This window comes from Aminobacter aganoensis, from assembly GCF_014206975.1.
GTDB lineage: Bacteria > Pseudomonadota > Alphaproteobacteria > Rhizobiales > Rhizobiaceae > Aminobacter > Aminobacter aganoensis.
This window is the reverse complement of sequence record NZ_JACHOU010000027.1, coordinates 1-54,920: the sequence shown is the minus strand read 5'-3', so window position 1 is coordinate 54,920 and position 54,920 is coordinate 1. Positions and strand designations below refer to the sequence as shown.

The 54,920-nt window shown below is 65.4% G+C and carries 52 protein-coding genes; 17 read left to right on the top strand and 35 right to left on the bottom strand.

Annotated features, from left to right (window positions below):
* Positions 1-677 precede the first annotated feature (677 nt).
* Positions 678-2,642, top strand: a complete 1,965-nt coding sequence (locus GGR00_RS26770; RefSeq protein ID WP_184702439.1) for a M23 family metallopeptidase — start codon at positions 678-680, stop codon at positions 2,640-2,642.
* Between the two features lie 36 nt (positions 2,643-2,678).
* Here GGR00_RS26770 and GGR00_RS26765 read toward each other — a convergent pair whose 3' ends face one another.
* The gene (locus tag GGR00_RS26765) at positions 2,679-3,518 is read right to left on the bottom strand and encodes a GGDEF domain-containing protein (RefSeq protein ID WP_055975531.1); all 840 of its coding nucleotides are present in this window, start codon (positions 3,516-3,518) and stop codon (positions 2,679-2,681) included.
* A 73-nt stretch (positions 3,519-3,591) separates the two neighbouring features.
* Positions 3,592-5,145 (bottom strand): MFS transporter, encoded by a 1,554-nt coding sequence (locus GGR00_RS26760; protein WP_184702437.1) that lies wholly within the window; start codon positions 5,143-5,145, stop codon positions 3,592-3,594.
* A 945-nt stretch (positions 5,146-6,090) separates the two neighbouring features.
* Here GGR00_RS26760 and GGR00_RS26755 point away from each other — a divergent pair.
* Together GGR00_RS26755 and GGR00_RS26750 are read left to right on the top strand one after the other, a co-directional pair.
* Positions 6,091-6,432, top strand: a complete 342-nt coding sequence (locus GGR00_RS26755) for an ArsR/SmtB family transcription factor (RefSeq protein WP_210315146.1) — start codon at positions 6,091-6,093, stop codon at positions 6,430-6,432.
* A complete protein-coding gene (locus GGR00_RS26750) occupies positions 6,429-6,905 on the top strand; it encodes an SRPBCC family protein (protein WP_184702436.1) in 477 nt (158 codons plus the stop codon). The genes GGR00_RS26755 and GGR00_RS26750 overlap by 4 nt, the downstream gene beginning before the upstream one ends.
* A gap of 21 nt (positions 6,906-6,926) precedes the next feature.
* On the opposite strand, the gene GGR00_RS26745 is transcribed toward GGR00_RS26750, so the two are convergent.
* From GGR00_RS26745 to GGR00_RS26700, 10 genes are all read right to left on the bottom strand, one after another.
* Positions 6,927-7,424 carry a GNAT family N-acetyltransferase gene (locus GGR00_RS26745; RefSeq protein WP_184702433.1) on the bottom strand — a complete coding sequence of 166 codons (498 nt, stop codon included), beginning with the start codon at positions 7,422-7,424 and terminating at the stop codon, positions 6,927-6,929.
* Between the two features lie 46 nt (positions 7,425-7,470).
* Positions 7,471-9,033 (bottom strand): serine hydrolase, encoded by a 1,563-nt coding sequence (locus GGR00_RS26740; RefSeq protein WP_184702431.1) that lies wholly within the window; start codon positions 9,031-9,033, stop codon positions 7,471-7,473.
* 82 nt (positions 9,034-9,115) lie between these two features.
* The gene (locus GGR00_RS26735; RefSeq protein WP_184702429.1) at positions 9,116-10,495 is read right to left on the bottom strand and encodes a L,D-transpeptidase family protein; all 1,380 of its coding nucleotides are present in this window, start codon (positions 10,493-10,495) and stop codon (positions 9,116-9,118) included.
* 176 nt (positions 10,496-10,671) lie between these two features.
* On the bottom strand, positions 10,672-11,034 hold the full coding sequence (locus GGR00_RS26730) for an MmcQ/YjbR family DNA-binding protein (protein WP_184702428.1): 363 nt from the start codon (positions 11,032-11,034) through the stop codon (positions 10,672-10,674).
* 151 nt (positions 11,035-11,185) lie between these two features.
* Entirely contained in the window at positions 11,186-13,789 is a 2,604-nt protein-coding gene (gene clpB, locus GGR00_RS26725) for an ATP-dependent chaperone ClpB (RefSeq protein ID WP_055975553.1), read from the bottom strand.
* Between the two features lie 222 nt (positions 13,790-14,011).
* Positions 14,012-14,794: a DUF4167 domain-containing protein gene (locus tag GGR00_RS26720; RefSeq protein WP_246441680.1), complete on the bottom strand. Its 783-nt coding sequence runs from the start codon at positions 14,792-14,794 to the stop codon at positions 14,012-14,014.
* Between the two features lie 289 nt (positions 14,795-15,083).
* Positions 15,084-15,992 carry a peptide chain release factor N(5)-glutamine methyltransferase gene (gene prmC / locus GGR00_RS26715; protein WP_055975556.1) on the bottom strand — a complete coding sequence of 303 codons (909 nt, stop codon included), beginning with the start codon at positions 15,990-15,992 and terminating at the stop codon, positions 15,084-15,086.
* Between the two features lie 228 nt (positions 15,993-16,220).
* Complete coding sequence (gene prfA / locus GGR00_RS26710) at positions 16,221-17,300, bottom strand: peptide chain release factor 1 (protein WP_055975559.1); 1,080 nt, start codon at positions 17,298-17,300, stop codon at positions 16,221-16,223.
* Positions 17,297-19,573, bottom strand: a complete 2,277-nt coding sequence (gene ptsP, locus GGR00_RS26705) for a phosphoenolpyruvate--protein phosphotransferase (protein ID WP_210309554.1) — start codon at positions 19,571-19,573, stop codon at positions 17,297-17,299. The genes prfA and ptsP overlap by 4 nt, the downstream gene beginning before the upstream one ends.
* Positions 19,574-19,653: 80 nt before the next feature.
* Positions 19,654-20,907 (bottom strand): aspartate kinase, encoded by a 1,254-nt coding sequence (locus tag GGR00_RS26700; RefSeq protein ID WP_055975562.1) that lies wholly within the window; start codon positions 20,905-20,907, stop codon positions 19,654-19,656.
* Positions 20,908-21,183: 276 nt separating this feature from the next.
* Between GGR00_RS26700 and ubiG the strand changes: the two genes are divergently transcribed.
* Both ubiG and GGR00_RS26690 read left to right on the top strand, forming a co-directional pair.
* Complete coding sequence (gene ubiG, locus GGR00_RS26695) at positions 21,184-21,930, top strand: bifunctional 2-polyprenyl-6-hydroxyphenol methylase/3-demethylubiquinol 3-O-methyltransferase UbiG (protein WP_055975565.1); 747 nt, start codon at positions 21,184-21,186, stop codon at positions 21,928-21,930.
* 80 nt (positions 21,931-22,010) lie between these two features.
* Positions 22,011-22,352 (top strand): MmcQ/YjbR family DNA-binding protein, encoded by a 342-nt coding sequence (locus GGR00_RS26690; RefSeq protein WP_184702424.1) that lies wholly within the window; start codon positions 22,011-22,013, stop codon positions 22,350-22,352.
* 170 nt (positions 22,353-22,522) lie between these two features.
* Here the strand turns inward: GGR00_RS26690 and GGR00_RS26685 are convergent, their stop codons facing one another.
* From GGR00_RS26685 to GGR00_RS26670, 4 genes are read right to left on the bottom strand one after another with little or no spacing between them, the layout of a single operon-like run.
* Positions 22,523-22,948, bottom strand: coding sequence for a DUF1178 family protein (locus tag GGR00_RS26685; protein WP_055975571.1), 426 nt, complete (start codon positions 22,946-22,948; stop codon positions 22,523-22,525).
* Positions 22,945-23,808 (bottom strand): carbon-nitrogen hydrolase family protein, encoded by an 864-nt coding sequence (locus GGR00_RS26680; protein WP_184702422.1) that lies wholly within the window; start codon positions 23,806-23,808, stop codon positions 22,945-22,947. Before GGR00_RS26680 ends, GGR00_RS26685 begins: the two co-directional genes overlap by 4 nt.
* Before the next feature lie 18 nt (positions 23,809-23,826).
* Positions 23,827-24,090, bottom strand: coding sequence for a glutaredoxin 3 (gene grxC, locus GGR00_RS26675; protein WP_184702420.1), 264 nt, complete (start codon positions 24,088-24,090; stop codon positions 23,827-23,829).
* Positions 24,091-24,116: 26 nt separating this feature from the next.
* Complete coding sequence (locus GGR00_RS26670) at positions 24,117-24,902, bottom strand: double zinc ribbon domain-containing protein (RefSeq protein ID WP_184702447.1); 786 nt, start codon at positions 24,900-24,902, stop codon at positions 24,117-24,119.
* A gap of 56 nt (positions 24,903-24,958) precedes the next feature.
* Between GGR00_RS26670 and GGR00_RS26665 the strand changes: the two genes are divergently transcribed.
* Positions 24,959-25,831 carry a methyltransferase domain-containing protein gene (locus GGR00_RS26665; RefSeq protein WP_184702418.1) on the top strand — a complete coding sequence of 291 codons (873 nt, stop codon included), beginning with the start codon at positions 24,959-24,961 and terminating at the stop codon, positions 25,829-25,831.
* A gap of 11 nt (positions 25,832-25,842) precedes the next feature.
* On the opposite strand, the gene GGR00_RS26660 is transcribed toward GGR00_RS26665, so the two are convergent.
* The 6 genes from GGR00_RS26660 to GGR00_RS26635 all read right to left on the bottom strand — a co-directional run bounded on the left by GGR00_RS26660 (position 25,843) and on the right by GGR00_RS26635 (position 29,314).
* Positions 25,843-26,016 carry a Flp family type IVb pilin gene (locus tag GGR00_RS26660; RefSeq protein ID WP_055975584.1) on the bottom strand — a complete coding sequence of 58 codons (174 nt, stop codon included), beginning with the start codon at positions 26,014-26,016 and terminating at the stop codon, positions 25,843-25,845.
* Positions 26,017-26,118: 102 nt separating this feature from the next.
* Complete coding sequence (locus GGR00_RS26655) at positions 26,119-26,433, bottom strand: hypothetical protein (RefSeq protein WP_055975586.1); 315 nt, start codon at positions 26,431-26,433, stop codon at positions 26,119-26,121.
* A gap of 108 nt (positions 26,434-26,541) precedes the next feature.
* Positions 26,542-26,955 carry a (deoxy)nucleoside triphosphate pyrophosphohydrolase gene (locus GGR00_RS26650; RefSeq protein WP_156381236.1) on the bottom strand — a complete coding sequence of 138 codons (414 nt, stop codon included), beginning with the start codon at positions 26,953-26,955 and terminating at the stop codon, positions 26,542-26,544.
* 1 nt (position 26,956) lies between these two features.
* Complete coding sequence (locus GGR00_RS26645) at positions 26,957-27,730, bottom strand: GNAT family N-acetyltransferase (protein ID WP_055975589.1); 774 nt, start codon at positions 27,728-27,730, stop codon at positions 26,957-26,959.
* A gap of 7 nt (positions 27,731-27,737) precedes the next feature.
* On the bottom strand, positions 27,738-28,979 hold the full coding sequence (gene argJ, locus GGR00_RS26640) for a bifunctional glutamate N-acetyltransferase/amino-acid acetyltransferase ArgJ (protein ID WP_055975592.1): 1,242 nt from the start codon (positions 28,977-28,979) through the stop codon (positions 27,738-27,740).
* A 101-nt stretch (positions 28,980-29,080) separates the two neighbouring features.
* Positions 29,081-29,314: a putative antibiotic biosynthesis monooxygenase gene (locus GGR00_RS26635; protein WP_246441677.1), complete on the bottom strand. Its 234-nt coding sequence runs from the start codon at positions 29,312-29,314 to the stop codon at positions 29,081-29,083.
* A gap of 99 nt (positions 29,315-29,413) precedes the next feature.
* Here GGR00_RS26635 and GGR00_RS26630 point away from each other — a divergent pair, with 99 nt between their 5' ends.
* Complete coding sequence (locus GGR00_RS26630) at positions 29,414-30,007, top strand: TetR/AcrR family transcriptional regulator (RefSeq protein WP_184702414.1); 594 nt, start codon at positions 29,414-29,416, stop codon at positions 30,005-30,007.
* A 17-nt stretch (positions 30,008-30,024) separates the two neighbouring features.
* Here the strand turns inward: GGR00_RS26630 and GGR00_RS26625 are convergent, their stop codons facing one another.
* On the bottom strand, positions 30,025-30,657 hold the full coding sequence (locus GGR00_RS26625; protein WP_055975598.1) for a LysE family translocator: 633 nt from the start codon (positions 30,655-30,657) through the stop codon (positions 30,025-30,027).
* A 189-nt stretch (positions 30,658-30,846) separates the two neighbouring features.
* Positions 30,847-31,770: a peptidylprolyl isomerase gene (locus GGR00_RS26620; protein ID WP_184702412.1), complete on the bottom strand. Its 924-nt coding sequence runs from the start codon at positions 31,768-31,770 to the stop codon at positions 30,847-30,849.
* A gap of 237 nt (positions 31,771-32,007) precedes the next feature.
* On the opposite strand from GGR00_RS26620, the gene secA reads away from it, so the two are divergent.
* The 3 genes from secA (at position 32,008) to GGR00_RS26605 (ending at position 37,410) form a co-directional block, all read left to right on the top strand.
* Positions 32,008-34,731, top strand: coding sequence for a preprotein translocase subunit SecA (secA, locus tag GGR00_RS26615; protein ID WP_184702445.1), 2,724 nt, complete (start codon positions 32,008-32,010; stop codon positions 34,729-34,731).
* A 223-nt stretch (positions 34,732-34,954) separates the two neighbouring features.
* Entirely contained in the window at positions 34,955-35,665 is a 711-nt protein-coding gene (locus tag GGR00_RS26610; RefSeq protein WP_184702410.1) for a hypothetical protein, read from the top strand.
* A gap of 113 nt (positions 35,666-35,778) precedes the next feature.
* Positions 35,779-37,410, top strand: a complete 1,632-nt coding sequence (locus tag GGR00_RS26605; protein ID WP_184702408.1) for an AMP-binding protein — start codon at positions 35,779-35,781, stop codon at positions 37,408-37,410.
* On the opposite strand, the gene GGR00_RS26600 is transcribed toward GGR00_RS26605, so the two are convergent.
* Positions 37,407-38,687 carry a GNAT family N-acetyltransferase gene (locus GGR00_RS26600; RefSeq protein WP_055975611.1) on the bottom strand — a complete coding sequence of 427 codons (1,281 nt, stop codon included), beginning with the start codon at positions 38,685-38,687 and terminating at the stop codon, positions 37,407-37,409. The two genes, GGR00_RS26605 and GGR00_RS26600, sit on opposite strands and share 4 nt — an antisense overlap.
* Positions 38,687-40,096, bottom strand: a complete 1,410-nt coding sequence (locus GGR00_RS26595) for a lipopolysaccharide biosynthesis protein (protein WP_055975614.1) — start codon at positions 40,094-40,096, stop codon at positions 38,687-38,689. Before GGR00_RS26595 ends, GGR00_RS26600 begins: the two co-directional genes overlap by 1 nt.
* A gap of 100 nt (positions 40,097-40,196) precedes the next feature.
* Here GGR00_RS26595 and GGR00_RS26590 point away from each other — a divergent pair, with 100 nt between their 5' ends.
* The gene (locus GGR00_RS26590) at positions 40,197-40,427 is read left to right on the top strand and encodes a hypothetical protein (RefSeq protein WP_055975682.1); all 231 of its coding nucleotides are present in this window, start codon (positions 40,197-40,199) and stop codon (positions 40,425-40,427) included.
* Between the two features lie 386 nt (positions 40,428-40,813).
* Complete coding sequence (locus GGR00_RS26585) at positions 40,814-40,990, top strand: hypothetical protein (protein WP_156381238.1); 177 nt, start codon at positions 40,814-40,816, stop codon at positions 40,988-40,990.
* Between the two features lie 30 nt (positions 40,991-41,020).
* Here GGR00_RS26585 and GGR00_RS26580 read toward each other — a convergent pair whose 3' ends face one another.
* Positions 41,021-41,380 carry a low affinity iron permease family protein gene (locus tag GGR00_RS26580; RefSeq protein WP_055975620.1) on the bottom strand — a complete coding sequence of 120 codons (360 nt, stop codon included), beginning with the start codon at positions 41,378-41,380 and terminating at the stop codon, positions 41,021-41,023.
* A 71-nt stretch (positions 41,381-41,451) separates the two neighbouring features.
* A complete protein-coding gene (locus tag GGR00_RS26575) occupies positions 41,452-42,363 on the bottom strand; it encodes a LysR family transcriptional regulator (RefSeq protein WP_055975624.1) in 912 nt (303 codons plus the stop codon).
* Positions 42,364-42,540: 177 nt separating this feature from the next.
* On the opposite strand from GGR00_RS26575, the gene GGR00_RS26570 reads away from it, so the two are divergent.
* The 4 genes from GGR00_RS26570 to GGR00_RS26555 all read left to right on the top strand — a co-directional run bounded on the left by GGR00_RS26570 (position 42,541) and on the right by GGR00_RS26555 (position 48,111).
* Positions 42,541-43,641, top strand: coding sequence for a Bug family tripartite tricarboxylate transporter substrate binding protein (locus tag GGR00_RS26570; RefSeq protein WP_184702406.1), 1,101 nt, complete (start codon positions 42,541-42,543; stop codon positions 43,639-43,641).
* Positions 43,642-43,779: 138 nt separating this feature from the next.
* Entirely contained in the window at positions 43,780-45,804 is a 2,025-nt protein-coding gene (locus tag GGR00_RS26565; protein WP_343065655.1) for a tripartite tricarboxylate transporter permease, read from the top strand.
* Positions 45,805-45,837: 33 nt separating this feature from the next.
* Entirely contained in the window at positions 45,838-47,001 is a 1,164-nt protein-coding gene (locus GGR00_RS26560; RefSeq protein WP_184702404.1) for a 4-oxalomesaconate tautomerase, read from the top strand.
* A 51-nt stretch (positions 47,002-47,052) separates the two neighbouring features.
* The gene (locus GGR00_RS26555) at positions 47,053-48,111 is read left to right on the top strand and encodes an isocitrate/isopropylmalate dehydrogenase family protein (protein ID WP_184702402.1); all 1,059 of its coding nucleotides are present in this window, start codon (positions 47,053-47,055) and stop codon (positions 48,109-48,111) included.
* A 72-nt stretch (positions 48,112-48,183) separates the two neighbouring features.
* Here the strand turns inward: GGR00_RS26555 and rraA are convergent, their stop codons facing one another.
* From rraA to GGR00_RS26525, 6 genes are all read right to left on the bottom strand, one after another.
* A complete protein-coding gene (gene rraA / locus GGR00_RS26550; protein WP_055975639.1) occupies positions 48,184-48,678 on the bottom strand; it encodes a ribonuclease E activity regulator RraA in 495 nt (164 codons plus the stop codon).
* A complete protein-coding gene (locus GGR00_RS26545) occupies positions 48,662-49,651 on the bottom strand; it encodes a D-2-hydroxyacid dehydrogenase family protein (protein ID WP_055975642.1) in 990 nt (329 codons plus the stop codon). The genes rraA and GGR00_RS26545 overlap by 17 nt, the downstream gene beginning before the upstream one ends.
* 5 nt (positions 49,652-49,656) lie before the next feature.
* Positions 49,657-50,742 carry an Ldh family oxidoreductase gene (locus GGR00_RS26540; protein WP_055975646.1) on the bottom strand — a complete coding sequence of 362 codons (1,086 nt, stop codon included), beginning with the start codon at positions 50,740-50,742 and terminating at the stop codon, positions 49,657-49,659.
* Positions 50,743-50,838: 96 nt separating this feature from the next.
* The gene (locus GGR00_RS26535) at positions 50,839-51,750 is read right to left on the bottom strand and encodes a LysR family transcriptional regulator (protein WP_184702400.1); all 912 of its coding nucleotides are present in this window, start codon (positions 51,748-51,750) and stop codon (positions 50,839-50,841) included.
* Complete coding sequence (locus GGR00_RS26530; RefSeq protein ID WP_162244919.1) at positions 51,668-51,925, bottom strand: hypothetical protein; 258 nt, start codon at positions 51,923-51,925, stop codon at positions 51,668-51,670. Before GGR00_RS26530 ends, GGR00_RS26535 begins: the two co-directional genes overlap by 83 nt.
* Before the next feature lie 117 nt (positions 51,926-52,042).
* The gene (locus GGR00_RS26525) at positions 52,043-53,149 is read right to left on the bottom strand and encodes an AbrB family transcriptional regulator (protein WP_184702398.1); all 1,107 of its coding nucleotides are present in this window, start codon (positions 53,147-53,149) and stop codon (positions 52,043-52,045) included.
* 119 nt (positions 53,150-53,268) lie between these two features.
* On the opposite strand from GGR00_RS26525, the gene GGR00_RS26520 reads away from it, so the two are divergent.
* Positions 53,269-53,928: a GntR family transcriptional regulator gene (locus GGR00_RS26520; RefSeq protein ID WP_055975658.1), complete on the top strand. Its 660-nt coding sequence runs from the start codon at positions 53,269-53,271 to the stop codon at positions 53,926-53,928.
* A 33-nt stretch (positions 53,929-53,961) separates the two neighbouring features.
* Here GGR00_RS26520 and GGR00_RS26515 read toward each other — a convergent pair whose 3' ends face one another.
* Positions 53,962-54,699: a TSUP family transporter gene (locus GGR00_RS26515; RefSeq protein ID WP_343065654.1), complete on the bottom strand. Its 738-nt coding sequence runs from the start codon at positions 54,697-54,699 to the stop codon at positions 53,962-53,964.
* Between the last annotated feature and the right edge of the window lie 221 nt (positions 54,700-54,920).

The window sequence follows — 54,920 nt, the reverse complement described above, 5'->3', positions numbered from 1 at the left end:
CTCGTTGTTGAGGCGTATATAGTCGCCACCCCTTCAAACTGTCAACGACCTTTTTCCAACTTTTGCGAATTTTTTGCGACAAACGCCCAAACACCTACAAGACCCTGCGTAAGGTCCGGCAAATAACTGCTTCGATCCGTCGGCCAGCACGCCTGCACCACGCAAGGCGTTCAATCCAGGCACGAAAAGACCAAACAAATCAGCACGCAAGACGCGAACCATGGCCAAATCACCCGGAATCGGGGGCAACAGAACAGCTAGCCGACGCATATTTTTCGGCAACAGGGCGATTCATTGGTGATTCACGCGTCGGGCAGCCGGCCATGGAGCTGTTCGCGCAGCCTCGGGACCCGATACCCGTATGGCGCTATATGTATAAAGTATGCCGGCCAGCTCAGCGGCGCGTCCATCCCCCCTAGCGGCGTCCATTCTTCTTATACAAAGAGGGACAACGTCCCGCTGCCCCGCCCGGAGCCCTATTCCCGCCCCAATGCGGGCAGATGTCTCGATGCGGCCCTGGCGCGAACGGCACTGTCTGCGCCATATATGTACAGAGAGACGGCAGGTTCGGCGGCGCCGCTGATGCGGCTTCGTTGACTTGGAGCGCCATGACAGGCAAATGTCTTGGCAATTAAAAGCAAGCGGGCGCGAAGCGTCGGGGATTTTAGCCGTACTGGATGCAGGATACGGACCAGACCATAGCCGAGCTCGGCAATGAGCCGCCGCTGATCGCGGATGGCCGCGCCGGTCCCCCGGACCGTCGCGAGGTCTCGGCGCGCTGGCTGTCGGGCACCTTCCTGACGGGCGTGACCTCCTCCGTGCTGATGGGCGTCGCACTGTTTGCCGCGCTCGACGGCCGCGAGAAGCTGGCCACCCCGCCCGAGATCGCCGAACTCGCGACCCTTGCCAGCGGCGATGCCGGCCAGAAGGCCAAGACCACGCGCCTTGCGCCGTTGCGCCAGATCGCCAAGGCCAAGGACCGCCGGCGCATGGAAGTGTCTATGGTCACCAAGCAGGGCGACCGCGACGTGATCCGCACCATGCCCTTCGTGCAGATCAAGATGGCGCTGGCCGCCAGCCACCCGACGACGCGCAACTATCCCGCCTTCGATCCGCTGACCGTGTTTGCCGAAGACGGCCCGGCACAGCCGGCACCCACGGCCGCGACCGGCCAGATCTATGGCGTCAAGGTCGAGAGCGAGATGAGCCTCAAGACCGTCGACTTCCCCGTCGACACCGCGGCCTTCGACGAGACCTCGGCCCTTTCGGCCAACGAGGTCGAAAAGGTCGTCCGCGACGCCGGCGGCGACCTGACAGAAGGCGACATCCAGGTTGCCTCGCTGCATTATGTCGATCCGCAGCGCTTCGGCGATGCCTTCGCCGACCAGACGCTGGCCGGCTCCTACGGCATCAAGATCGTGCCCGAGAACGTCTCGGTCGCCAGCCGCGCCGATGTCGATCCCGAGACGCTGTCCTATGCAGAAGACATCATCGCCTTCGAGAAGGACCGCAAGATCGTCGATGCGCTGGCCGATTCCGGCTATGCTGGCGAGGACGCGCTCGGCATGGCGAACGCGGTGTCGCGGCTGCTCAATGCCACCGCGCTCAAGGCCGGCACCGTGTTGCGCGTCGGCCTCGAGGTTCGCGGCGATGTCGGCAAGATCGTGCGCACCAGCGTCTACGACCGCACCCAGCACATCCTGACCATCGCGCTCGACGACAAGAGTCAGTTCGTGCCCGGCGACGAGCCGGAGCCGAACCCCGAGATCGCCACCGCCTTCGAGGACACGCCGACCGTGCCGACGACGTCGCGCGGCGCGCTGCCCACTGTCTATGATGGCATCTACCGGGCCGCCTATTCCTACGGCATGTCGCAGGACATGACCAAGAAGCTGGTCCGGCTGCTCTCGTCCGACGTCGACTTCCAGTCGCGGCTCAATCCTTCCGACCGCATCGAGGTGTTCTTCTCGCAGCCCGACGGCGACGACAAGGCGTCGGAGGATTCCGAGCTGCTTTATGTCTCGGCGAATTTCGGCGGCAACACCCGCAACTTCTACCGCTTCCAGATGGGCGACGGCGCGGTCGACTATTTCGACGAGGACGGCCGCAGCGCGCGCCAGTTCCTGCTGCGCAACCCGCTGCCCAACGGCAAGTACCGCTCCGGCTTCGGCGGCCGCAAGCATCCCATCCTCGGCTACGTCAAGATGCACACCGGCGTCGACTGGTCGGCACCGACAGGCACGCCGATCATCGCCGCCGGCAACGCCGTCGTCGAGAAGGCCGGCTGGGCCGGCGGCTATGGCAAGCAGACCATCCTGCGCCACACCAACGGCTACGAGACATCCTACAACCACCAGAGCCGCATCGCGCCGAACGTCGTGCCCGGCGCACGCGTCCGCCAGGGCCAGGTCATCGGTTATGTCGGCACCACCGGCCTGTCGACCGGCGCGCATCTGCACTACGAGCTGATCGTCAACGGCACCAAGGTCGACCCGATGCGCGTGCGCCTGCCCACCGGCCGCGTGCTGACCGGCGAGGACCTCACCGCCTTCAAGCTCGAGCGCGAGCGCATCGATGATCTTCTCAAGGAAGAGAACAAGGACTCGCTGAAGGTGGCGAGCACCGCAAAGGCCAGCGGCTAGGTCTTTCCAGGATGTTGCCGACGGCTGTCGGCGGGATCAGCTTGCGACGCTTGCCCGTGCGGCGCCGTTGCGGCCGAGCCCGTCGCTCTTCGCACGCTTGGCGATGTACATCGCATGGTCGGCCGACACGATCAGCGCATCGGCGTCGCTGCCATCGTCCGGGAACACGGCGATGCCGACGGTGGCGCCGACCGTCAGAAGCAGCGAACCAATCTCGATCGGCTTGGCGATGTCACGCTGCAGCCGCTGGCTCAGGAACAGTAATGCCTCCGGGTTGCCGACGCCGGAGACGACCAGGCCGAATTCGTCGCCGCCAAGCCGCGCCACAGTCGCCCCTTTCGGCGCTGCCTGGGCGATGCGCCGCGCCACCTCGACCAGCACGCTGTCGCCCGCCGCATGGCCATGCGTGTCGTTCACCGGCTTGAACCCGTCGAGGTCGATATAGATCACGGCACAGCCGGACGAGGCCTTTTCCGGGTGGCTGATGGTCGACCTGATCTCCTCGCGGAACCGGCGGGAATTGGCGAGCCCCGTCAGCGGGTCGTGGCGGGCGGAATCATGGGCAAGACGCTCGGCCGCTTCGCGCCGAGCGATCTCGCGGGAGAGCTGCCGGGTGCGAAAGCCGAGCATGACGAGCGCGACGATGCCCGCGCAAAGAAGCAGCGACAGCACCTCGTCCAGTTGCCACGCCTCGTATGTGCGGGTCGCCTCGTAGAGGCGCTCGAACAATTCAAGGCGCATGTCGACGGCGAACAGGACGATGCCCAGAAGCAACCAAGGTGCAAGCGCTCCGATCCGGCGCCAGCCGGTGCCGGCTGACCGGGCACCTGCCGACTCGCCGGTTTCCTGCTGCCGACGCTGATCGGATGCCGACATCGTTGCCACCTTGTCCAGGGGCTGAGACTGGCCTGAAGGTTTTAACAAGGTGCTAAAAGCCTTCGACACGATCTTATCCATCGGCAAGCACAGGCGTGGCGTCGGCCTTGTCTGACGGCGGCTTTCGTTTCCACGACGGTTGCGTGAACCAGGCGACCGCCGACGCAACGAAGCACATCGCAGCCGAGATGGCGGCGATTGCCGCAAAAGCATCGTTGGTGGCCGCGACCCGCAACACCTCGGCCGCTGCATCGAGCGGCGTGCGAACATAGGCGCCGAACTCCGCGCCGGGCGCGGCAGACCCGATGACATTGGCGTAGACGACGCCGGCAACCGCGCCGAGCGACGCCACCGCCATCAGCCCGGCAGCGCGGGCCAGCGCATTGTTGATACCCGAAGCGAGGCCGGTGTCTTCTTCGGGTGTCGCCCGCATCACCGCTGCCGAGACCGGCGAAACGACGATCGCCATGCCGAGCCCCTTGAGCAGCAGGATCGGGAACGTCACCTGCCACAGCATCATCAGCGGCATGGTCAAGGCGAGGCCGAGATAGGAGATGCCGACGATGGCCGCCCCCACGGTCAGTGGCCAACGCGGCCCGATGGCGTCGGAAAGCCGCCCCGAATAGCTCGACAGACCGGCGATGAACAGGGACAGCGGCAGGAACAGCAGGCTTGCCTCCCATTCCTTGGCGCCCCAACCCGAGGCGACCGTCATCGGCAGGAAGAACAGGACCGCGTTGAAGGCGAAGAACAGGATCAGCGTATAGAGATTGGCGCCGGTGAAGGCCCGCGAGGCAAACAGCTCGAGCTTCACCATCGGCGCGCGGGCGCGGTGTTCCCACAGGATGAAGACGGCGAAGACCGCCGCACCGCCGACGATCCAGGCCCAGGGCGAGACGGCCCGCGCCTCGACGGGCAGGCCGAAGGCCGTCAGCCCCCAGGCCATCAGGCCGAGGCCGGCGGTCGCGAGAATCGCGCCGGCGATGTCGAGCCGCCGCTTCGATGACGGCCGGTCGCGCGGCACCTTGGTCAGCAGCATGGTCAGCGCGATCAGCCCGATCGGCACGTTGATGGCGAAGATCAGGCGCCACATCCATTCGGCGCCGAACGACAGCACCATGCCGCCGACGAAAGGTCCCATTGCGGTGGTCAGCGAGGAGAATGCCGCCCACTGGCCGATGGCCTTGCCGCGCGTCTGCGTTGGATAGGATTTGGCGATGATGGCGAGGCTCCCCGGCACCATCAGCGCCGCACCTATGCCCTGCGCCGCGCGCATGACGATCAGCATCTCGGCGTCGATGGCGAGCGCGCAGGCAGCCGACGTCAGCATGAACAGCACGATGCCGGTCGCAAAGATGTTGCGCACGCCAAAGACGTCGCCCGCCGCGCCACCGAGCAGCACCAGCGCCGACAGGAACAGCATGTAGCCATTGCTGATCCACTGCGCGTCGACCAGCGACGCGCCGAGGTCTTCGCGAATGACCGGCATGGCGAGCGAGACCACCGAACCGTCGATGAAACCCATGCTCGATGCCAGGATCGCCGACACAAGCACGTAGCGCCGCGCCTCGGGCGGACAGAAGACGTGGTTGTTGTTCTGGGCAGGCGGGGCGGCGGAGGTGTCCATGGCGCGAGACTATGTGCGGGATGGTTGCGCGGGAAGTGACCAGGAAGACGAATTCTGGCGGCCAGGCGACATCGAGGAACAAGGACACGCGCTCCGTTTTTGCCACGCCCCGTTTCCGGTCTGGCCATTGCTTGAGAAAAGGTTCGGGAAGCGGGGCGCGAGGCCGTGCCTTCCGATAGTTTGATATGTGGCGCGACGTTCGCGCCCCGCCCGGTGTTCTTGCCCCGCTCTTCGCGGCGGCGGGGTTTCCGCAGGCCGCCAGCAAGGCCCAGGCTTGGGGGCTCATCACCCAGCAGAAGATCCGACCTCCTGCCAGCCCGGCACCGGCGCTTCCCCCCGTAGCCCGGTGCGCACCGGAGTCCCGTGGAAGATCGCAAGTGAATGATACGGGAGGTTGGAAGGGGGTGGAGAAACGAGGGCGGCTATCCACGCGGGATGGTGACAGATGGTGACAGACGATCTGCGCTTTACGAAGCCAGTCTTCAGCCTCGAGCTCCTTCACACACCCCTCTGCCCTGCCGGGCATCTCCCCCACAAGGAGGGAGATTAGTCTCGTCGCCGGCGGCGCCCACTCTGCGACATCGCAAAGATTGTGATTGTCTGGCAATGAGTTAGCCCTTGCACGGCCCGTGATTGTGGCCAGCGCCGATGACGGCGTGATCTCCCTCCTTGTATGGCCGGCAGGCCAGAGGGGGTGCGAAGGAACGCGGCTGACGAGAACTCGCAAATCTTGTTGCATCAAAAAACGCGAAGCGTGGAGAACCTCTCCACGCCTGGGAAACCGCAGCAAAGCCGCACACTTTCCGACAGCGGAAACTTTCTCTTGCCAATACCGCCAATACCAAATAGTTTCCATGAACAGAAACCATTGGAGCCGCCGGCATGGCGTTCGCGAGGCGATGCCGGCGAGGTTTCTGCATGACTAGACGGCCGAGGGGAGCGCCGATGATGGAAGCCCAGCAACTGGACCGCATGTTCACTGCCCTTGCCGATGCCGGCCGCCGCGGCATGGTCGAGCGGCTGAGCCTCGGTCCGGCCACGGTCAAGGAGCTGGCAGGACCGGCCAACATGGGGCTGCCGTCCGCGCTCAAGCATCTCAGGGTGCTCGAGGATGGCGGCATCGTCGTGTCACGCAAGGTCGGACGGATTAGGACTTACACCATGCAGCCGGCAGCCTTCGCCGCCATCGACGACTGGGTCCGCAAGCGGCAGACCGCAATGAACCAGGCATTCGACCGCCTCATCGAGGCAATGAAGGAAATACCCGAGGAGCAAGACCGATCATGACCGTGTCATCCGTCGCCCACACCACCTTTGTCATCGAGCGAGACCTGCCGGCGAGCCCCAGGCATGCCTTCAGCTTCTGGTCGGAGCCGGAGCGCAAAACGCGCTGGAACGACTGCCACCCCGACTGGACCGTGCTCGAAGACAGCTTCGACTTCCGCGTCGGCGGCATCGAGGCCAAGCGCTGGCGCATGCCAGACGGCACCGAGCTCACATTTCGCGCCGACTATTTCGACATCGCTGCCGGCCAGCGCATCATCTACGGCTTCGAGATGAGCCATGCCGGCAAGCGGATTTCCGCCTCGCTGGCGACCATCGAGTTTCTGCCCGACGGGGCGCAGACACGGATGGTATTTACCGAGCAACTGGCGTTCCTCGGCCCTGCCGACGCGATGGCGGCGCGCATTTCGGGCACCGGAACGGGGTTCGACCGGCTGGTCGAGCTCGTTGCAAGGGAAGGTGCCGGCGTGCACTGACTGCGCCGGCAGCCGCTGCGTTCAGCTCGCGTCGAAGCCTGCGTGAAAGGCAAGCTCGCCGACAAGAAGCTCATCGCCGAAAGCCAGCCGCTGGACATATTGGGAGGGAATGTCGCCATAGGTCAGGCGGGGATCAGCGACGAAACCGAAGCGGCCATAATAGGCGGGGTCGCCGATCAGCACGCAACCTTTGGCACCCTGCTGACGGAGGTCGTCGAGCCCCTTGCGTATAAGGGCCTGGCCGATGCCCCTGCCCTGCCGGTCGGGCCACACCGAAACCGGGCCGAGCCCGTACCAGCCGGCATCCGCGCCGTCGACGGTCACCGGCGAGAAGGCGACGTGGCCGGCGATCTCGCCATCGTCTTCGGCGACGAGCGACAATGTCAAGGCACCGGCATCGCGCAAGGCATCGACGATGGCCGCCTCGGTCTGGCTGGAATGAGGCGCGGTCGCGAAAGCGGCGCTGGTGAGCGAGCGGATGGTGTCGACGTCCTCGGGCCGTTCGGCGCGTAGCTTCATGCAGGTGCCCTGTGTTCCTTGCCGTTCCTGGCCCGCCCCTCCCGCGTCAGCGGGCCGCACGGCTCAGCGTGCCAAGCTGGTTGTCGTCGAGCGCTTCGATGGTGACCGCCGACGCCTTTCCGTCAGGCCCGATGGCGAAGCGGACCGCGGAAGGCATGTCGGGCATCTCGGGAGAGGTGAAAGCCAGGAAAAGGTCGCGGTCGAAATGCGTCAGCGGGTAGGATCGGGCGCCATCCGGACCGACCTGAAGCACAAGGCCATTCTCGGTGCCCGAAACCACTGCGTCGCCGATGAAATCGTTGGAATAGCGGCCGGCATAGGCGTCGCTCGGCAAGGCCGGCGTCGCCGGCGACGGCGGTGCCGCATACGTTGCCTTGGCTGCGGCGACAGCCGGGCCGAACAGGCCTTCGAACACCGTGTTCCACGCCTTCACCCAGTCGGTGTCGACCCTTCCGTCAAAGACGAGATCGGCGAAACTGTCGGACAATCCCTCGGGCACACCTGTGGGAAAGGCGTTGACGAGGATCACGATGCCGAGCTTCTGTTCCGGAAAGAGCGTGACCAGGCTGCGGGCACCGATGCTGAAGGCGCCGGCGTGGCCCCAGCTCAGGCCATGGCGGCCGAACTCGACGTTCCAGCCGAGGCCATAGAACGAAGCCCCGCCCGTGACGGGGTTTTTGCCGCGGGTCATCAGCGGGACATGGGTCTGGGCCAGCGCATCGGCCGCGATCAGCGTCTTTCCGCCGAAAACCCCGTTGCCGAGTTCGAGACGAACCCACTGCGCCAGATCGCGCACGGTCGAACTGATGCCGCCGGCCGGCGCCTGCGCGTCCGGCTGGCGCTCGACTTTTGCCGCCCAGGCGCCGTCGACCCTGACGTGGAGCGAGGCGCGGTTCGCCTGCTTGAGGAAATCCGCATGACGGGAACTGGTCGACGTCATTCCGAGCGGGCGATAGAGCTTGTCCTCGGCGACGTCCTCCCACGACTTGCCCGTCGCTTTCGCCGCCGCGACCGCGCCTTCCGTCAGGCCGAAATTGCTGTAGGAATAGCCGGCGCGAAAGCTCGACGACGGCGCAACGAACCGCAGGCGCCGCAGGATCTCCGCGCGGTCGTAGCCTATCTCCTCGAGGTCGTCGCCGGCCGTTCCGGGCAGCCCGCTGCGATGGGCGAACAGGTCGCGAATGGTCAGCTCGGCGGTCGGATAAGGATCGGCAAGCCGAAAGGCCGGATCGAGGTCGACGATCTTCGAATCCCAGAAAACCAGGCCTTCGCTGACCAGCGCCGCCACGACGGTGGAGGAAACCGGCTTGGACAGCGAGGCGATCTGGAAGACGGTGTCGGCGTCGACCGTCTCGGGCTTGCCTTTCTCGCGCAGCCCGAACCCCTTGAGGTAGACGACCTCGTCGTCATGCACGACGCCGATGGCGAGAGCCGGCACGCCGCCATCGGCGATGACGGCTTCGGCCTGCTGCTCGAGTTTCGACAGCGCGGCAGTGACCTGTTCCGGGGTAATCGCCTGGGCCAGGGCCGGGATCGGCGCAAGGGCGATGGCCGAGAGAACGATCCAGCTCTCCCAGCGGCGACAAAACCAGTCTGCGGATAGTCGCATGCCCCCGGCTCCCTCTGCACCCAGCCTGCGCCTTCAGGCTACAGGTTGACGATGGGGAATCCAAGCTCGGCCGTGGCTGGCCTCACTCCATGAATTCGACCGGCACGCCCGACTTGACGATCTTGGCGAGCTCGCGCGCGTCCCAGTTGGTCAGGCGCACGCAGCCATGGCTTTCGGTCTTGCCGATCTTGGACGGGTCGGGCGTGCCATGGATGCCGTAGGTCGGCTTGTCGAGGGCGATCCAGACCGAGCCGACCGGGCCGTTGGGTCCCGGCGGGATGGTCAGGACCTTGTCGTTCTCGCCTTGCTTGAAATTGATCTTGGGATTGTAGGTGTAGTTGGGATCGAGCGCGACCCGCGACACCGCGTGGATGCCGGTCGGCGACGGCGTGTCGCTCGACCCGATGGTGGCAGGATAGGCGGCGACCAGCTGGCCCTCGGCATTGTAGGCGCGCACCTGCTTCAGGCTCTTGTCGGCGATGATGCGCGCGACCGGCTTGTTCACCAGCTTGCCGAAATTGGCGACCTTCACGATGGTGCCGGGACGGTTGAAATTAGCCTCCGGGTTGATCGCCTTGAGGTAATTCTCGTCCATGTGGAAACGCTCGGCCAGCATTTCGGTGACCGAGGTGAAGCTCATGCGCTCGAGCTTGGCCTTTTCGCTGTAGTCGGCCGGAACCGAGGCGACGAACGGGCCGGCGGCATCTTCGGGCGTGATGGTGTAGGAACCGAAGGCATCGCCGCCCGTCTCGGCCAGGGCCTGCTTGATGCCTTCGGCGTCGGTCGATTTCAGGCTGGTGCCGGTCAGTTCGTTGTAGGCGGCCAGCGCCTTGTCGACATTCGAGCCGAAGCGCCCGTCGATGACGCCGGGCGAGGCGCCGGCACGGTCGAGCAGGATCTGCAGCGCGGCGACATCCTCGCGGCCCTTGACCGCAATCGACGGTTCGAGCGGTTGTTCGGTGATGCGCGGCGTCGAAGGCAGCGCCGGCTGGTCGTCCGGGCTCTGCAACGGCTCGCGCGCAACGACCCGCGAACCGCCGGGCGCCTCGGGGAAGGCGTTGGGGTCGTCGTAATAGTCGTCGCCGCCGTTCGGGTCGGCCGGAATGGCGGGCGCGTCGTCGGAATAGTAGCCGTCGTCGGCCGGGCCGATCAGCACGTCGCCCTCGCGGTAGTCGCGGCGAAGCTCCTGCCGGCGCAACTCGCGGCGCAGCGCCTGGCGGTTGAGCCGCGTCTCCGGCGGCTGCACGGCGATGACCTTGCCGGTGTAGGGATCGACCAGCACCCGGTTGCCGCGGCCGTCGTAGAAGATCTCGACGTCTTCGCTCTGGGCGAGGCGGATGACCTGCGCGTCGGCGGCCTCGCGACGCGGCGCGGGCTCGCCCGTGGGCGACACCGCGGCTATGGCCTGCAGCGCCGACAGGCCGGTGGCCATGGCAGAAAGCACAACGATCTTGCGCAACATGGTCGCCAAATCTCTCCGAATCTCGACCGCCGCCAAGGCGGTCCCGGTGGAATCACTGTTGTCCACCGACATCCAATAACGATCTGCTAACCCTTCCAACATGAACAGGGCATGAAAATGGCCGCTTTGCAGGCATTTGCGGCCATCCTGGGCGGCCGCGAAGGGCGGGCATGGTTCTAGGCCGGCAGTCCGAGCTGCTGGCGGATTGCCTTGGGAAGCTTCACCGCGATCAGCCGGTGGCTTTCGCCGATGTAGTCGCGCAGTGCCTGGTCATCCATGCTCTCGCCCGTCTGGCGCTGGATCCATTTCATGCCGCGCGAGGCGAGATAGGGCGCGGGACGCAGCCCGGGCTGCTCCTTGAGGACGTCGAAGGCCATTTCCGAGACCTTGAACGAGACGGAAAGCCCCGCCCGATCGTTCCAGCCGCCGATGGCAAACACCTTGCCGCCAACCTTCCAGACATGCGCCCCGCCCCACTGCACGACATGGGTCGTGTGCGGCAGCGAGGCGCAGAAGTTGTTGTAGTCGTCGAGCGTCATGCTCCCCCTCGGTGTGTCGAGACCAAGTCTGTCGACCCCCACTCCGCCTCGCTGTGCGAGGCACCTCTCCCCCGTTCGACGGGGGGGGAGGTGTCGAGGCGAGCCGAGACGGAGTGGGGGTCGAAGCCAAGTTCGACGCCCATGACGAGCCTTACGCAGCCTCTTCCGTCACCACGGTCGGCTTGGAGCGGAAATTGAGCCGGTCCGAGCCTGAGGTGATCTTGACGGTCGAGCCGTCGAGGATCTCGCCGCCGAGGATCTTCTCGGCCAGCGGGTCCTGCAGCTCCTTCTGCATGACGCGCTTGAGCGGGCGGGCACCGTAGGCCGGATCGTAGCCCTTGTGCGCCAGCCACTCGATCGCGTCGGGCGCAAGGTCGAGCGTGATCTTGCGGTCGGCGAGCAGCTTTTCCAGCCGCTGGAGCTGGATCGCGACGATCTTGCCCATGTCCTGCTGGCGCAGGCGATGGAACAGGATGACCTCGTCGATGCGGTTCAGGAATTCCGGCCGGAACGACGCCTTTACCACGCCCATGACTTCGTCGCGGACCTGGTCGACATCCTCGCCCTCGCCCAGCGCCACCAGATATTCGGCACCGAGGTTCGACGTCATGATGATCAGCGTGTTGCGGAAGTCGACGGTGCGGCCCTGGCCATCGGTCAGGCGGCCGTCGTCGAGCACCTGCAGCAGCACGTTGAAGACATCCGGGTGCGCCTTTTCGATCTCGTCGAACAGGATCACCTGGTAGGGCCTGCGGCGGACGGCTTCGGTCAGCGTGCCGCCTTCCTCGTAGCCGACATAGCCGGGAGGGGCGCCGATCAGCCGGGCGACCGAGTGCTTTTCCATGAACTCCGACATGTCGATGCGCACCAGCGCGTGCTCGTCATCGAACAGATAGTCGGCGAGCGCCTTGGTGAGCTCGGTCTTGCCGACGCCCGTCGGGCCGAGGAACATGAACGAGCCGATCGGCCGGTTCGGGTCCTGCAGGCCGGCGCGGGCACGCCGCACCGCCTTGGACACCGCCTGCACCGCCTCGCCCTGGCCGACGACGCGGACGCCGATCTCGTCTTCCATGCGCAACAGCTTCTCGCGCTCGCCTTCGAGCATCTTGTCGACCGGAATGCCGGTCCAGCGCGAGACGACATGACCGACATGGTCGGGCGTGACGGTCTCCTCGACCATCGTGCCGCGGCCTTCGAGCGCCTCGGCCTCGACGAGCTTCTTTTCAAGCTCGGGGATGCGGCCATAGGCAAGCTCGCCCGCCTTCTGGAACTCGCCCTTGCGCTGGGCGATGGCGAGTTCGTTGCGGGCTTCCTCGAGCTGACCCTTCAGGTCGGCGGCAAGGCCGAGCTTTTCCTTCTCGGCCATCCACTGGCTGGTCACGCGGGTCGACTCTTCCTCGAGCCCGGCAAGCTCCTTTTCGAGCCTGTCGAGACGGTCACGCGAGGCGTCGTCCTTCTCGAGCTTCAGCGCCTCGCGCTCGATCTTGAGCTGCATGATGCGGCGGTCGATCTCATCGAGCGCTTCCGGCTTGGAATCGATCTGCATGCGCAGCCGCGAGCCGGCCTCGTCGACGAGGTCGATCGCCTTGTCGGGCAGGAAGCGGTCGGTGATGTAGCGGTTGGACAGCGTCGCGGCGGCGACCAGCGCCGAGTCCGAGATACGCACCTTGTGGTGCTGCTCGTACTTTTCCTTCAGGCCACGCAGGATCGAGATGGTGTCCTCGACCGTCGGCTCCTCGACGAAGACCGGCTGGAAGCGGCGGGCAAGGGCAGCGTCTTTTTCGACATGCTTGCGATACTCATCGAGCGTGGTGGCGCCGACGCAGTGCAGCTCGCCACGGGCCAGCGCAGGCTTCAGCAGATTGGACGCATCCATCGCGCCGTCGGCCTTGCCGGCGCCGACGAGCGTGTGCATCTCGTCAATGAACAGGATGATGCCGCCGGCAGCCGCGGTGACCTCGGAGAGAACGGCCTTCAGCCGCTCCTCGAACTCGCCGCGATATTTGGCGCCGGCGATCAGCGCGCCCATGTCGAGCGCCATCAGCTGCTTGTCCTTCAGCGATTCCGGCACGTCGCCATTGACGATACGCAGCGCCAGGCCTTCGGCGATCGCGGTCTTGCCGACGCCGGGCTCGCCGATCAGCACCGGATTGTTCTTGGTGCGGCGTGACAGAACCTGGATGGTGCGGCGGATCTCGTCGTCACGGCCGATGACCGGATCGAGCTTGCCGGCACGCGCATCGGCGGTCAGGTCGCGAGCATATTTCTTCAAGGCGTCATAACCCTGCTCGGCACTTGCCGAGTCGGCGGTGCGTCCCTTGCGGATGTCGTTGATCGCCTGGTTCAGCGCCTGCGCGGTGACGCCGGCCTTGGCCAGGATCTCGGCGGTCTTGGCCGACTTCTCGACGGCAAGCGCCGTCAACAGCCGCTCGACGGTGACGAAGCTGTCGCCGGCCTTCTTGGCCAGGTCTTCGGCAGTCGAAAACACCTTGGCAAGCGGCTGGGCCATATAGAGCTGGCCGTTGCCGCCCTCGACCTTGGGCAGCGCATCGAGGGCTGCCTCGACGCCCAGCTTGACGTCGCGGGCACGGCCACCGGCGCGCTCGACGAGCGACGCGGCAAGGCCTTCCTCGTCGTCGATGAGGACTTTCAGGATGTGCTCGGGGGTGAACTGCTGGTGACTGCGCGAAAGCGCCATCGTCTGCGCCGACTGGATGAAACCGCGGACGCGCTCGGAATACTTTTCAGGGTTCATTCAATGTCTCCATTCCGTACCCGGCCCGCTTGGCGGCACCGGTCTGGCTCAAGGTGACGGATCCGCCCAAACGGGCCGGACCCAACTGAGCGTGATATGGTGAGTAGGACGATATCCCTCAAGGCGTCTTGATCGAAGTCAAAAAACAAAAAAAGCGGCGGGGGATTTTGGCCCCCGCCGCTCGGTGTCTCTCGCGATGCTCCGACGATGCCGGAGTGCCGATCAGCTCTCGACGACGGCCAGTCCGCCTTCGGGCGCCGGTGCGTCGGCAGCGGCCTCGCCTTCCGGCGCAGTGGCGCTGCGCTCGCCACGGCGCGGCCGACGGCCACGACGCGGTGCTGCGGCGACCTCGCCTTCGGCGGCTTCAGCGGCGGGCGCCGCCTCGGCGACCGCGGCTTCCGGCTGCGGCTGCTCGACGGCAGCAGCTTCGACCTGCGGAGCGTCGGCCTGAGCGGCCTCGGCCTGCTGGTCGGGCTGGCGAGGACGGCGGCCTTCATGGCGCGGGCGGCGCTCGCGGCGACCTTCGCGCGGCTGGCCTTCGCCGGCTGCTTCTGGATTGAGGGCGACCTCGGCGGGCGTGCCTTCGATTTCCGGCTGCGGGCCGGTGCCGTTGACGACAGGCTCCTGCTGCGGTTGCTGGACCGATGCCTCGGCGACGTTGTTGCCAACGTTCTCCTCGTCGCGCTCGTCATCCATGTCGCCGTCGAACTCGTCGCGGCTCTGCTGCTGGTGCTGGATCGGCATCTGCGCCATGGCGGCAGCGATGATGCGGTTGTAGTGCTCTGCGTGCTGCAGGTAGTTTTCGGCCATCACGCGATCGCCAGAGCTTTGCGCGTCGCGCGCCAGCGTGGCGTATTTTTCGGCGATCTGCTGCGCGGAGCCACGGATCTTCACGTCCGGACCGTTGCTCTCGTAGTTGCGCGTAAGCGGGTTGGGACCCTTGCGGTTGCTGTTGTTATTATTGTTGTTGTTATTGTTATTATTGTTGTTATTGCGACCGCGCATGCGCCTGTTCTGCTGTTGTGGCCTCATCAGATTCTCTTTGTGTTGAATTCATCCGAACGGGGGCACTTAGGCGGCCTGCCGTTTCGTATCTTTCCGCCCGTGATCGCCCGCAAAATCCTTGCGTCAGCGCCACATGCCATCCTGTTTCGGTTTCATGTCACTTGCCGGACGATCCCCGCACGAAGCTAGAGCGTCGTCTACGCAAGAAGGCAGCTAGTTTCGAAGGAAACCGAATCGTTTAACAGCACTGCCTGCTTCGTCTCATCCGGTTGCCGGAAACTAGCGGCATTCACTTTCGTTGCCAAGCGGTTTTTTTAGACCCGTCTGGCCGTGCTTGGAGCCGGAACACCAGCACCCGGTCATTGCCACCCAAGTCCTTGTAATGGGACAGCAATTCGTAACCGGCTCGCTCGAATATGCTCGTCACGTCGTGGCGCTGGTCGTGCCCGATCTCAAGTCCGACAAGGCCATCTTTTTCAAGATGGCGCGCAGCACCCGACGCTATGGTTCTGTATGGCTCAAGACCGTCCGGGCCACCGTCGAGCGCGCGGCGCGGATCAAAATTGCGAACCTCGTTCTGCAAATCCTCGATCTCTGATGAGGATATATAGGGAGGATTCGAGACGATTAAATGGTGCAGACCATCAATATGTGAAAACCAATCGGATTTTTTTGCCGAAAAGCGCGCGGAGACGCCCAGATGCCCGGCATTTGCCGCTGCGGTGGCCAGCGCATCGTCGGAGATGTCGGCGCCGACGGCCACCGCACGGGGCTCCTGGGTGACGAGCGCAAGCGCGATGGCCCCGGTGCCGGTGCCGAGGTCGAGGATGCGGCAGATGTCCTCGCCCGCCGCCGTCTCGTGGACGAAGGGCAAGACGGCATCGACGAGCGTTTCGGTATCCGGGCGCGGCTCCAGCGTCTCTGTGGAGAGGCTGAGCCGCATGCCGTAAAACTCGCGATAGCCGAGAATGCGGTGGACAGGTTCGCCCGAGATGCGGCGATCAAGGGCGGCCTCGATCTCGCGAGCGATGGTGTCGGCCACCGGCGCATCGGGACGCAGCACCGCATCCGTGCGCGATGTGCCAGTGAAGTGTTCGACGATCAGCCGGGCGTCCAACGCGGAGCTCTCAATACCAGCATCGGCGAGGCGACGACGGGCGGAAAGGTGAAGTGAGGCGAGAGTTTCGGAGCGGTTCATACGGCCACTCGCCCCACATACTCGGCGATGAAAGTACCCCCACCCCTAACCCCTCCCCACAAGGGGGAGGGGAATCTCACGCTACCATGGCGTCCGGTCTGACGGTGACGGCTTGGGCAGAAAGGCCGGCGAACCAGTCCCCCTCCCCCTTCTGGGGAGGGGTTAGGGGTGGGGGTAAGCCACCGCATGCATACTCGCATGTTCTTTGCTGCCGGTTGGACGGCAATCTCAGCCATCCGAACCCATGTCGGCCAGAAGCTTCGACTGGTGGTCGGCGATCAGCGCATCGACGACCTCGTCGAGTTCGCCCATCATCACCCGGTCGAGCTTGTAGAGCGTCAGGTTGATGCGGTGGTCGGTCAGCCGCCCCTGCGGGAAGTTGTAGGTGCGGATGCGCTCGGACCGGTCGCCGGAGCCGACCTGCGACTTGCGCGACGAGGAGCGCTCCTCGTCGGCGCGGCTGCGCTCCATGTCGTAGAGGCGGGCGCGCAGGATCTGCATGGCCCGCGCCCGGTTCTGGTGCTGCGACTTTTCTGCCTGGACCACCATGATGCCGGTCGGCAAGTGGGTGATGCGCACCGCCGAGTCGGTGGTGTTGACGTGCTGGCCGCCCGAACCCGAGGCGCGCATGGTGTCGATGCGGATGTCCTCGGCGCGGATGTCGATGTCGACCTCCTCGGCTTCCGGCAGGACCGCAACGGTGGCGGCCGACGTATGGATGCGGCCGCTGCCCTCGGTCGCCGGAACGCGCTGGACGCGATGCACGCCCGACTCGAACTTGAGATGCGCGAACACGCCCTTGCCGGAGACCCCGGCGATGATTTCCTTGAAGCCGCCGGCATCGCCGTCGCTGGCCGAGACGACCTCGAAACGCCAGCCCTTCGAGGTGGCGTAGCGCTCGTACATGCGGTACAGGTCGCCAGCGAACAGCGCAGCCTCGTCGCCGCCGGTGCCGGCGCGAATTTCGAGGATGGCGTTCTTCTCGTCGGCGGCGTCCTTGGGCAGCAGCAGGATCTGGATGTCGCGCTGCAACTCCTCGATGCGCTCCTCGACCTCGGGCTTGTCCATCTCGGCAAGCGCCCGCATCTCGGCGTCGGTGCCCTTGTCGTCGAGCATGGCGTCGAGGTCGGCCAGTTCCTGCTCGGCGCCGCGCAGGGCGCGAATCTTGCCGACGAGGTCCTGGATGTCGGAATATTCGGACGCCATCTTCACATAGGCGTCCGGCTCGGGGCCGGCAGCCATCTGGGCTTCGAGCATGTCGAAGCGCTTGACGACTTGGTCCATTCTGTCGTGGGGCAGGCTGATCATAGGGGTATGGAACGGTCGTCCGCAAAGGCCTGGAGCAACGCGCGCATCGGCAGGTTGGCGGCAGGTCCGGAAAGATTGTCGTCGAGGAAGGATTTCAGCTCGCCGAGAGGAAGTTCCGTCAGCATCGCCTTGACCGGGCCGATGGAGGCCGGGGACATGGAGATCGAGCGGTAGCCGACGCCCAGCAGCGCCATCGCCGAGATCGGCTTGCCGGCGAGCTCGCCGCACAGCGTGACCGGGGTGTGGTTGCGCGCGCCGGCGTCGGCGATCTGCTTGAGCACCCTGAGGAACGGCACCGACAACGGGTCGAAGCGGTCGGCGAGCTGGGTGTTGCCGCGGTCGGCGGCCATGACGAACTGGAACAGGTCGTTGGAGCCGACCGAGACGAAGTCGACGGACTGCATCAGCTCGTCGAGCTGCCACAGCAGCGACGGCACCTCGATCATGGCGCCGAGCTTCAGGCTGGTCGGCAGGTGATGGGCGAAGCGCGACAGGTGGCGCACCTCGCGGTCGATGATCTCGCGCGCCTGGGCGATTTCCGACAGCTCGGTGACCATCGGCAGCATGACCTTGAGCTCGCGCCCGCCGGCAGCCTTGAGCAGCGCGCGGACCTGAGTGCGCAGCAGGCCGGGGCGGTCGAGCGTCAGGCGGATGGCGCGCCAGCCGAGTGCCGGGTTCTCCTCCTCCTGCGCCGAGCCCTTGAAATAGGGCAGCACCTTGTCGCCGCCGATGTCGATGGTGCGGAAGGTGACGGGGCGTCCGCGGGCGATGTCGAGCACGTCGCGGTAGAGCTTCTCCTGCGCTTCGGCGCGCGGGAAGGTCGACGCCACCATGAACTGCAGTTCGGTGCGGAACAGGCCGATGCCGGCAGCGCCCGCCTCGGCGAGCTGCGGCAGGTCGACGGCGAGGCCGGCGTTCATCAACAGGTCGACCTTGACGCCGTCCTTGGTTTCCGACGGCTTCTTGCGCAGTTCGCGATAGAGCTCCTGCCGGCGGGCGCGGAAACGCACCTTTTCGGCATAGGCCGCCTCGAGATCGGGCTGCGGCCTGAGATGGATAATGCCCTCTTCGCCATCGACGATGATCGGATCGCCGTTTTCCGACATGGAAACGGCGCCCTTCATCTGGCCGGCGACGGGAATGCCCATGGCGCGCGCGACGATGACGACGTGGCTGGTCGGCGCACCGTCCTCCAGCACCAGGCCGCGCATTCTGTCGCGCGGATAGTCGAGCAGTTCGGCAGCGCCCATCGAGCGGGCGACGATGATGGCGTCCTTGGGCAAGGAGGCTGCGATCGTCTCGGGACCGCGGCCCATCAGCTGGCGCAGCAGGCGGTTGGCGAGATCGTCGAAATCGCTCATCCGTTCGCGCAGATAGGGGTCGGTCATGTGCAGCATGCGGGCGCGCATGTCGCTCTGCACCTTCTCCACCGCCGCTTCCGCCGTCAGGCCGTTGCGGATCGCCTCTTCGAGGCGGCGCACCCAGCCACGGTCGTTGGCGAACATGCGGTAGGCTTCGAGAACCTCGCGGTGCTCGCCCTCGAAGGCGACGTCGCGGCGCTCCAGCATGTCGTCGATCGACAGGCGCAGCGAGCCGAGCGCATCCTCGAGCCGGCGCAGCTCCTCGTCGCTGTCCTCGTTGAACAGGTTGGTGACGACGATGCGCGGCTCGTGCAGCACGACATGGCCAAGCCCGACGCCTTCGTTGAAGGCGATGCCGGTGAAGCTAGCCGGGCGCGACATGTCGAGTTCGAGGCCGGGCCGGCTGAGCCGGGCGATGTCGCCCGACGCGATCATCTCGGCGATGACCATGGCGGTGGTTTCGAGCGCCTCGATCTCGTCGTCGCGGTAATGCCGCATCGTCTTGTTCTGGACGACGAGAACGCCGAGCGTGCGCCCTGCCCTGAGCACCGGCACGCCGAGGAAGGAATGGTAGATCTCCTCGCCCGTTTCCGGCAGGTAGGCGAAGGCGGGATGTTCCTGGGCGTTGGACAGGTTGAGCGCGCGCGCGCTCGCCGCGATCGTGCCGACGAGGCCCTGGCCGAGACGCAGCTGGGCGAGGTGGACCGCATTGGGGTTGAGGCCGACGGTGGCGTAGAGTTCGAGCACCGAGTCGGCGCGCAGCACGTAGAGCGAGCAGACCTCGGCCACCATGTTGGCGGCGATATCGCGCACGATCCTGTCGAGCCGTTCCTGTGGCTCGAGGGGCTCCGCCATCAATTCGCGGAGCCGTTTCAGAAGTACGCGTGGCCCAGCGGCCATGTCACGTATCATTCACCGTCTCCAATGGTTTGGACCCGGCGCGGCACATGCTTGCCACGCCGGCAAATGCGGTGACGCTCGACTCCTTGATACTACTGCTTATCGAGACCGTAGACGGAATGCAAAGTGCGAACCGCAAGTTCGGTGTACGGGCCGTCGATAAGGATCGAGATCTTGATCTCCGACGTGGTGATGGCGCGGATGTTGATGCCCTTGGCAGCCAGCGCCTGGAAGGCCGTGGCGGCCACGCCGGCGTGGCTGCGCATGCCGATGCCGATGACCGACACCTTGGACATGCCCTCGTCGTGCTGGACCGCGTCGTAGCCGATGTCGGGGCGGATCTTCTCGAGCACCGCCAGCGCCTTGTTGACGTCGCCCGACGGCACGGTGAAGGTCATGTCGGTGAACTTGCCGTCCTCGGAAATGTTCTGGACGATCATGTCGACATTGATGTTGGCCTCGGCCAGCGGCCCGAAGATGCCTCCGGCCACGCCCGGCCGATCGGCGACACGGCGCAGCGAGACCTGGGCTTCGTCCTTGGCGTAGGCAATTCCGGTGACGACCTGCTGTTCCACGATTTCATCCTCGTCACAAATGAGAGTACCAGGCGGGTTGAGGAAATCGCCCATGCCGGGCGCATCGGGATCCTCGAAGGAAGAACGCACGAAGGTGCGGACCTTGTGCACCATGGCGAGTTCGACCGAGCGGACCTGCAGCACCTTGGCGCCGAGCGAGGCCATCTCGAGCATTTCCTCGAACGAGATGCGCGACAGGCGCCGCGCCTTGGGCTCGATGCGCGGATCGGTAGTATAGACCCCGTCGACATCGGTGTAGATATCGCAGCGATCGGCCTTCACCGCTGCCGCGATTGCGACGGCCGAGGTGTCGGAACCGCCGCGGCCGAGGGTCGCGATGCGATTGTCCGGGCCGATGCCCTGGAAGCCGGCGACGACCGCGACCTGGCCTTCCTGGAAGCGCTTGACCAGGAACGAGCCGTCGATGTCGAGGATGCGTGCAGCGCCATGGGCGTTGTCGGTCTTGATCGGGATCTGCCAGCCCTGCCAGGAGCGGGCGTTGACGCCGACGTTCTGCAGCGCCAGCGCCAAAAGGCCGGCCGTCACCTGTTCGCCAGAGGCGACCACCGCGTCATATTCGCGGGCGTCATGCATCGGCGAGGCGTCGCGGGTCCAGGCAACCAGTTCGTTGGTCTTGCCGGCCATCGCCGAAACCACCACCGCAACCTCGTGGCCCGCGTCGACCTCGCGTTTGACATGACGCGCCACGTTGCGGATTCGGGCGATGTCGGCGACGGACGTACCGCCGAATTTCATCACGATGCGCGCCATAAAAGCGAAATGCCCTTGCCATGAACGCCGGCCCCACGGGGGCCGGAAAATGAGTGAAAACACCGGTCTGCGACACGGTGCCGAATGCGCGGCCTGCATAGCCAAAACACGCGCATTCCGCAAGGACGCCCGGTCAGACAAATCAGCGCGATTTTTTTGCCGGCGCGCAAAGTCCGGCCGCGGATTTCGATGCAGTGTCGAACAGCTCGCGGAATTGTCGCCTTGACAATCCCCGCGCCAGACCCGACTTCCTTGCGCTCGAAGGAGACTACAGCAATGCCAGATCCCCGCCCATCGACCATCGATGCCGGAGAAGTCGAGCGGTTCTCGGCGCTAGCCGCCGAATGGTGGAACCCGAACGGCAAGTTCCGCCCGCTGCACAAGTTCAACCCGATCCGCCTGGGCTACATCCGCGACCAGGTCGCCGCGCGCTTCGGCCGCGACACCCACGCCGCACGGCCCTTCGAAGGCCTGCGCATCCTCGACATCGGCTGCGGCGGCGGCCTGTTGTGCGAGCCGATGGCCCGCCTGGGCGCCGAAGTGGTGGGGGCGGACGCCTCGGCCACCAACATCGAAGTGGCGAAGATCCATGCTGCCGAAAGCGGCGTGACCATCGACTATCGAGCCACGACGGCCGAGGACCTTGCCGACGCCGGCGAGAAATTCGACATCATCCTCAACATGGAAGTGGTCGAGCACGTCGCCGACGTCGAGCTGTTCGTCAAGAAATGCGGCGAGATGGTCAAGCCCGGCGGCATCATGTTCGTCGCCACCATCAATCGCACCTTCAAGGCGCTCGGCCTCGCCATCGTCGGCGCCGAATACGTGCTGCGCTGGCTGCCGCGCGGCACCCACCAGTACGGCAAGCTCGTGCGCCCCGAAGAACTGGACAAGGCGCTCACCGGCGCAGGCCTCGCCACCATCGACCGCACCGGCGTGGTCTACAACCCGCTGGCCGACCGCTGGCAGAAATCGCGCGACATGGACGTCAACTACATGGTGCTGGCGGAAAAGGCGGCCTGAGGCACGGAAAAGCCAGGACGGCCCAAGCTTGCGCCGTCCGCCTCGATCCCGCACCATGACGGGATCGAGGAGACCTCGCCATGACACCTGACGATGTCAGACGGATCGCCCTGGAACTGCCTGCGGCGACCGAGAAATCGCATTTCGGCAAACCCGACTTCCGCGTCCGCGACCGCGTCTTCGCCACCCTGCCCGAAGACGGCAACGCGGTGATCAAGCTGACGCGCGACCAGCAGGAAATGATGTGCGGCGCCGAGCCCGCGATCTTCCGGCCCGTCGACGGCGGCTGGGGCAAGCAGGGATGGACAGTGGCGGTACTGGCGGCGGCCGACGAGACGACGCTGCGCAGCGCGCTGGTGACCGCCTGGCGCAACACCGCGCCCATCACGTTGCGCAAGGCGTTTGACCTGGCGGGAGGGTGACGTGGCCCGGCCGGCCTAGTTCCTCATGGTGGGCCTGTCGAACCATGATCTGGCTAGGCGAGATGGGGCGCCGGCGCCCTCGTGGTCGACAGGCTCACCATGAAGGCTACAGGCTCACCATGAAGGCTACAGGCTCACCATGAGGGCTATTGAGAGGTGGTCGACCCCGATCAGTTCCGGTCGTCGGGAAAAACCGGCAGCGGCAGGAAGTCGATGCCGTCTTCGGCGAGGCCCTTGGCTTCGTCGAGGGTAGCGGCACCATAGATGCCGCGGGCCTCGGTCTCGCCAAAGTGGATCTTGCGCGCTTCCTCGGCAAACTTGTCACCGACATTCTCGGCGTTCTCACGCACCTTTTCGGACAGTTCCTTGAGCGCGGCCATGGCCTTGCGCTGCTGCTCGCCCATGGCGAGCGCGACCTTTTCCTGCTTGCGCGAGGTCGAGACAGCAGGCGCCATCAGCGCCTTTTCGACCTTCTGCGAGCCGCATTCCGGGCAGGAGACGAACCCGCGCTTGCGCTGGGTTTCGAAATCCTCGTTGCTGCGGAACCAGCCCTCGAAGTCATGCGCATGGTCGCAATGGAGCGAAAAGCGGATCAAGATGCGGCTCCCCGGAGCGCTCCCTGGCCAGCACGCAGCGCCACCGCGAAGTCGCGCGCGTTCTTGAGATTGGGGATCTTCTTGCGCGCGTCAGTCGAATGCTGGGTGTCGATCTCGGCGACGATGACGCCCGGCTCGTCATGCGCGGCCTCGGCGAGGATGCGGCCCCATGGATCGATGATCAGCGAATGGCCGAAGGTCTCGCGCCCATCCTCATGCTTGCCGCCCTGGCCAGCGGCGATGACGAAGGCGCCGTTTTCGATGGCGCGCGACCGCAGCAGCACATGCCAGTGGGCAAGGCCGGTCTGTCGCGTGAAGGCGGCAGGCGCGGTCAGCACCTCGGCGCCGGCCAGCGCCTCGGCGCGGAACAGCTGCGGGAAACGCAGGTCGTAGCAGATGGCAAAGCCGATTTTTGCAAGCGCGGTGTCGGCGACGACGGCTTCGGTGCCCGGCTCGTAGGCGGAAGATTCGCGCCAGCTCTCGCCATTGTCGAGGTCGACGTCGAACATGTGGATCTTGTCGTAGACGGCGAGTGTCGAACCGTCCGGGCCAAACAGGAAGGCGCGGTTGGCGAGCTTGCCGTCGGCGCGCACGATGGCGGTCGAGCCGACATGCAGGTGAATGCCGAGTTCTGCGGCGAGCTTGCGTCCGCTCGCCACGACAAGGTCGCGATCCTCCGAGGTGAAGGCGGCGGCACGCGCGTCCTTGTCGCCGACGATGGCGCCCGTCATCTCGGGCGTCTGCACGTAGGTGGCACCCTGCCCGGCAGCCTCGCGCACCAGAGCTTCGAAATCACGGACGTTGCGCTCCGGCGCCTTGCCCGAACGCATCTGCACCGCTGCCGCCTTGAAAATCGCCATGGTCCGTCCTCAACTCAACTATGCGCCGGTTGCCAGAAGGGCGTCGAGCCTGCCTTGCGCGTCGAGCGCATGCAGGTCGTCGCAACCGCCGACATGGATGTTGCCGATGAAAATCTGCGGGAACGTCGCGCGGCCATTGGCGCGCGAGATCATTTCCTGCCGAAGCTCAGGCGAGAAGCTAGCGTCATGCTCGGTGAATGCAACGCCCTTGCGCTCCAAAAGGCGCTTCGCCGCAGTGCAGTAGCCACACATCATGCGCGTATAGATAGTCACATCGACCATGACAGAAACCCGTTGTCCTTGGTCGACTATATAGGGTCTGTGTCGTCGGGTCGGAAGTCCCCCGGCAGAACGCGGGCGAAGGTCAGCACGTCGACAGCGCTCGCGCCGCCCTTCCTGAGCGCCCGGCTGACTGCCGAGACGGTGGCGCCGGTGGTGTAGACGTCGTCGATCAGCAGCACGCGCCGGCCGCGAATGTCGATCTCCGCCTCGGGCGGGACGACGAAGGCTGCCCGGACATTGTCTTCGCGCTCGCGCTGGCCGAGGCCGATCTGCTGGCGCGTGCGCTTGACGCGGCGCACGGCAGTGGCGGCAAAAGGCACGCCGGAGAGCGAGGCAACTGTGCGGGCAAGCTCCGCCGACTGGTTGAACTGGCGCCAGAAGAATCGGCGCCAGTGCAACGGAACCGGCACCACGACCTCCGCATCGGCAGTCAGTTCGGTGCCGGCGCGCAGCATCCAGCGCGCCATCCATGGCGCGAGATCGGTGCGGTCGTGGAACTTGAGGCCCTGGACCATGCGCCGGGCGACGCCGGAATAGGCGACGGCGGCGCGGGCGCGGGCGAAGGGCGGCGGGTTGGCGATCGCCTCGGCCGACAGGAAACCGGCGCCGAAATCATGGGCAAACGGCGTGCCCATGACCTCGCACCACGGCTTTTCCAGGAAGCGAAGCCGGGGCCAGCACGCGCCGCACAAGGCGCCCGGTTGCGTCACCTGCCGCCGGCAGCCCGCGCAAACCGGAGGAAACAACAAGCGCGCCGGCCATGCGGCGACGGCGAAAGCGAGCCTCTTGATCTCCGGCATCGGATCGGCCACGACAAGGTTTGGGTCGGGCGACCATAACAGAAACCCGGCAAGGAAGGACATCGCCCGTGCAACCGATATTCGACGCCAGCCTTGTGATCGCCCACCGCCGGCGCGCAGTGGCGCAAGGCACAGCCGGCGCGGACTTCCTGATGGCGCGCGCCGCCGAGGACCTGGCCGACAGGCTGGCCGCGGTGGAGCGCAAGTTCGAACGGGGTGCCGCGATCTTCTCGGTCAGCCCGGCGGCGACGGCAGTGCTGGCGGCCAGCGGCAAGGTGACCGAACTGGTTCGGGTCGAGGCCGACGAGAGCTTTCTCGGCGGTGGTCCGGGCATCGTCTCCGATCCCGAGACCATTGCATTGGAGCCTGCCAGCATCGACCTCGCCGTATCGCTGCTGGCGCTGCAGGAGGCCAACGACATTCCCGGCCAGCTGATCCAGATCAGGCGGGCGCTGAAGCCGGACGGGCTGTTTCTCGGCGTGCTGGCGGGGGCCGGCACCCTCGCCGAATTGCGCGAAAGCCTGCTGGCGGCCGAAACCGAGCTGACCGGCGGGGCGAGCCCGCGCATCATCCCCTTCACCGACGTGCGCGACGCGGGCGGGCTGTTGCAGCGGGCGGGATTTGCGCTGCCCGTCGCCGACGTCGAAGCGGTGACGGTGCGATACGACACGATGTTCGGGCTGATGCAGGACCTGCGCGCCATGGGCGTGACCAGCGCGCTGGCCGACCGCCCGCGCAAGCCGGCTACGCGGCGCCTGTTCCAGCGCGCGGCCGAAATCTATGCCGAGCGCTTTTCCGACCCCGACGGGCGCGTGCGCGCGAGCTTCTCGTTCGTCTGGCTGTCGGGATGGGCGCCTGACCCGTCGCAGCAGAAGCCGCTCAAGCCGGGTTCGGCGCAGGTTTCGCTCGCCAAGGTGCTCGGCGAGGAAGGCAAGAATTAGCCTGGATCAGGCTAGTTCCTGTTCAGGCCCTGCTGGATATCGCCGTTGTTGTCGCCCCAGAGGATCCTGAGTTGGTCGGCCAGATGCGAAAAGCCGCCAGCCATCACCACTGCGATCAAAGCAGCGATGAGGCCATACTCAATCGCCGTGGCACCCCCCTCGTCCCTCAGAAATCGCTTGATCATCGGTCGCGTCCACCCTTGTCGTTGAACAGACCATAGCAGCGACAGATTAAGAAAGGTTAATGGCGTAGCCTTAACGCGCGATGAAGCGTGCCGAACGCATCCTCAGCACTGGCCGCTGCGGCGGCCGTTGTCCCGGATGACGCAGACCGACTGCGGCGTATCCTGCAGCACGCTGCGGCGCAGCGTATAGCTGACGTTGCGGCCGACCGAACCCGTCGAGAAATAATCCAGCCCGTCGAGGCGCGCCTGGCCGATGGACGGTCGCATGCGGTCGGCCAGATAGGGCGTTGCAATGAGCGTCAGCGCGACGGCGGCGAAACCGAACAGAAGCGTCAGACGCAGGATGCCGGCGCTCGCCCTGGCGGTCGAGGACTGGCGCTCGGGGCGGATGAGATCCCACTCCTTGTCAGCCTGCATAGGCACGTCCCCCGCGAAAATCCATGTCGCCGCCCGGTCCATGGCATCGGGCGGCCACTCAATTTTTCACGATTGGATAAACTTTGCCTTAACGCTGCCTAATATGCGTCAGAGCAGATCGATCAGGAACGGAATCAGCGGCTCGTCGGCGGGCGGCATCGGGTAGTCGCGCATCTGCCTGGGCCGGACCCATTTCAGCACCTGGCCCTCCCGCGGCTCGGGCGTGCCCCAGAAGCGGCGGCAGACATAGAGCGGCATCAGGAGGTGGAAGTCGTCGTAGGTGTGGCTGGCAAAGGTCAGCGGTGCGAGACAGGCGATCTTGGTTTCGATGCCGATCTCCTCGCGCATCTCCCGCACGATGGTTTCCTCCGGCGTCTCGCCCTGCTCGACCTTGCCGCCGGGAAATTCCCACAGGCCGGCAAGCTGCTTGCCCTCCGGGCGCTGGGCCAGGAGCACCCGGCCGTCGGCATCGACGAGCGCGCAGGCGGCCACGAGCAGCAGGCGTTTTCCCTGTTGGGTCAAGTCAGGCCTCCGGCGGACGGCGATAGTGGTAGCGATAGACTTCCTTGAAGCCCATCTTGCTGTAGAGGCGGATGGCGCCGACATTGTCGGCTTCGACCTGCAGCCAGGCTTGGCGCGCGCCCCTGAGGCGTGCCCATTTGAGCGCCGACAGGATCAGCCGGTGGCCAAAGCCCTTGCCGCGCTCGGCTTCGGTCGTGGCGATCTCGAACAGGCCCGCAAGGTCGTTGTCGTGGACGCAGATGCCGGCCGTCACCGGCTGCTCGTCCTGTTCGAGCACGAACAGGCCGGCCTCCGGCTGGATCGCGCCGATGATCTCGGACAGGCCCGGCCTCAGCGACGGGTCGAGACCGTGGACGGCCATCGAGGCGCTGACGAAACGGCCGATGTCCTTGAGCGGGATCTGGTCCATCGCATGTTCGACGACGCCGTCGTCGAGCGAAAGCCGCATGACCATCGATTCCGAGAACACGCTCCAGCGCTCGCGGTCGAGATGGGCGGCGATTGCCGGCCCCGACAGGGGCGACATGCGGAAGGTGAGCGGCCGGCCATAAGCCTCGAAACGGCGGCTGGCGCGGGCGATGCGGTCGGGAATGCTGCGGATGTCGGCCGGGTCGAGCGGGTTGACGGAATTGAGCCGCTTGGCCGGATGCCCTGCGGTCAGCCGCACCAGCCAAGTGCCGTCATAATGCACCGCCGCCGCGGGCCAGGCGCGAAACCCCGCCGCCTCGTAGCGGCGGACGATGGCAAGTTCGTGCGACGGGCGGTTCTGGTTCACGCTGCTGTCAGCTCCGGTAGTCGCCGTTGATGGCAACATATTCCTTGGTCAGGTCGCAGGTCCAGACGGTCGCCTTGCCGCGGCCAATGCCGATGTCGGCGCGGATGGCGATGTTGTCGCCCTTCATGTAGGCCGACGTCGCCGCTTCCGAATAGCCGGGGTCGCGCTCGCCATTGTGGGCGAGGCGGTTGTCGCCGAACCAGATCGACAGCAGGTCGCGGTCGGCCGGCTCGCCGGCCTTGCCGACGGCCATGACGACGCGACCCCAATTGGCGTCCTCGCCGGCAACCGCGGTCTTGACCAGCGGCGAATTGGCGATGGACAGCGCAATACGCTTGGCCGAACGCGCCGACTTGGCGCCGGTGACGGTGACTTCGACCTGCTTGCGCGCGCCCTCGCCGTCGCGCACGACCTGCAGCGCCAGCGTCTTGAGCATCTTGTTGAACGCGCGGCGGAAGGCGCCGAGGCGTGCATCCTTGGGATCGGAAATCTTCGGCGCGCCGCGCTTGGCCGCAGCACCGGTGGCAAACAGCATCAGCGTGTCCGACGTCGAGGTATCGCTGTCGACGGTCACAGCGTTGAAGGTCTTGGCGGTGCCGCGCGACAGCATGTCCTGCAGCACGTTTGCAGCAATCGGCGCGTCGGTGGCGACGAAGGACAGCATCGTCGCCATGTCGGGCGCGATCATGCCGGCACCCTTGGCGATGCCGTTGATGGTGACGTCGGTGTCGCCGAGCTTGACGGTCGCGGTCACCACCTTGGGATAGGTGTCGGTGGTCATGATCGCCTTGGCGGCCTCGGTCCACTGGTCGGACCGTGCGTCCTTGACCATGCCGGACAGCAGGTGGCTGAACTTGCCGGCATCCAGCGGCTCGCCGATGACGCCGGTGGAGGCGAGGAAGACGTCGCCCGGCGTGCAGCCTGCGGCCTTGGCGGCCGCCTGGCCGGTCAGCGAAGTCGTCTCGCGGCCCTTCTTGCCGGTAAACGCATTGGCGTTGCCGGAGTTGACCACGAGAATGCGCGCCTTGCCGCCCGAAAGGTTCTGGCGGCAGAAATCGACCGGCGCCGACGGGCACTTGGAACGGGTGAAGACGCCTGCAGCCGTCGTGCCCTCGTCGAACACCATGGCCAGCACGTCGGTGCGGCCCTTGTACTTGATCCCAGCTTCGGCGGTGGCGATGCGCACGCCGTCGATGGCGGGCATCTTGGGATATTTCTTCGGTGCAAGCGGGGAAACGGCAGTCGACATGAGAACCTCTGCGGGCTCGGGAAACGGTTGAAGTCGGCACCGTTTGCCCGATCGCGCGAGCCTTCGCAAGGCGTTTCACCTCACGAAGGCGTGGTCCAGCCTCAATGCACCGCCGGATTGAGAAAGCCGCGGAACAGGCGCTGGACGGCAGGGATGAGCCCCCAGATCATCGTCGCCACCATCAGTGGCGCAATCAGCAGCGTGCGCTGCCAGATCGTCCAGCCGTCGGTCAGCGGCATGACCAGGTAGAGAAGAGCCGTGATCAGCGGATAGACGCCGATCAGCACCATCAGGGCAAAGCGTGGGCGGGAAAAGCGGGTCTGGGAAGCGGTCATTTCAATCTCCATCGGAACGAAACGTTTCGTTATATAAAACGGGCCGTTTCGTTTCGTCAAGAGGTGGTGTATGGATTTATCGACGAACCGGAGAGCATGATGAGCATCGAGCAAGAGGGGGCGCGGAAATCGATCGGCGCCCGGCGCAGCCCCGAAAGCGCCGACGCCATCCTCGAGGCGGCCGAGGCCGTGCTGATCGAAAACGGCTATTCAGGCTTTTCGATAGAAGCCGTCGCCCGTCGCGCCCGCGCCGGCAAGCCGACGATATACCGCTGGTGGCCAAACAAGGCGTCGCTGCTGCTCGAGGTCTACCAGCGCCAGAAGCGCGACGTCGATTATCCCGACACCGGCAGCATCGAGGAAGACCTGTTCGGCTTTGCCAGGAGCCTGTTCGTCCACTGGCGCGAGACGCCATCGGGCGGCATCTTCCGCTCGCTGCTTGCCGAAGCCCAGTCGGATCCCTCCGCCGCCGAAGCGCTGGCCGACTACGCCGCCGGGCGCAGGGCCAACACCGGCAAGCTCGTTGCCCGGGCCAAGGCGCGCGGCGAGGTTGCCGCGCATGTCGATCCCGAGCAGGTCGCCGACCTGGTCGCTTCTTATGCCTGGGTGCACCTGCTGACCGGCCGGCTGGACGAAGACGACGCCACGTTGCGCCGGGCGATCGCCATGATCGTCAACGGCATCAAAGCTTGAGGCTAGCCTCGGCGCGCTCAGTTCCGTTGAAGGGCGACGTGCACACCGAGGCCAACAAGCACCGCACCGCCGACGCGCTGCATCAGCCTTTGCGCCCGGCTCGAACGCCGGAGCCGGCCGATCAGGAAGCCGGCCAGCACCACCCCGGCAACGTCGGCGATCGTGAACATCGTGTTGACCAGCAACCCGAAGATGAGGAACTGCAACCATACCGGAAAGGTCGCGGACGCGTCGATGAACTGCGGCAGGAAGGCCATGAAGAAGATGGCCGTCTTGGGATTGAGCACTTCCACGGCAACGCTCTCGACAAAGGCGCGACGACCGGACTTTTGACCAACACCAGACGGGTCGAAATCGCCCTGCTTGCGGCCGCGGAACATGGAAACGCCGAGCCATACTAGATATGCAGCGCCCGCGAGCTTGACCGCCATGTAGAGCCACGGAACGGCATGGAACAGGATCGACAGGCCAGCCGCGGCGGCAACGACATGCACATAGCCGCCGATGTGGATGCCCAACGCCGCCATGAAGCCTGAACGGCGCCCGCGCGCCATGGTCTGGGCTGCGGCATAGAGCATGGCCGGCCCGGGGATGAAGGCGAAGATCGCCGCCGTCGCAAGGAACGCGAGGATCAGATCAGCCGACGGCATGCGAGGCTCCTTAACGGTACGGTCAGGCCCAGCGCAACCGAGCAACCTCATCCTGCCAACGACACTGCCTCGGGTCATTCGGCCACCGCAAAGACGAAAACACGCCAGAGCGACAGTCAGATCGCGCGAACCGTCAATAAAAAAGGGCGGCGCCAACCGACGCCGCCCTTTTTGAATTGAGGCCAGGAATTACTTCGAGGCGTCGATGGCGTCGATCGCCTTCTTCAGCGTGGGGTCGGTGACTTCGACCTTGCCGGCGGCGCGGATCTGCTTGACCAGATCGATGTACTTCTCGCGGATCACCAGCGACTTGACCTCTTCCTTGACCGCGTCGAACGCCGGCGGCTGCTGGGAGCGCTTGTCCTCGACCTTGATGATGTGCCAGCCGAACTGGCTCTGCACCGGCTCCTTGGTGTAGGCGCCGACTTCGAGCGCGAATGCTGCCTTTTCGAATTCCGGCACCATCTGGCCGGGGCCGAAGAAGCCGAGGTCACCACCCGAGGTCTTGCCCGACGGGTCAGTGGTGTTTTCGTTGGCGAGCTTCTGGAAGTCTTCGCCGCCTTCGAGCTTCTTGATGATCGCGTCGGCCTCTTCCTTGGACTTGACCAGGATGTGGCGGGCATGAACCTCGTTGACCGGCTTCTGGGCCGCGATTTCCTTGTCGTAGCGGGCACGGATCTCGTCGTCGGTGACCTTGCCGGCGACTTCCTTCTCGACCAGTTCGCCATGCAGCGCGCGCTGGTCGAGGAAGGCCATGCGGCGCTGGAAGTCGGCGTCCTTGTCGAGGCCCTTTTCCAACGCCTGGGCCGCCATCAGCCTGATCTCGATGATCGACGACAGGGCCGCGGCGCGGCGCTGCTCGGGCGGCAGGCGGCCGAACTGGGCGCCGAGGTCGGTTTCGGCCAGCGCGATGTCGGCTTCGGTGACGTCCTGGCCGTTGACAGTGGCCACGATCGTGTTGGGATCCACCGGTGCCGCCGCAGGAGCCGCAGGGGCCGCGGGCTGAGCTGCCGGTGCGGTCTCCTGAGCGGCGAGAGGCAGCGACGACAGCGCCACGAGCCCGGCTGCAAGCCCGACGCGGGCAAGCGAGGCGCTACGGAACGAAAAAGACATCTAAACTCTCCGATGGGGGATGACGCACTTCCAAATCCACCTGAATGTGGCGGAATTTGGCGTCTTCGGCAGGCTCTCTGCAACGTTGACATAAGTTGTGCCCCCTCTTATCTGTCCATCGTCTTCGCGTCCAGAACCGTTTTCCGGGCGCTTTTCGTGTTGTACCTGCCACCGCCTTATCCCCGGCAGGTACGGCCGGCGGACAGTCGGCTTCATTCGAATTGAAAGGGCCACTTGATGGTCAGTCTCGGCGGTCTCGCCCGTAAGATTTTCGGTTCCTCCAACGACCGTCGCGTCAAATCGACCCGACCCCGGGTGGAAGCGATAAATGCACTGGAAAATGAACTGCAGGCACTGACCGACGACCAGCTTCGGGCGAGAACCGAGCAGTTTCGGCAGGATCTTGCCAACGGGGCGACCCTCGACGACCTGCTGATACCGGCGTTCGCCACCGTGCGCGAAGGCGCCAAGCGCGCGCTCGGCATGCGTCCCTTCGACGTCCAGATGATCGGCGGCATGGTGCTGCACGGCCGTGGCATCGCCGAGATGCGCACCGGCGAAGGCAAGACCCTGGTCGCCACCCTGCCCGTCTATCTCAACGCCCTGACCGGCAAGGGCGTGCACGTCGTTACCGTCAACGACTATCTCGCCAGCCGCGACGCCGAATGGATGGGCCGGCTCTACAAGTTCCTCGGCCTTTCGGTCGGCATCATCGTGCACGGCCTGTCGGACGAAGAGCGCCGCGCCGCCTATGGCTGCGACATCACCTACGCCACCAACAACGAGCTCGGCTTCGACTATCTGCGCGACAACATGAAGTACGAGCGCGCCCAGATGGTGCAGCGCGGCCACTTCTTCGCCATCGTCGACGAGGTCGACTCGATCCTGGTCGACGAGGCCCGTACACCGCTGATCATTTCCGGTCCGCTCGAGGACCGTTCGGAAATGTACAACACGGTCGACGCCTTCCTTCTCCACATGGTTCCGTCCGACTACGAAGTCGACGAGAAGCAGAAGACTGCCATCTTCACCGAAGAAGGCACCGAGAAGATGGAGAACATGCTGCGCGAGGCGGGCCTGCTGAAGGGCGAGTCGCTCTACGACATCGAAAACGTCGCCCTGGTGCACCACGTCAACAATGCGCTCAAGGCGCACCGCCTGTTCCAGAAGGACAAGGACTACATCGTCAAGGACAACGAAATCGTCATCATCGACGAGTTCACCGGCCGCATGATGCCGGGTCGCCGCTTCTCCGAAGGCCTGCACCAGGCGCTGGAAGCCAAGGAGCACGTGTCGATCCAGCCTGAGAACCAGACGCTGGCCTCGGTCACCTTCCAGAACTATTTCCGCATGTACGAAAAGCTCGCCGGCATGACCGGTACGGCGCTGACCGAAGCGGAAGAATTCGGCAACATCTACAATCTCGACGTCACCGAGGTGCCGACCAACCTGCCCGTCAGCCGTATCGACGAGGACGACGAGGTCTACCGGACGGTCGAGGAGAAGTACAAGGCGATCGTCCGCGAGATCAAGGAAGCCAACGCCAAGGGCCAGCCGACGCTGGTCGGCACGACCTCGATCGAGAAATCCGAGCAGCTCGCCGAGCGCCTGCGCAGGGACGGCTTCAAGGACTTCGAGGTCCTGAATGCCCGCCACCACGAGCGCGAGGCGGCGATCGTCGCCCAGGCCGGCAAGCCCGGCGCCATCACGATTGCCACCAACATGGCCGGCCGCGGCACCGACATCCAGCTCGGCGGCAACGCCGACATGCGCATTGCCGAGGAACTGGCCGGCGTGCCGGAAGGCGCCGAGCGCGACGCTCGCGAAAAGACGATCCGCGAGGACGTCGCCCGGCTCAAAGAAAAGGCACTCGCGGCCGGCGGCCTCTATGTGCTTGCCACAGAGCGCCATGAAAGCCGCCGCATCGACAACCAGCTGCGCGGCCGCTCCGGCCGCCAGGGCGATCCGGGCCGCTCGAAGTTCTTCCTGTCGCTGCAGGACGATCTGATGCGCATCTTCGGCTCCGAGCGCATGGACGGCATGCTGACCAAGCTCGGCCTGAAGGAAGACGAGGCGATCGTCCACCCCTGGATCAACAAGGCGCTGGAAAAGGCGCAGAAAAAGGTTGAGGCCCGCAACTTCGACATCCGCAAGAACCTGCTGAAGTACGACGACGTGTCGAACGACCAGCGCAAGGTGGTGTTCGAGCAGCGCATCGAGCTGATGGACGCGACCAGCCTGACCGAGACCGTCGCCGAGATGCGCCACGATGTGATCGACGATCTCGTCGCCAAGCACATCCCCGAAAACGCCTATGCCGAGCAGTGGGATGTCGCAGGCCTCAAGGAAGGCGTGATCCAGTCGCTCAACCTCGATCTGCCGATCGAGGAGTGGGCCAAAGAAGAAGGCATCGCCGAGGAAGAGGTGCGCGAGCGCATCACCGCCGAAGCCGACAAGGCCGCCGCCGACCGCGCCGAGCGCTTCGGCCCCGAGGTCATGACTTATGTCGAACGCTCCGTGGTGCTGCAGACGATCGATCATCTGTGGCGCGAGCATCTGGTCAACCTCGACCACCTGCGCTCGGTCGTCGGCTTCCGCGGCTACGCCCAGCGCGACCCGCTCAACGAATACAAGGGCGAGGCCTTCGAGCTGTTCCAGGCGATGCTCGGCAACCTGCGCCAGGCCGTCACCGCCCAGCTGATGCGCGTCGAACTGGTGCGCCAGGCCGCCGACGCCCCGCCGCCGGAAGCGCCCGAGATGCACGGCCACCACATCGATGGCACCACCGGCGAGGACGATTTCGGCGAGGGTTCGATCGCCGTGCTGCAGGATTCGCGCGTCGTGGCTGCCGAAGACCGCGACCCCAACGATCCCTCGACCTGGGGCAAGGTTTCGCGCAACGAGGCCTGCCCGTGCGGTTCGGGCAAGAAATACAAGCACTGCCACGGCACCTTCGCCTGACCGGCGGCAACACGATGGTGATGAAACGGCGGCCTAGCGGCCGCCGTTTCTGTTTGAGGCATAGGGCTACGATTTCGCGGCGGACTGCCGATCCAGGAAATCCCGATGCATTGCCGCGTCGTCAACCGCCTCTGATGACCCCATTGTGATCACAGATGTCTGGTCCCGATCCAGAAGCCTGTTAGAAAGACATTCCTTTCAGATAGCCTACCGAGAATTGAAATTGCATCCAGACCACGAATTCAGCCCACCTTATTTCCTCCACTCCCCCTTCTTGTTGTTCTGGGTCGCATTGTCCGGGGTCGCCCTGAGCCTGCTCACTGCGGCCGTGATGTCGGCGGACACGGCTGCTGTCTTGCTGCAGGAAAACGGGCCTGTCGAGGTGGCGAGCGCGGTCCTGCATTTTGTCGTTGCGATCGTTGCCGCCGGCATCTGGTTTCGCCGGGGCGGGCTGGCTGGGCTGATCGCCTTGGGCGCGCTGCTCCTCGGGGTTCGCGAACTGGACTGGCATCATGCCTTTTCGACATACGGCCTCTTCAATCTTCGCCAATATCTCCGGCCGGAAGTGCCGGTCATGGAGAAACTCGCAAGTGCAGCGGCCATCCTCTTGATCGGCACGATGCTCGTGGTTTTGCTGCGCAAATCGCGGGATCGCATCAGGGAGTTGATGGTCGAGAGGCCGCCAGCCTTCTATGGCGCGATCGTGCTTGCCCTCTATTTGCCGGCGCTGAAGATCCTCGACGCCATTCCCCGGTGGTTCAAGGAGGCCGGCAGCGTCTTGCCCGAAACGGCAATGAAGTACGCCCGCGCGCTGGAGGAGATCAACGAGATGTGGTTGCCGGTGCTGGTGCTGCTGTTTCTGCTGCAACTGTACCTGCCCTCGCGGGCCGGACAGCGCTACGCCGAACCTAGCTACCTGGGCGCTCATCGCTGACGGCCGTCACTTGACGCCAACGGGGGCAGGCGCTACGCGAAATGCCTGTCCACGGCGCCTGGAGCTTCAGGCCCGGCGCCAAACCACTCGCGGAGGAGCGGAGACGACCGTCCATGCTCGAACGGCGTGACACCTACGACGCCCTCTACCGCGACTTCCGCTGGAAAATACCGCACAAATTCAACATCGGCACCGCCGTTTCCGACCGCTGGGCGGCGATCGACCCTGAACGTACAGCGCTCCTCGACTACCGTGTCGAAGGGGCGGCGGAAAAACTCTCCTTCGGCGAGTTGTCCCGGCGCTCCAACGCCTTTGCCAATGCGCTGAGGTCACGCGGCGTGCGCCGCGGCGACCGCGTGGCGCTGCTGCTGCCGCAGAGCTTCGAGACGGCCATCGCCCATGTCGCCATCTACAAGCTCGGCGCCATTGCCGTTCCGCTGGCGCTGTTGTTCGGCGTCGAGGCACTCGAATACCGGCTGCAAACGGCAGGCGTGCGGGCCATCGTCACCAACGAGGCCGGTTTCGCCAAGGTCGGCCAGGTCGCGGGCCGGCTGCCCGGTCTCGAAACCATCGTCGTCGTTGGCGGCGGCGGGCTGGATGACTTCCATCGCCTCGTCGCGTCGCAGTCGCCCGATTTTACTGCCGCAGATACCGGCCCCGATGATCCGGCGATGATGATCTTCACCTCGGGCACAACGGGGCCGCCCAAGGGCGCGCTGCACGGCCATCGCGTGCTGCTCGGGCACCTGCCGGGCATCCAGATGGCGCATGAGTTCCTGCCGCAGCCCGGCGACCTGATGTGGACCCCGGCCGACTGGGCCTGGGCCGGCGGCCTGCTCAACCTCTTGCTGCCCGGCCTCTATTTCGGCCTGCCGGTGGTGTCCGCCCGCTTCGACAAGTTCGACCCCGAGGCAGCGCTCGTGCTGGTCGAGAAGATGGGCGTGCGCAACGCCTTCATCCCGCCGACGGCGCTCAGGATGCTGAAGACCGTGCCTGATATCCGCAGGCGCTTCCGGCTTAGCCTGCGCAGCGTCGGCTCGGCCGGCGAAGCGCTCGGCCGCGAGACCTATGACTGGGCTGCCGCCGAGCTCGGCCTCACGGTCAACGAGTTCTACGGCCAGACCGAATGCAATGCCGTGCTCGCCTCCTGTGCCGCCCTCGGCGTCAGCCGCGGCGGCGCCATCGGCAAGGCGGTGCCCGGCCACCATGTCGCCATCGTCGACGACACCGGCAGGCGCGTGCCTGCCGGCGAGCCCGGCCAGATCGCCATTGCCCGGCCGAACCCGGTGATGTTCCTCGAATACTGGCAAAGCCCGGAAGCGACCGAAAAGAAGTTCATCGGCGAGTGGATGACGACAGGCGACCAGGGCATCGAGGATCAGGACGGCTACGTCACCTTCTTCGGCCGCGACGACGACGTCATCACCTCGGCCGGCTTCCGCATCGGCCCCGGCGAGATCGAGGATTGCCTGACCGGCCATCCCGCCGTCGCGCTGGCCGCTGCCGTCGGCAAGCCGGATGCCCTGCGCACCGAGATCGTCAAGGCCTATGTCGTGCTCAAGGACGGGATTGCCGGCGATGCCGCCCTCGCCGAGGAGATCCGGCTCTGGGTGCGCGAGCGGCTGTCGGCGCACGAATATCCGCGCGAGGTCGAGTTCGTCGATTCGATGCCGCTGACCACCACCGGCAAGGTCATTCGCCGGATCTTCCGCGACAGGGCCAAGCGCGAGGCGAAAGCCCTCTAGCGCTTCAGCAGGCTGCGCATCCGGTCGCGCAGCTTGACCGCGAGCTTGCGTGTCTCGCGATAGAGATGCAGTTGCGAGGCCGCCTGGCGCGTGACGCGGTCGGCGCCGGGCGTCAGCCCGACGACGATGGTGCCCATCGACTTGCGCTCGCTCCACATCCGGCCGACCAGCGGGTGGTCGGGCACGGCGCAGGAATCGGTGGTCATGATGTTGGGGTCGTCGAGGTGCTGCGCCGTGACCGCCATCATCAGCAGCGTGCCGGGCGAGTAGCCCGACAAGGTCTCGTCGTAGGCGGTCTTCCAGGTGTAGGCGACACCGGCCTCGACGAAGACGACGAGGCTGGCGATGGTGCGCCCGTCGAGCGTCAGCGAATGGATGCGGCACATGTCCTGTTCGGACATCCGGTGCACCGCCTCGCGGGCGAAGGCGGCACGGTAGCGGTCGATGGCCATGGCGGTGCGCCGGCGGCCCTTCCAGCCGGATGCCTCCAGCGTCAGGAACTGTTCGATGGCGTGGCGCACGTCGTCCTGGGTGCGGGCAACCTTGTGCTCGACCACACCCTGTTCGGCGAGCCGGCGTTCGAGCCGCCGAAATTCCTTGTAGTGGCGATTGCCGAGCGCGGCCTTGAGGTAATCGTCGCCGTCGAGTTCGCTTTCGAGGAAGGAGCGTTCGAACTGGCCGGTGATGACCAGCGGCAGGCCCCGGCTTTCGGCCGTCGCGCTCAGGATGCGGGCGGCGGCACCGTCCAGCCGCATGTCGGGCAGCACGAACACCTTCGGCAGCTTGAGATGCGGCCGCGCCAGCATGGCGAAGAAATCGGCGATCACGCCTTCGGGGTCGTCGCGGTCGAGCAGCGGCGTGCCGAGCGGCCCGAACGGGCTCGACCAGGTCCGCATCACCGGCACGCCGAGCGGCACCGCCGGCTTCTCGATCGAATAGGGCACGAGCAGCCTCAACCGGCTGCGGAATTCGTTGCCGTCGCGGATGACGGCGAGCCGCACTTCGCGGTCCTCGAGCCTCGGCATGGCGGGCGCCAGGAAACGCGGATTGAAAAAGACATTGGGCTCGATGGTGCGGGCGCAGAGGTGGTCAAGTTCCTCGACCAGGTCGAAGCCGGCGGAGGCCGGATAGATGGCAAGCCGCCTGAGCGGCCGCTCGCTGGCGGTCAGTTCAAGGTGGGCGAGATCGGCGAGATCGGTCGGAACACCGGCAATGCCGGCGATCATCGAGCCGGCCGGGCCGCCGCTGGTCTCTTCGAGAAGCGGGATGGCTACCATCAGGCTTTCTCCATTGCGCTTCGGACGGGGATGAACAGCACCATGACGATGCCGAGCTTGCGCCATACGGTGAACGACAGCGCGGTCGCCTCGAAGATCATCGCCGCCGAAGTGGCGATCGCCGCGCCCCACAGGCCGAGCGTGGGAATCAAGGCGACGTTGAGGCCGATGTTAAGGGCCAGCGTGGCGGCATAGACCATGGCACAGACATTCTGATGGCCGCTCATGGTCAGCAGGCTTTCGCACGGGCCGACAGCCGAGCGCGCCACCACCGCGGCGACGAGCAGGAACAGCAACGGATAACCTGCGTCGAAGCCGGGGCCGAACATGCCGAGCAAAGGCTCGCCGAGCAACAGCACCAGAAGCCCCATTGCCAGCGACGGCCAGAACGTCCACGACACGGTCTCGCGGGCAAAGCCGGCCAGCTTCTCCGGCTCGCCATGGGCAATCTGCGCATAGCGCTGGGCAACGCCCGCCTTGACGGCGAAATAGACGAAATGGACCAGCGCCAGCGTCTTCACCGTGGCGAAATAGACCGCGACACGGTCCGGCTCCATGTAGAAGCCGACCATCAGCACATCGGCATTGGTGAGCAGGAAAAAGAAGCTCTCGACCAGGAAGATCGGCAGCGAGATCTTCAGCCAGTAATTAAGCTGGATGCTGCGCGGCCCGGCGGGAACGCGCTTGTCGGCGCGCGAGGCGACACGGGCGAACTGGGCGATGGTGGTGACATAGGTGGCGGCGATCGAGGCGAGGACGGCGGTCTCGGCGGTCGGCGCGAAGCCTGCCAGAAGTGCCGCCGCCATGAACACCAGGATCAGCACCGGCCGCACGATGTAGGTCGGCACGAGCGCGGAAAAGGCCCAGGAATTGGCGCGCGCCAGCCCTTGCAGCACATCCGACAGCGCCAGCATCGGCAGGCAGAACATGCCGAGGAAGAACGGTACGACGTAGTAGCTTTCGATCCTGCCGGAGAAAAACCACACGCCGGCCATGCCCGACGCCGCGATCACCGTCGAGGCGATCAGCACGAAAAGGCGGCTGGCAAACAGCACGCCGCGCAATTCGGCGAGCATGCCCTTTTCGCGATACTCGGGAATGAAGCGGATGACGGAGGTGTGGAAGCCGAAGCAGGACAGCGAGCCGACGATGACCATCGACACCCAGACGAGCACGAAGATACCGTATTCGAAACCGCCCATCCAGCGGGCCAGCAGCACCTGGCTGACGAAGGCAATCGCAGCGCTGACGATGCGCACGGCAAAGGCGATCAGCGACATGCGGCCGGCTTCGCTACGCTCGTCGGGGCTGAAAAGCACGGCGTCGACGCGGCGCAGCAACGGCGTGATGCGCGAGGCAATCTGCCCCGGCAGCCACCGTTCGGCCGTCATCGCTGCGGAAAAACGCAACTCAACACACTCCATCTTCCGCGATTTTCGCTCACAGCATGTAATGGACAGCGATTAAGAAACGGTTGGGCGTCAATGTTGCAGCCGGGAGATGCCGCGCATGATCTCGCAAGATGAACGCAAGTCGATGTCGCGGGCCTATTCGATCGGCCCGAAAATGATCGGCTATCTCGAAGAGATCGGCATCGAGCGGCTGGCCGATCTTCGCGGTGCCGATGCCGCAAAGATCGCGATGCGGATCGACATCGCGCGTGGCCGCAAGCACATCAACGGACTGGGCCTGGCGGCCCTTCAAAACCTGATCGAGCTTGCCGAACGCGAAACGCGATGAACCGGCAAACCGGCACGCCGACCGGCCCCTGGCGGACGCAGGTCTTCGATGCGGGCTGTCTGCTTGGCTGCGATGTCGGGCAGCGGCGCCGCACCGATGGGACGGGTCCGCGCCCCATGTAATTTCCGTCAACTCGGGAGTAAAATGGCAGAGCGCGGGAGGCGCGCGACGCAATGCGGCCGCTTTCGCCGATGACATGGCAGGACTGGTATTATTGGGCGGTCGTCATCGCGGCAGTCTCGATGATCCTGTGGCTCGTGGTCTCGTAGCCACCCGTGCCGCGCTACAGCCGATGTGCCGACAAAGCAGGCGCGGCAGGAACACATTCGCGTTTCACGAGTTGCATGCCAAGGGATCGGGTGTACCTCGAACGTGGAGCCGCCGACATGCGGTATGATCCTCATCATGGAAACCTCATTCATCCGCCCGACGAAGAACCGCCTGGGCTCAATGACCTGGCGTCGGGTTATCTTGCCGATGACCCTGCCGACTGGACGGACTTCCTCTATCTCGCCGTGACGTTCGGAACGGCCAGCGGATTTTTCTGGCTTGTGGGCTACTAGCGCTTCCTGACCATGGCGACTGGCCGCCATTCAAGGGTCTTTTGTGCCCGCGCCGGCATCGTCGGCGAACTTGGCTTCGCGCTCTATCTTCTTGAGCGCCCTCTTTATTTCCTTGGCGTCGGAATGCTCCAGCCCTACGACGTTGTTGCGCGCCTGGTTCAGACTGAGCACGATTTCGTCCAGCTTAGCATGAATGGCGGCCGTGTCGCGGTATCCCTGGATCAGCACCACGCCTGTGATCAAGATCGCAGCAACCGACAGCCCGTATGTCACGATGTCCGTCAGCCCGAACGGGACCAGGGCCGTGGACGCGATCATTGCAGCGATCAGCAGATAGAAGCCCGGCGGCCGCGAGAGGAAACCGGCCAGTCGGAACAGATGCGGATCCATGGTTTCGCCTATGATTCGGTGCGTGGCGGATAACGCTTCGCGAGACGATTGGTTCATCCCGAGCCGCTTGCTCACGCCCCTTGAGAACCTCCTTGCCATGCCCCCATGATCATCCTCCGGAAGTGTTCCGCAGCAGGAGAGAGCGTCGCGGCGCGCCGGCGGACGATGCCGATGGTGCGGGAAATCAGCGGGTTGCCCAGCGGCCTGGTGATGATGATGGGATGATCGGGACCGGGTGTCGCCGTGCGCGGAAGCACGGATATGCCGAGGCCGGCTTCCACCAGGCCGAGCGACGTCGACAGGTGCGTCACCTCGTAGGACCACCGCAATTCGATGTTCGACCTCGCCAGCGTCGCGTCGAGCATGGTGCGGTTGCCGCTGGAGCGGTGCACCGTGATCAGCGGATAGGGTGCGAGATCCATCCAGCCTACTTCCTGCCGCATCGCCAGCGGATGATCGCGCCGCGCCGCCAGCACGAACGGATCTTCGGCGATGCGATCGAAGATGAGCTCCGGATCGGAGGTGCCTATGAAGTTGATGCCGAACTCCACTTCGCCGCGCGAGACGGCCTGCAGCCCCTCCGTCGCCGTCAGGTCGAGAATGCGGAAGCGGATGTCGGGATATTCCTGGTTGAACTGCTTGATCACAGTCGGCAAAAAATAGAAGGCGGCGGTCGGCAGGCAGGCGATCGTCACCAGTTCGCTTCGCCGCACGCCCCGACCGCGGGCCGCAAAGAGCGAGCTGTCGAACTCCTCTAGCATGCGCTGAACCAGCGGCACCAGTTCGAGGCCGAGCGCGGTGGCCGAAACATGCCGGGTCGTACGCTCGAGAAGCGGCGCCCCGATCGATGCCTCCAGCTTCTGGATGCGCCGGCTGAGAGCCGGCTGCGAAAGGTTCAGGGCATCCGCCGCCCGGTGAAAGCTCTCAAGTTCGACGACTCCGAGAAAGGCCCTGAGATCGAGGATTTCACAATTGATGCTCATGACGCATCACTGCTCCAAAATTTTGCACTTAACTTAATAATCCACTTGGCGCATATGCCTCAAGGGTGAAACGACGACGACGATGCCGCCGAGGGCGATCATGGGACTTGGCGTTTCCAATTGTTATGTGTACGTTTGTATACATTTGAACGCACTGATTTTTGGGGAGGAAAAAACATGACTGAATTTACGCGTCGTCAACTGCTTGCCGCCGGCTCGGCCGCAGCGGCACTTGGACTAGCCGGAGTGCGTCCTGCATTTTCGCAGGCTTCGGTCGATTTCGCCGGCAAGACCGTCGAATGGTGGATGCCGTTCTCCGAGGGCGGCGGTTCGGACGTCTGGGCGCGCTTCTTCGCCCCGTATCTGTCGAAGTATTTGCCGGGCAATCCCAACGTCGTGGTCCGGAACGTGCCCGGCGGCGGATCGATCACCGGATCGAACGAATTCGTCGCCCGCGCGCGGCCCGACGGGCTTGCGATCCTCGGCACCTCGGGATCGACGCAGTTCCCGTTCCTGCTCGGCGATCCGCGCGTGCGCTACGACTACGCCAAGCTCATTCCCGTGCTGGTCTCGCCGACCGGTGGCGTGTGCTATCTGCCCGCCAAGTTCGAAGTGAAGTCGCCGGCCGAACTTGGCAAGATCAAGGACCAGGACCTGGTCTACGGTAGCCAGGGCGCGACCTCGCTCGACCTCGTGCCGATGCTTGCCTTCCGCCTGCTCGGCCTCAAGGTCCGCCATGTGTTCGGCATGCAGGGACGCGGCGACGGGCGCCTTGCCTTCGAGCGCGGCGAAGCGACGATCGACTACCAGACCTCCTCCGCCTACCTGACCAACGTCACCCCGCTAGTCGAGGCCGGAACGGCCGTTCCGATGTTCTCCTGGGGCATCCTCGATGCCCAGGGCAACGTCGCCCGCGATCCGACCTTCCCCGACCTGCCGCATTTCGTCGAAGCCTACGAGATGATGCACGGCAAGAAGCCATCGGGCGTGGAATACGACGCCTATCTCGCCTTCTTCGGCTCGGGCTTCGCGGCCCAGAAGCCGTGCATGCTGCCGGAAGGCACCTCGGACGACATCGTCGCGACCTATCGCAAGGCCTTTGCCGACGCCGTGGCCGATCCGGAACTGCAGAAGGCCAAGGGCGACGTCCTCGGCGACTACACCCAGGCCGTCGGCAACGACATCGAGCAGCTCTACAAGGTCGCCACGACGATCAAGCCCGAGGCGCGCGACTGGGTGCGCAACTTCCTGGACACGGAATACCAGGTCAAGCTCTGATCGCCAGAGTACCCGCCGCCGACAGGCGTCGGGTACTCTGCACGACGCCTGTCGGGCTCGAACATTCACCTGCCGACGTTGACAAGGCCGGCGCGAGGGCGCCGCCCGCAACCGTTGCCTATCGAAAGGACAGCCCCAGTGATCGATGTGTTCGTCACTTCGCTCCAGAACCTGCTGACCCTCCATCACCTCAGCTACATGATGATCGGCGTGGCGATCGGCCTCGTCGTCGGCATCCTGCCCGCACTCGGCGGCATCGCCGGCATGTCGCTGCTGCTGCCATTCGTCTACGGCATGGAGCCGACCGCCGCGATTGCGATGATGGTCGGACTGCTGGCGGTCATCCCCACCTCCGATACCTTCTCCTGTATTCTCATGGGCATCCCCGGATCGTCCGCCTCGCAGGCGACGGTGCTCGACGGCTTCCCGCTTGCCCGCAAGGGCGAAGCGGCACGCGCGCTGAGCGCGTCGTTCTCGGCTTCCATGATCGGCGGCCTGTTCGGCGCCCTGTGCCTCACCGCCATCGTCATCGTGGCGCGTCCGCTCATCCTGAGCTTCACCTCGGCCGAGCTGTTCATGCTGGCCATTTTCGGCCTGTCCATGGTGGGCGTGCTGTCGGGCAGCAGCCTCGCCAAGGGCGTGGCCGCCTGCGCGCTCGGCCTTGCCTTCGGGGCCATCGGCACCGCTCCCGCCAATGGCGGCGAACGCATGACCTTCGATTCGCTCTACCTGATGAGCGGCCTCGAGATCACCATCATCGGCCTCGGCATCTTCGCGCTTCCCGAGGTGCTCGACCTGCTGCGGGGCCAGGCGAGCATTTCGAGCACCGGCAAGCTCGGCCGCGGCTGGCTGGCCGGCGTGCGCGACACCTGGCGGGAGAAGTGGCTGACGCTGCGCTGCGCCACGATCGGCGCCTGCGTCGGCCTGATGCCGGGCCTTGGCGGCAGCGTTTCGGACTGGATCTCCTACGGCCATACCGTCCAAAGCGCGAAGGACAAGTCGCAGTTCGGCAAGGGTGACATCCGTGGCGTCATCGGGCCGGAAGCGGCCAACAACTCCTGCGCCGGCGGCAACCTCATCCCGACCCTGCTGTTCGGCATCCCCGGTTCCGGCTCGATGGCGATCTTTCTCGCCGCGATGATCCTGATCGGGCTTCAGCCGGGTCCCGGCATGGCCGATCCGAAGCGCGACCTCGACCTGACCTACACCGTGGTCTGGACGCTGGCACTCGCCAACGTCGTCGGCACCGCGGCCTGCATCGCCCTGTCGCCGAGCATCGCGCGCCTGACGACCATCCGCTTCGTGCTGTTTGCGCCCTTCATGATCCTCATCATCGTCTTCGGCGCGTTCCAGTCGACACGATCCTTCGAAGACATCCTGGCCCTGCTGGTCATCGCGCTGACGGGCATCTTCCTGAAACGCTTCGGCTGGCCCCGGCCCGCCTTCCTCATCGGCTTCGTGCTGGCTGGGCAGGTGGAGACCTATTTCTACCAGGCGGTCCAGTTCTATGGCTATGGCTTCCCGCTCCGGCCCATCGCCGTCACGATCGCACTGGTAACGATCGCCTCGCTCTGGTTCACCAGCCGGTCTCGCCAGGCTCCGAAGGAAGCGACCGTCCCCGGCGGAATCACCACCGACATCGACTTCGAGCGCGAGGAAGACGAAACGGCCGCCGCCAAGAACCTGTGGCCGCAGGCGATCTTCACCATCGTCACCGTCGGCTTCTTCATCTTCACGATCGCCGAAGGGGCACAGAACTCGTTCCTCGACGCGGTGTTCCCTGTCTCGGTCGGTGCCGTCGGCCTCCTGACTGCCGCCTTCGTGCTGTTCTGGCAGGTCAGGGGCGCAACGGGACGCGGGCCGGCAGGCAACGTCAACTTCGACCTGGACGATGGCGCAAGCAGCGGCAGCCTGTGGCGGTTCGTCGGCTGGCTGGTCGGCTTCGTCATCGCGATCGGCCTTCTCGGCTTCACGCTCGCCCTCATCGGCTTCTTCCTGACGTTCCTGAAGGTCGTCGCGAAATCAAGCTGGCTGCAGGCGGCCGTCCTGACCGCCGCGGCCGTCGGCCTGGTGCTGGTGCTGACGTCGATCCTCAACATGAACCTGCCCGGCGGCCTGCTGCAACACTACTTCTACGACCAGCTGGTCTGGCCCCTGCGCTGAATTCCGCCCCGGCGGCAACGCCGGGGTTTTTGCATGCCGATTTTCGAAGTGTGCAATTGCATCCAATTGTCGACATTACCGAACGAGGTCACCTTGCCCGCACAACACGCCATTCCCTGTATCCTCATGCGCGGAGGAACATCCAAGGGACCCTATTTCAAGATGCAGGATATCCCGCAGGATCCAGAAGTCCGGGCCCGAGTGCTGCTGGCCGCCATGGGCTCGCCCGACATCCGCCAGATCGACGGCATCGGCGGCGCCGATACGCTGACCAGCAAGGTCGCGATGGTCGGCCCGTCGGACCGGGACGGCGTCGATGTCGACTATCTCTTCGCGCAGGTTTCGGTCGACAAGGCAATCGTCGACACCTCGCCCTCCTGCGGCAACATGCTGTCCGGCGTCGGTCCCTTCGCCATCGAGATGGGCATAGTGCCGGTCGGCGGCGAAAAGACCAGTGTCGTCATCTACGACATCAACACCCAGAGCCGCATCGAGGCGATCGTCGAGACGCCGGACGGCGTCGTGAACTACGAGGGCAACGAGCGGATCGACGGGGTTCCGGGCACGGCGGCCGAGATCCGGCTCAACTTCATGGACATCGTCGGATCGAAGACGGGCAGCCTGTTGCCGACGGGCAAGCCGATGGAGGTGATCGACGGGGTCAAGGCCACGCTCATCGACGTTGCGGTGCCGATGATGATCGTCCGCGCCGCCGACCTCGGCAAGACGGGCTATGAGTCGGCCGCGGAACTCGATGCCGACAAGGATTTCTTCGCGCGCATGGAAGCGATGCGCATGGAAGCGGGCCGGCGCATGGGCCTCGGCGACGTGACCGGCAAGGTCGTGCCGAAGATGGCCATGCTGGCTGCACCGCGCGAGGGCGGAAGCGTCGCCGCCCGCTACTTCGTGCCCCACAAGACCCATGCCGCATTCGCCGTCACCGGCGGGCTGTGCGTGTCCTCCTGCGTGCTGGTTCCCGGCACGGTGGCTGCCGGCCTCGCCAGCCGGCCCGAAAGCGACGACTGCACGGTGATCATCGAGCATCCGACCGGCGTCATCGACGTCGCCATGACGACGAGGCCAGACGGCAACGCCGTCGAGATCATCAGCGGCGGCGTCGTGCGCACCGCGCGCAAGCTGATGGAGGGCACCGTCTTCGTGCCGTCGGCCACGCTGGTATCGACGCCGGCGGCATGAAGCGCCGGCCCCCAACACAACCTCGGTATCCGATCCTGGAGTCGTAACATCATGAAACTGCTTGTCCTACCCGGCGACGGCATCGGCCCTGAAATCGTCGGCGCTACGGTGGCGGTCCTGAACGCCGTCGACCGCCGCTTTTCGCTCGGCTTCAGCTACACGACGCGTGACATCGGCTTCGCATCGCTGCAAAAGATCGGCACGACGCTGCCGCCAGACCTGCTCGACCTGGCGCGCCAAATGGACGGAACCCTGCTCGGCCCTATCTCCCATCTCGACTATCCGCCGCGCGACAAGGGCGGCATCAACGTCTCGGCGGCCTTCCGCACCCAGCTCGACCTTTTCGCCAACATCCGTCCCGCACGCACCCGCGAGAGCGTCTTCCATCGCGGCACGGCGATGGACCTCGTCATCATGCGGGAGGCGACTGAGGGCATGTACCCCGACCGCAACATGCATGCCGGCAGCGGCGAATACATGCCGACGGAAGACGTCGCGATCTCGATGCGAAAGGTGACGGCAAAGGCGAGCGAGCGCATCGCCAGGGCTTCCTTCGAGTTGGCGCGGACCCGCCGCAAGAAGGTCACCGCAGTGCACAAGGCGAATGCCTTCGTCGTCACCGACGGGCTGTTCCTGAAGGAGGTGCGCAAGGTCGCGGCCGACTACCCCGACGTTCAGCTCGAGGAGGTTCTGATCGACGCGATGGCGGCGCTGCTGGTTCGCGATGCAAGCCGCTACGACGTCATCTGCACGACGAACTTCTATGGCGACACCCTGTCCGACCTGGCTTCCGAGCTCTCCGGCAGCCTGGGCCTGGCAGGTTCCCTGAACGCCGGCACCGACAATGCCGCCGCGCAGGCCCAGCACGGCTCGGCGCCCGACATCGCCGGCAAGGACAAGGCCAATCCGACCTCCATGATCCTGTCGGCGGCCATGTTGCTGCGCTGGCACGGCGAGCGCTCGGGCGACCCGCGCCACGTCGAGGCCGCGACCCTGATCGAGAACACCATCGACCGGGTCATCGCCCAAGTCGCGACACGGACCCGCGACCTCGGCGGACCGCTCGGAACGAAGGAGTTCACCGACACGCTCGTCGCCGCTCTCGGCTGAGCCGGAAACGAAGACGGCGCGCGGGCCCTGCCCACGCGCCGTCCTTGATAAGACACTATTGTCCTGCCCTGGTCAGCCCGCCTGATGCACCGCCCTGTCGGCCACCAGCACGCCGTCCATGTCGGCATAAAGATATTGTCCGGTGCGGAACTCGACATTGCCGAAGGCGAGCGTCACGTCGCGCGCACCATGACCCGTCTTGCCGCTCTTCTTTGGCGCCTGGCCGAGCGCCATCACGCAGAAATCCATCGCATCGATGTCGGCGCTGTCGCGGATCGCTCCGTGGATCAGCAGGCCGCGCCAGCCATTGGCGAAGCCGAGGGCGGCGATCTGATCGCCGACCAGCGCACAGCGCAGCGACCCGCCACCATCGACGACGAGCACCCGGCCCGCGCCGTCCCCTTCGAGCGTTGCCCGCAGCAGCCGGTTGTCCTCGAAAGTCTTCAGCGTGACGACTTCGCCGTGAAATCCCTTCCGCTTGCCATACATCCTCCATTGCATTTCACAGAACCGCACCTCGGCGTCATTGCTGTCGACCAGGTCCGCCGTCTTAACGATGTCCGTCACGATCTTCCTCCCTCTTGGGCTCGGCCAGCACCCGCATCGGCATGCCGGCGCGCCAGGCCTTAATATTCTCGACCGCATCGCGATAGAAGGCCTCATAGGCACCCTCCGTGACATAGCCGAGATGCGGCGTCAGCACGGTGTTCAGGATCGTGCGCAACGGATGGCCGGCCGGAAGCGGCTCGACATCGAAGACGTCGAGCCCCGCCTTGATCCGCCCCTGCCGAAGCGCATCTATCAGGGCCGTTTCGTCCACCAGCGGCCCGCGCGCAGTGTTGATCAGCCAGGCGCCTTGCTTCATCTGCCCGAGTTCGCTTGCCCCGACGACGTGGCGGCTGCGCTCGCCTAAAACGAGGTGCAGCGACACCACGTCGGCCTCGCGAAACAGCGTCTCCTTGTCGACGCGGCGTGCGCCGGCCTCGGCGGCGCGTTCATCCGTCAGGTTCGGGCTCCAGGCGATCACCTTCATCCCGAACGCCTTGGCGATCGGCACCATGCGGCTGCCCAGCTTGCCGAGCCCGACGAGCCCCAGCGTCTTGCCGCCGAGGACGGTGCCGACTGTCTGTTGCCATCCGCCCGCACGGATGCGGGCGTCCTCCTCGGGGATCGAACGGGCGAGCGCCAGGATGAGGCCCCAGGCGATTTCCGGCGTCGCATGGGCAGATTCACCCGCATGGGTGTGGCAGACGGTGATGCCGCGAGCAACCGCCGCCGCCATGTCGATCGTGCGCACGCGGGCGCCGGTGACGACGACCAGCTTCAGGGCCGGCAGCCTGCCGATCAGCGAAGCCGGCAGCGGCATCCGCTCGCGCATGAGGCACAGCACGTCGAATCCGGCGAGCGCACCGGCGGCTTCGTCCTCCGTTGCCAGGTTCCTGCCGAAACGGACGACCTCGTAATCGTCGCCAAGCGAGGCCCAGTCGGCCAGCGACAGCGCCACATCCTGATAATCGTCGAGGATCGCGATACGGAGCATGGCGTTCAGACCTTTCCAAGCGAATCTGGATCAAGAGAGATGCCGACGAGCGCAGCCTGCTCGCGCAGCATCGCGAGTTCCGCGGCGGTGAGCGGCAGTCCGCCGGCAAGCGCTGCCTCCGCACGGGCGGCTTCCGGTTCGCCCGGCAAGAGGATCGGCTGCTTCTCGTTCGAGCGCGGGCATGCTCGCGCGCGTTCCACCAGGTCGTCCAGCCTGTCGCCATAAGCCTGCCCGCCAAGGAACAGGTCGGGGCGAAAAGCGATGAAGCTGTGGCCGACATTCTGCGGCCGGTCGAGATCGCGATACTGGTCCCCGACCTTGCCGCCATAGGCCGCGCCGGTCATCACGCCCGCTACGACCTCCATCATCAGCGATAGTCCCGACCCCTTGGGACCGCCCAAAGGCAGGACGATGCCTTCATAGGCCCGGCGCGCATCCGTCGTCTCCCTACCATCGGCATCGAGCGCCCAGCCGGCGGGAATCGGCTGCCCGTCCTGCATGGCGCGCCGGATCTTGCCGCGCGCCACCACCGACGTTGCCATGTCGAGAATGATCGGTGGCGATCCCACGCCGCCCGGCGCGCCGAAGGCAAACGGACTCGTCCCAAGGAACGGCGTGCGTCCGCCCCAGACCGGCATGCTTGGCGAGGCATTGGTGAAAACGAAGGCAGCGTAGCCGGCATCCACCGCTTCGATGAGATAGGCCGCAGCCATGCCGAAATGGGTGCTGTTGCGCACCCCGGCGACGCCGATGCCACAGCGGCTGGCCGCGGCAATCGCTTCCTGCATTGCCCGGCGGGCGACGACGAAACCGAGACCGTCATCGCCGTCGACATGCGCGGCGGCAGGCATGGGATGCGTGACGCGGATGTCCGGCCGGGCGCGCACAAGGCCCCGGCGCAAACGGTCGGCATAGATCGGGATGCGGGAGATGCCGTGGGTGCCCACGCCGCGAAGGTCGGCCAGCACCAGACACTGCGCGACGGTTGCCGCATCGTCCGCAGGAACGCCAAGACCTGCGAAGATCGCCGCCACTGCGGTTTCCAGCCGCGACGCGTCAACAAGCAGCGCCGGCCCGCCATCAACCGCCATCCGAACCTCCCTCTCGCAAGCAGCCCGATACCCATGGACTACCAGCCGTCAAGTTTTATGTATACTATTGTATGCAGAAACGGGAAGGAAGGTCCTCTATCCAAGCGGAACATGGCTCTTGCGCGCGAGCGCCAGGAATTCGCGGATCGGCCTGGACAGCGGGCTCGACCTGCGCCGCACGGCAAGCAGCTTGCGGATGGCCCAGTCGTCCGAGAGGCGGACGCTGATGACATCGGTCCCGGCGAGCAGATGCAGGCTCGTCGAGCGCAGGAAGCCGATGCCGAAACCGGCCTCCACCATCCGCACCAGCGACGGAAAGGTTTCTACCCGCACCCGTTCGCCGAGCGCCCGGCCGCTGCGCGCGGCAGCAGCGCTCAACAGGCGATCCAGTGCGCCGCTGTGGTGGATGCCCACCACCTCGTGCTGCGCCACCTCGTCGAAGGCGATCGGCCTTCCCGACCGCAACCGCTCCGCCAGCGGATGCTCCGGCGAGCACAGAACCAGCACGTTGTCGTCCTCGAACATCTCAGTCTCGAAGCGACCGACATCGTTGTTGTCGGCCACGAAAGCGATGTCGGCCTGTCCGTCGTCCATCGCTCCAAGCGCAAGCGAGGCGGACATCTCCTGGATGTCGAGGCTGATGCCGCGATGGCTTTCCGCAAAGGTGGCCAGCAGTTCGGGAAGCCTGCCCGAGAGGGCGGAACTGGTGCAGGCAAGCCGCAGCGAACCACGCGTCCCAATGGCAAAATCGACCATCTCCGTATGGAGATCGGCGATCTCCCTCAGAATCTCGCGGCAGCCGGCAACGTAGGTTTCTCCCGCCGGGGTCAGGCGCACGCCCTGCAGGGAACGATCGAACAAGGCGACACCGAGTCGGGCCTCGACCTCGCTGATCCGCCGGCTGACAGCCGAAGCGGCGATGTTTTCATGTTCTGCCGCCCGCCCGATGGATCCGTACCGGGAAACCGCGACGACAAGGCGCGCGGTCACTGGATCGAACGGCGGCATGTCGCACCTCCGTCAGTGCCGGCACGGCCGCCTGGTCGACCAGTGCGAAGTCGCGCTTGATGCGTCGGAGCATCCGCTCGTCGAAACGATGCAGGCGATAGTCGGCGCAGCGCCGGACGAACGCCAGATAGCGCTCGATGGCTGCACATGGATTGGTGAGGATGACCGGTGCCACGGTACACTCCATCGACTGGAGGTTGTTCTGTGCTCATGGTCTATCATTTCCTGTTGCTGCCGCGTAGCGACGGTTGGCGAGGGCGGCATCTCGGTTTGGCAACACCCGCCATCCCTTTCAGCCCTTACCCGCCGCCCCTGCCAGCCGCAACCAGGCGGGCAGGATCAGCGGCGTGGCGACGACGATGATCACCACGCGGCTGAGATGATGCAGGCTGACGAAGGCGGGGTCCGCGTTGAACGAGATCGCGATCAGGCTCATCTCCGGCAGGCCGCCCGGCACCAGTGCGAGCAGTCCGACGGCGAACGGGATATCGAGAAACCGGTCGAAACCGATGGCGAAGAGCACTGCCATGGCCAGGCTGAAGCCGGTGAGCACCGTTCCGAGGACGACCCCGGTCAGCACCACCCGCCGCTCGACGCCGATGAAGTGCTGCCCGATCGTTGCCCCGATCACCACTTGCGCGACCGCGACCACCAGGCCGGGCACGTCCGCCCCCGTCAGGCCGGTGACGTGGGCCAGGGCGCTAAGCACCAGCGGACCGGTCAGGTTCGCCGCGGGCAAGCGGAGGCGGCGGCCAAGCAGGACGCCAACGACTGCGCAGGACACCAGCACCGCCGCATCCGCGAGCGACAATGCCATCGTCCAGTCGACCGTGCGGTCGACGCTGCCTCCGCCGATCGCTGCCAGCGCACCCGACAGGCTGAGCGACAGCGGCACGATGGTGATCAGCAGCACCAGGCGCGTCGCATGAACCATGCTCACGCTGCGCACGTCGGCATTGAACGACGTGGCCATCCCGATCAGTTCGCTCAGGCCGCCCGGCATGCCGCTCAGGGCTGCCGTGGTCGGATCGAGCCGGCCCAGGCGGCGGCAGGCGAAGATTCCGAAAGCGGCGGTGATGACGGTGTAGGCGGCGACGGCGGCGAGACTTGCCGACCACTCCCCGGCCTGGCGAAGCACCTCGGGTTTGAAGGCGCTTCCGACCATCAGCCCGATGACGGCGATCATCGCCGCCCGGGGCTTTGGCGAAGCGCTCACCCGCACGCCGGCGATGGCAAGCACCGTCGTCGTCGCCATCGCGCCGAGCATCCAGCCAAGGGGCAGGCCGAGCAGGTAGCCGAAGCCGCCGCCGGCGGTGCCGAAGGCCAGCGTGCGCAGCGTATGGGAAACAGGGATGGCCTGCCCTCCCCCGCGCGCTCGTATCGTCCGGCTGTCATCCATAGTCAGGCGCCACATCACGTCATTTCAATTCTGCATCCAATTGCATGCAATAAAGCAAGACCGTGGACAATGGCCATTTCCTCCTATAGCCGGAATGTCCACACTGGAGAGAGCAAGCGATGCCCGCATCGAAGGATCTGCTGTCCAAGACCCGCGGCCAGAGCACCTATCAGGCCATCCTGGCGGCCATTCGGGACGGCATCTACCGGCCGGGCGACCCGCTGCGCGAAGAGGAAGTGGCCGCCCGCCTCAGCGTCAGCCGGACGCCTGTCCGCGAGGCGCTCGGGCGGCTGCAGGAGAAGGGTCTTCTCGAGGCCGCGCCCGGACGCGGCGTCGCCGTCTCGATCCTGTCGATGCGGCAGATTTTCGAACTCTACGCCATGCGCGAGGAGCTCGAGGGCATTGTTGCCCGCTTCGCCGCGCGCCACGCGACCGAAGCCGAGATCGCCAATCTCGAACGGCTCAATGCCGAATTCGCCGCCGCAGCAGAAAATCCGAAGCTCGCCGCGCAATGGAACCGGCAGTTCCACGCCCGGCTCTACGACGCGGCCCGCAACCGCTATCTTCGCCAGGCGGTGGAAGACCTGCAGGAAACGATCGCGCTGCTGCCCGACACGACCTTCATCCAGAAGGGCCGGACCGCCACGGCGACCGAGGAACATGTCTCCATCATCGAGGCAATACGCCGGCGCGACGCGGAAGGCGCGGAGAAGGCCGCCGTCGACCACATCAAGGCGGCGCTCGACGTCCGTCTCGTCATCACCAAGACCGAAAGCTGAAGCCGCCGGCCGTTGGTCCGGGCCACGGCCCGGTCAAGCGAGTTGCATCAGTCCCGAGACGAAATAGACGGCGCCGATGCCGGTCACGATCCAGCGCGTCCAGGCGCGGAAATTCGCATCCGTCATGCGCTGTAGGATGAGGTTGCCGGACCGCGTGCCGAGAACGGCGATAGGCACCGCCGCGACGACCGCAAGCCAGCCCTCTGACGACAGGGTCAGCGCCGCGTCCCAATAGAACGCCACCTTCGTCGCATGGGTCAGGAACTGGATGGCGGCCTTGGTGGCGATGATCGTCCGCCTGTCCATGCCGGTCCGGATGAAGAAGATGTCGATGCTCGGCCCGGAGACGCCGACGCTTATCGCAAGGCCGCCGGATATGAAGCCGCAGGCATAGGCATGCAGCGGCTTCGACGCGTCGAGCTCCAGCCTCTTGACCGGCAGCCATACGAGAACCGGCATCAGGCCGATGACGATGGAGACGACGACGAGGCTCGGGCGATAGGCGACTACAAACAGCAGGAGAGCGGCGCTGAACAGCCCGGCAGTCAGGATGGCCAGGATGCGCAGGTCCAGATAGTCGCGCGAGAACCAGGCCCGCGATCCGTTCGACACCATCTGCACCATGCCGTGGACCGCGATCGCGGTCGCCACGGGCACGAGGAAGAACAGCACCCAGAGCAGGATCATCCCGCCGGCCATGCCGAAGATGCCCGACAGCAGCGATGTCAGGAACACGGTGATCGTCATGCAGGCGAAGAGGACAGCGGTCACGGATCGGTCCGGGATTGTCCGGAGCGGAACGCGCCGGCGCGGGGTCGCTGGCGGCAGAATCTGCCGCCGTGTCATGGCATGGGCGCCGGATCGACCGCCGGCGCCCAGCCCGTGTCAGGTCACGCTGCGAGGTCGCGCAGGACGTATTGCAGGATGCCGCCGTTCTTGAAGTAGTCGAGTTCGTCGAGGGTATCGATGCGGCACAGGATCGGCACGTCCTT

Excerpts from the sequence above, each read along its gene's own strand:
- argJ (WP_055975592.1), bottom strand. The coding sequence starts at position 28,979 with ATGTCGACTGCCGTTTCCCCGCTTGCACCGAAGAAATATCCCAAGATG.
- GGR00_RS26770 (WP_184702439.1), top strand. The coding sequence starts at position 678 with ATGCAGGATACGGACCAGACCATAGCCGAGCTCGGCAATGAGCCGCCG.
- secA (WP_184702445.1), top strand. The coding sequence starts at position 32,008 with ATGGTCAGTCTCGGCGGTCTCGCCCGTAAGATTTTCGGTTCCTCCAAC.
- GGR00_RS26660 (WP_055975584.1), bottom strand. The coding sequence starts at position 26,016 with ATGATCAAGCGATTTCTGAGGGACGAGGGGGGTGCCACGGCGATTGAG.
- GGR00_RS26680 (WP_184702422.1), bottom strand. The coding sequence starts at position 23,808 with ATGGCGATTTTCAAGGCGGCAGCGGTGCAGATGCGTTCGGGCAAGGCG.
- GGR00_RS26740 (WP_184702431.1), bottom strand. The coding sequence starts at position 9,033 with ATGCGACTATCCGCAGACTGGTTTTGTCGCCGCTGGGAGAGCTGGATC.
- GGR00_RS26730 (WP_184702428.1), bottom strand. The coding sequence starts at position 11,034 with ATGACGCTCGACGACTACAACAACTTCTGCGCCTCGCTGCCGCACACG.
- GGR00_RS26600 (WP_055975611.1), bottom strand. The coding sequence starts at position 38,687 with ATGGTAGCCATCCCGCTTCTCGAAGAGACCAGCGGCGGCCCGGCCGGC.
- ubiG (WP_055975565.1), top strand. The coding sequence starts at position 21,184 with ATGCCAGATCCCCGCCCATCGACCATCGATGCCGGAGAAGTCGAGCGG.
- prmC (WP_055975556.1), bottom strand. The coding sequence starts at position 15,992 with ATGAACCGCTCCGAAACTCTCGCCTCACTTCACCTTTCCGCCCGTCGT.
- GGR00_RS26690 (WP_184702424.1), top strand. The coding sequence starts at position 22,011 with ATGACACCTGACGATGTCAGACGGATCGCCCTGGAACTGCCTGCGGCG.
- GGR00_RS26575 (WP_055975624.1), bottom strand. The coding sequence starts at position 42,363 with ATGAGCATCAATTGTGAAATCCTCGATCTCAGGGCCTTTCTCGGAGTC.
- GGR00_RS26760 (WP_184702437.1), bottom strand. The coding sequence starts at position 5,145 with ATGGACACCTCCGCCGCCCCGCCTGCCCAGAACAACAACCACGTCTTC.
- GGR00_RS26560 (WP_184702404.1), top strand. The coding sequence starts at position 45,838 with ATGCCGATTTTCGAAGTGTGCAATTGCATCCAATTGTCGACATTACCG.
- GGR00_RS26545 (WP_055975642.1), bottom strand. The coding sequence starts at position 49,651 with ATGCTCCGTATCGCGATCCTCGACGATTATCAGGATGTGGCGCTGTCG.
- GGR00_RS26750 (WP_184702436.1), top strand. The coding sequence starts at position 6,429 with ATGACCGTGTCATCCGTCGCCCACACCACCTTTGTCATCGAGCGAGAC.
- GGR00_RS26540 (WP_055975646.1), bottom strand. The coding sequence starts at position 50,742 with ATGGCGGTTGATGGCGGGCCGGCGCTGCTTGTTGACGCGTCGCGGCTG.
- GGR00_RS26700 (WP_055975562.1), bottom strand. The coding sequence starts at position 20,907 with ATGGCGCGCATCGTGATGAAATTCGGCGGTACGTCCGTCGCCGACATC.
- GGR00_RS26580 (WP_055975620.1), bottom strand. The coding sequence starts at position 41,380 with ATGGATCCGCATCTGTTCCGACTGGCCGGTTTCCTCTCGCGGCCGCCG.
- GGR00_RS26585 (WP_156381238.1), top strand. The coding sequence starts at position 40,814 with ATGCGGTATGATCCTCATCATGGAAACCTCATTCATCCGCCCGACGAA.
- clpB (WP_055975553.1), bottom strand. The coding sequence starts at position 13,789 with ATGAACCCTGAAAAGTATTCCGAGCGCGTCCGCGGTTTCATCCAGTCG.
- GGR00_RS26605 (WP_184702408.1), top strand. The coding sequence starts at position 35,779 with ATGCTCGAACGGCGTGACACCTACGACGCCCTCTACCGCGACTTCCGC.
- GGR00_RS26655 (WP_055975586.1), bottom strand. The coding sequence starts at position 26,433 with ATGCAGGCTGACAAGGAGTGGGATCTCATCCGCCCCGAGCGCCAGTCC.
- grxC (WP_184702420.1), bottom strand. The coding sequence starts at position 24,090 with ATGGTCGATGTGACTATCTATACGCGCATGATGTGTGGCTACTGCACT.
- GGR00_RS26525 (WP_184702398.1), bottom strand. The coding sequence starts at position 53,149 with ATGGATGACAGCCGGACGATACGAGCGCGCGGGGGAGGGCAGGCCATC.
- GGR00_RS26635 (WP_246441677.1), bottom strand. The coding sequence starts at position 29,314 with ATGACCGCTTCCCAGACCCGCTTTTCCCGCCCACGCTTTGCCCTGATG.
- GGR00_RS26745 (WP_184702433.1), bottom strand. The coding sequence starts at position 7,424 with ATGAAGCTACGCGCCGAACGGCCCGAGGACGTCGACACCATCCGCTCG.
- GGR00_RS26630 (WP_184702414.1), top strand. The coding sequence starts at position 29,414 with ATGAGCATCGAGCAAGAGGGGGCGCGGAAATCGATCGGCGCCCGGCGC.
- prfA (WP_055975559.1), bottom strand. The coding sequence starts at position 17,300 with ATGATCAGCCTGCCCCACGACAGAATGGACCAAGTCGTCAAGCGCTTC.
- GGR00_RS26625 (WP_055975598.1), bottom strand. The coding sequence starts at position 30,657 with ATGCCGTCGGCTGATCTGATCCTCGCGTTCCTTGCGACGGCGGCGATC.
- ptsP (WP_210309554.1), bottom strand. The coding sequence starts at position 19,573 with ATGATACGTGACATGGCCGCTGGGCCACGCGTACTTCTGAAACGGCTC.
- GGR00_RS26570 (WP_184702406.1), top strand. The coding sequence starts at position 42,541 with ATGACTGAATTTACGCGTCGTCAACTGCTTGCCGCCGGCTCGGCCGCA.
- GGR00_RS26765 (WP_055975531.1), bottom strand. The coding sequence starts at position 3,518 with ATGTCGGCATCCGATCAGCGTCGGCAGCAGGAAACCGGCGAGTCGGCA.
- GGR00_RS26720 (WP_246441680.1), bottom strand. The coding sequence starts at position 14,794 with ATGCGCGGTCGCAATAACAACAATAATAACAATAACAACAACAATAAT.
- GGR00_RS26620 (WP_184702412.1), bottom strand. The coding sequence starts at position 31,770 with ATGTCTTTTTCGTTCCGTAGCGCCTCGCTTGCCCGCGTCGGGCTTGCA.
- GGR00_RS26520 (WP_055975658.1), top strand. The coding sequence starts at position 53,269 with ATGCCCGCATCGAAGGATCTGCTGTCCAAGACCCGCGGCCAGAGCACC.
- GGR00_RS26555 (WP_184702402.1), top strand. The coding sequence starts at position 47,053 with ATGAAACTGCTTGTCCTACCCGGCGACGGCATCGGCCCTGAAATCGTC.
- GGR00_RS26590 (WP_055975682.1), top strand. The coding sequence starts at position 40,197 with ATGATCTCGCAAGATGAACGCAAGTCGATGTCGCGGGCCTATTCGATC.
- GGR00_RS26535 (WP_184702400.1), bottom strand. The coding sequence starts at position 51,750 with ATGCCGCCGTTCGATCCAGTGACCGCGCGCCTTGTCGTCGCGGTTTCC.
- GGR00_RS26735 (WP_184702429.1), bottom strand. The coding sequence starts at position 10,495 with ATGTTGCGCAAGATCGTTGTGCTTTCTGCCATGGCCACCGGCCTGTCG.
- GGR00_RS26755 (WP_210315146.1), top strand. The coding sequence starts at position 6,091 with ATGATGGAAGCCCAGCAACTGGACCGCATGTTCACTGCCCTTGCCGAT.